Origin of the sequence: Polyangium sp. 15x6 (genome assembly GCF_029960785.1) — a bacterium.
Taxonomy (GTDB): domain Bacteria; phylum Myxococcota_A; class Polyangia; order Polyangiales; family Polyangiaceae; genus Polyangium.
Genome location: NZ_JASBQE010000104.1, coordinates 1 through 41,250, shown reverse-complemented (window position 1 = coordinate 41,250; position 41,250 = coordinate 1). Strand labels below are relative to the sequence as shown.

Sequence of the window (41,250 nt, the reverse complement as noted above, 5' to 3'; positions counted from 1 at the left end):
AGACCAGAAGACGATCCAAACCATTATCAGCCGTCAGGCGACCTGTCCGATATGCACCCTGGCGGCCATGGGAACACGAGCGGCCACGACCTCTTCGACGGGCTCGCGATCGACACCAGCCACCTAGCACGTGATCGACGGACGGCCCATGGCTGCCCCATCCCCGTCTCGTGCCCGGTCCGGCACATCTATTGCTGAGTTCAAAGCGAAGGTTGGGCGAGAAAAGTGCAACGCTTCGTGGAGGCTTCTATGGGCATATGCTTCGAGGCATCGGTTTCGGCTTATGCATGATGGGGGCGAGCTGCTATTTGACGCAATGCTTCGTGCAAGGCACGCGGATCGCTGCATGGGCGCAGCGAGCTGCGATTGCCTCGATGCCGAGGGCGTCGCGGGCTGTGGATGCGTCACATCGGCGACGGAGGGATCCGCGTCGAGGGATGCAAGCCCTGATGGGCCGCTCGGAGCGCGCTTCAAACGCCTGCGCTCCGACACCGCGATTCGACGAGTAGACCCTAGGCCGCTTGCTCCCAGGCCCTGACGAGGTCGAGGATGCGCGCATTCTGGGTGACGTTTTCGAGGAAGCTCCGGCGTAGCTCCGGGTCCTGGAGCTTTGCCGCGCGTGACAGCAAGAGGTCTCGGGCCTCGAGCAGCATGACTCGCGCGCGGGCGTGATCGCCCGTCGCGTGCAGGGCCTCGGCGTGGGTGAGGCGCAGGTACATTCCAAAAGGTCCGGCGCTCGCATCGTGCTGCGCGACCGCATCCTCGATGAGGCGCAGGGCCTCGTCCGTGCGCCCTTGCTGGAGGAGGATCTTTCCGAGCGTCGCCAGCGCCGACGAGCGCCATAGCGTGGTGCCCACGAGGACCTCGGTCGCCGTGCGCGCCTCGCGCTCCGCCGCGCCGAGATCCCCGGAGCGCCGCAGGATGACTGCCAGCGTCATTCGGACGAGGCTCAGCAAATTGGGGTCGTTACGCGCGGCCTCGGAGTCCAGGATGCTCGTCACCAGCGCCCGCGCATCTTCCAGCACCCCACGCTCCACGAGCGACCAGGCCCAGATCCACCTCCCCCATGACGCATAAATGGCTGACTCGTCGCCCCCCTGAACCATGTCGCGCAGCTCCTCCTCCACGCGTGCATACGCCCCGAGGCACAGATAAATCACCGCGACGCTCAGGCGCGCCTTCCCCGTATGCCGGCGCTCGCCGGCCTCCTCGTAACTCGCCACGGCGGTTCTTGCAGCCTCCAGGCTCCCCCAGTAATCGCCCTCCAATTGAAGCGTCGCGCTCCGAGACTCGTGCAGCCTGCCCCGAACCTCGGGATCGTGCGCCGCAAGGGGGCTGCCGAGCTGCTCCATCCGCGCCGCGCAGAGCTGCGCGAGGTCACGCCTGCCTTGCTGAATCAGCGTCTCCCAGACGAGCCCAAGGGCATACACGAGCTCCCGCACGCTCTCCGGGCACGGCTCCAGGTCGACGAGGGCCTGCACGTCGTCGCTGAGCCGGGTGGACGTGGGGAGCATCGGTGCGCTCGCGAGCTTCCATGCCATTGCCTTGATCCAGAACGGCGTGCGCGGCGCGGCCAGGCGCACGAGCTCCGCCATGCCCTTCGCGAGCGAGGCCCAGTCCCCTGTCCACCCGTACGCCTCGCTGCGGACGAACAAGAGTGACGTGCGAAGCTCGCCCGAGGCTCCGCAGCGGAGGCCTCGCTCCGCGGAGCCAATGGCCGCACGCAGATCCGCCCCCTGGAGCATCTGCCTCGCCGCCGCGAGATACCACTCCGCCGCGCGCTCCGGGCTCTTTCCACGCTCGAAATGCTCGGCCAGGCGCAATGCGTCGCCCTCACCCCATTGCAGGAGCCACTCCCCGGCGAGCCGATGTCCAAGCGTGCGGTCGGGCTCCGTCAGCGTCGCATGAGCGCCCTCCCGCAGAAGCGAATGCCGGAACGAATACTGCTCCTCCCCCGGAAACCTGCTCGTCTCGCTGCGTTGCACGACCTCACGCGTGGCCAGCATGTCGAGCCAATCGTGCGCGCGCAGCGCCTCGTCCCCACCGCCGAGGAGGTGCTCCACGCCGCCGCACCAGAAGACGTCCCCGAATACGCTGGCCGCGCGCAGCACGCGCCGCGCGCCTGCGGGGAGGGCGGCGAGGCGCGCCTCGACCATGGCCAGGACGGTCTCCGGCAATTGCTCCCCACGCCCTTCGGCCACCGCCCGGATGAGTTCTTCCAAGAAAAACGGATGCCCCGCGGCGCGCTTGACGATCTGCGCAATCGTCCGAGGAGCGGCCGCGCCCCCGAGCGCACTTCGAGCGAGCTCCTCCGCCGCCCGTGATGTCAGCTCGCCCAGGCGAATCTCGGACAAACCACGCTCCGCCCATACCTTGGGAAACACGTCGTGCACCTCGGGCCGACCGAAGGCTGCCACGAGGAGCGGCTTGCCTGAGAGATCCCGCAACGCTGCGTCGATGAGCTTCACGGAGGGAAGATCGCCCCAATGCAAGTCATCGAGGACGAGTAATACCGGGTGCGCACCACACTCGGCGGCCATGAATTGCCGAAAGGAAGTTTGAATCTGATCGGCCATGAGGCGCGCGTCGAGGCGCGCGGCGCGGAGCTTGGCGCTCTCGTCGTCGGGGAAGGGCGTGCCCGTCATTTCGCCGAGAAACCCGGCCACGTGGCGGACCTCGGGTTCGGCCACGTGGTGCGCAACCCGCTCGGTGAGCTTGCGTCTCCGTTCCTCGATCGTCTCGTGGCCCGCGACCGCGAATGCGTGCCGCAGCGCCGAGCCCACGATGGAAAACGCCGACCCTTTGCTCATCGCATCGCCGCGGCCGATCCACACGTCGACCGCGGGATGACGCTGGAAGGCCGCGCGGACGAACTCCTGGCGAAGACGGGACTTTCCGATTCCGGGCGGCCCGGTCACGAGCACGGCGCGCGCAATGCCTTCGCCGACGGATTCGTCGAGCAGGTCGAGCAGAATGCGTACCTCGCGTCCGCGCCCCACGAACGGGCTTGGTTTGCCGAGCAGCGTGCGCGCGGTCGCGCTGATCTCCTCCTCGCGGTGAAGCTCGAGCCCGCCCGGCCCACGCGCCACCACGAGGCGGGCTTCGAGTAGCCCCGCGGTCACCTCGTCCACGAGCACCCAGCGCCCCGCGGTGCGCAGGAGCGCGGCGGCCCGTTCGAGGACCTGTCCGACCGGGACTCGCTCGTCGACCTCGCCGAGGCCGGTGGCAATCGCAATGGGCGTCTCCGGAATGCGCGGGCGCAGCCAGAGGGCACACCGCGCGGCGCGCGCCGCAGCATCCGGGGCGCTCGTTGCATTCATGAAGACCGCCAGCGTCGAGCCGTCCGCCAGCCATTCGATTCGTGCGCCAAACCGCTCCGCGGCCGATTCCAGAACCTCCCGACGCGCACTCGTATGCTCGGCGTCGACGTCTTCGGCCGGCGCGCCCACGGCGACGATACTCAGCAATCGCTGCTCGCTCCCCGTCAGCGCTTCCGCAGGGGGCATATCGGAGAGCCACGACCAAGCATCACGCGCATCGAGGCAAGCAAGCGCCTCCGTGACCTCTCCCGCGTCGGCAAGCCGATCGGCCGGGTCCTTCGCGAGCATACACGCCACCAGCGCTTCGAGCTGCACCGACACCTCGGGCCGGAGCTTTCGCAAGGGCGGCGGATCTTCGAGCAGTACCTTCGCCAGGATGGCCATCACATGCTCGCCCTGGAATGCGGGCTGCCCGGTCAAGCACTCGAACAACACGGCGCCGAGCGCGAATACATCGACGCGCGCATCGAGCGAAGGCGCGCCACGCGCCTGCTCGGGCGCCATGTAGCTCGGCGTCCCCAGCACCACGCCCGTCCGCGTGAACCTTGGCGAAAACGGCATACGCGCGAGACCAAAATCGAGCAATTTCACCCGATCCAGCGCGCCATCCACGAGAAAGACGTTGCTCGGCTTGATATCACGGTGCACCACGTCGCGCGCGTGCGCTGTCGCGAGAGCCGAGGCCGCTGCGCTGACGACGGCCACACTCTCCTCGACCGTGAGCCTCCCGCGCGCGAGCCGCGCGCCGAGATCCTCTCCCGCGAGCCATTCCATGGCGAGGAAGGGCTCACCCGCGCTGGTAACGCCGTGCGTGACATACCGGACGATGCCCGGATGATCGAGCCCTGCGAGCACACGCGCCTCCATATCGAAACGCGCGATATCGCCGGGCTCCCGGTCATGGAGCACCTTGATGGCCACGGGCCCGCCGGAAAGGCGGTCGTGCGCCCGGAAGACCGAGCCCATTCCCCCCGAACCGGCGACCCGCTCGATGGCGAATCGATCGTCGATGACGTCCCCCGCCTGCATGCGCTCCCCCCAACGCGAGGGAATCTAAGGCGGCGAGCGCCATTCGAACAAGTCCACCGCCCGTGCGGATTACCCCTTCATTCCCGCTCGCTGGAGGATGGCATGCAGGCTTCCGGACAAGCTGCGCAAGCGCTGAAGCGCGCGCTCGTGCTCCCCGCCGCCGATGTCTCTCCAGATCGCGGCTTCCGTCTCGGCCAGGCCCTCGATCGTGATCGGGTAGGTCGCAGCTTCGGGGACGGCGCCCTTTTCGTTGATCAGATAGCGGCCGTTCAGGGCAAACAGCACCTGCGCCGCGCAGCACAGCGCCCGGTAGGCGCAGCCCGCAATGTGCGTGCGTTCGGCGCGCCTGGCCGCTATTTCGGCATTTTCGATGGCGAAGCCCACCTCCCATCCGAAGCGGGCGACCAGCGCGTCCCGCAGCGTCTCCGGATACGGCCACGTTTGGCTCTTCAACTCGGCGATGAGGCCGAACGGATCGAGGAGCGGCTGGCAAGTTGCGACTTCGCCCATCCAGATGGTCGAGCAGAAGCCGTGGGGGTGCCCGGTTTGGTAGTTCATCGAGAAGCGGCCCTGCCGCGCGTCGGCGATGGCGGCGCGCACGCCGCCGAGATCGCGGTAGATGAGATCGACCTCGACGCCGCCGATGCTGAGCCAGCCGCCGCCGTTGATCCAAGGGCCCCATTCGCCGATCTGGGTCACGGTCGATGAAGGGTCGTCCACCAGCGGGGCGACCGCCGAGCGCAGCGCCTCTACCTGGAGTGGCGCATTCGGCTCGTAGTAGAGGCCGATGTCGTAGTCGGACTTGGGACCCGCCGTTCCCCGCGCGCGAGAGCCGCCGAGTACGAGTGCGACCAGGTTTTCGACGGGCCGGAGCGCCTCGACGACACGAGCAAGAACCGGAGCGTCCATCATCCGCGGAGGATGGCACCAAGCGGGCGGTCGTTCAATCCCTCGCGCGTTCGATTCTCGACGAACGGGCTCAACGCGCCGGAGCGGTGCATTCGCGCTTTTATAGGTGATTACGGCCCGTGATGCAACTTCCCTGGGTAGCCGGCTCGCGTCGAGCCCTCCCGGACGAGGGCACCTGGCGAGACCCGTCGTTGAAGTAGAGCGAAGTGCGGCGCATGGGTTATGCTCGCGCCCATGGCTGCGGAGCTCATGCGCATGCAGGCTTTTTTCCGTCCGGCGCGAGGACCTTGCATCGCTTCGCTCCTCTCCCTCGGCCTCCTCGGTTGCGGAGGCGCGCAGAGCCCCGTGCGCGAGCAGCAAGAGCCTCTCTGTGCGCAGTTCGCGGATCTCCATCCCCACTTGAAGAGGAGCCCGGGCGGAAGGGTCGAGCGTGATCTCACGTTACGGGCGACGCTGCTCGGCGCGTCGACGGTGCGTCCTGGCCAGCCGATCCGTCTGGACCTGTCGCTTCGGAACGATTCGACCACGATTTCCTACCCGGTTCTCACCCTCACCCGAGGCGAGAGCGACGATTCCCATGGGGGCGATCCCCAGATGACCCTGTTCGTCGAGTGGGACCGAGGCGATGGGACCTTCTGCGTCCCGAAGACCTCGCCCGCGTCCATGCGCTGCGGGAACGACAGTGCCGATCCGACGGAGCCTCGCATCGTCGAGCTTTCGCCGGGGCAAGAGCTGCCCTTGCGACGCGCGTGGACCCCGAGCTCCATCGTGGAGCCGAGCAGAGAGGGGCGCCTTCGGATGTTCATGCTCTATCAATACAGCGGGCGTTGCGAGGAAGAACCCGAGACGCCCGAAGCCGCCGAACGGCTCCGTAGGCTCTGCGAAATGCCGCCGTACACGCTCGTGGCGGGGCCGATCGAGGTGACGATTGCCCGGTGAGCACCGGGCGTAACGGGTGCTGGGCGGTCTTCCCTGTTGGGACGGCTGAAACCGAGGTGCGTGGAGGTCCAAGGAACCGATGAGCGACATGAATTTACCGTATTGGAAAGAAGTACGCAATTCGTGCCTCGATCCGTCAGCGCGCGACTATGATGTCAGCGCGCTCTCCGACACATTGACAGAGGTCATCGACCAGGTCGGCGTCGACAAGCTTCCGGATTGCATTGCGAACGCAGTCGAGAAGGCAGTGTTTTCCTTTGACGAGGGGGCGTTGCTTCTCGGTGTAGCCTCCTACTCGACCGACGACGAGGGGGCCTGCATCCGGCGGGTGCTGGTGCACTGGCTGGAGGTAGGTGTCGATGAAATTCGCGTGGCGCTCGCCCTTTTTTCGCAGGACACCTTCCCATTTCGCTCGCGCGCCCAGAGGGTCCCGATTCTGACCAGGATCGCAAAACGCTTTCCGAAATTCGCCGATAGGTGCCGGTATCTGATCGAAGCATCACCCGACTGAGTGGGGCGTGACGCCCATGGTCCTCGCCAGCGAACCCGCGGGAGGGCGGCGGCGCCATGCGCTGGGAGCCCACCGATCCGACGAGCGCCCTCACCACGTGCGTCGCCCGGGCGGGAGCTCCTCGTGATGGATGCCGAGCCGCGCACGCATCGCCGCCATCACGTCGCCCGGCGTGCGGCGGGCAAGGCGCCGGCTTTCGCGCACCAGGTGTGGCTGGTCGGCATAACCGGCCTCGGCGGCCCACGCGGCCATCGATGCGGACGGTCTCCCACGTACGAGCCGGAGGAAGTGCTGGTATCGCAGAATCCTGTCCAGCGTCTTGGGCCCATAACCGAAGTGATCGCTGAAGCGCCGGCGCAACGTGCGTTCGCAAAGCGAGAGTCGATTGGAGAGCCACCGAACCAGCGGCACGCCCGGCGGCGCGTCTGCTCCACGGAGCAGGTGAAACGCCTCGTTCATCGACGCGTCGATCCGAAAGGTATGCGGCCGATGGGCGGCGAGCCGCTGCTCCAGGGCAGCGAGGTCATTCACCGCAAATCGCGACGCCCTGGCGTTGCCCCACAGATCGTCCAGCGCCACGCGCCGGTTCAGCAGCACATGCGCCGGCACGCCGAGCCACGCCGCCGCGGCGCCCGGGCGAAAACGGTAGCCCACCACCACCGAACCGGCCCGCAGGACCTCGGTCTGCGGCTCGCGGTCGGGCCCGGCCACGCGCAGCCGCCCGCCATCGATGAATTGCAGATCCATGCAGCCGTCGGGCACCACCAGCACCGGTGCCGCGTCATGCGCCGGCATGCGGTGGATCCATCGACAGGCGAACACCTCGCGCAGCGCCGGCGGCACCGGCGCCTCGTCATAACGGCCAGTGGCCTGGGCCAGATCCACAGAGTCCGCGTGCGTGTCCGTTTTGTTCAAGACGGGGCTCGTGATCGGAGGAAAGATGGGCAGCATGAAGCCCAGAATTTCGGTCCTCACCGTGTGCGTGGATGACCTGGAGAAGTCCCTCGCCTTCTATCGTGACGGCCTCGGTCTGCCCACGCAAGGCATCATCGGCCGCGAGTTCGAGCACGGCGCAGTCGCCTTTTTCGACCTGCAGCCAGGCCTCAGGCTCGCGCTCTGGTCACGCGAGGACCTCGCCCACGATACCGGCATGGCTCGACCGCAGGGCCGTCCCGCGGCCGACTTCACGCTCGGCCACAACGTGCGCAGCGAGCAGGAGGTGGACGACGTGATGGCCCAGGCGGCCCGAGCCGGCGCCCGCATCGTGAAGCCGGCGCAGAAGACCTTCTGGGGCGGCTATGCCGGCTACTTCGAAGACCCGGACGGGCACTTGTGGGAGGTGGTCTACAATGCGGAGTTCTTGCCGGTGGACTGAAGCTCGACCCGCCGCCGAGCCGACCAGATCGCGCCGGCCGTGAGGGCTGCGAGACAAAGTGCGCAGAGATAAGCGAACCAGTCGCCGAATCTGGCATAAAGGGTCAGGTGGCCCGCGATTGGCGCGTCGGCATACAAGATGGCGCCGGGCGAGGCGAAAGAATCGTTCGACCCGAGGCGCACGCCGCGCGCGTCGGTCGCGATCGACAGGCCGTTGCTCGCCGCTCGCACGAGACTGAAGCCGCCCTCGATCGCGCGGAACACCGTCATCTCTCCGTGCAGGGGCGTGATCGCGCGCCAATCGTTGGCCGGCACGAGCAGCAGATCGACGCCCTGCAGCGCAGCCTTCCGGCCGAGCGCGGGGAAGTCGGCGTCGAAGCAGATGATCACGCCGAGGCGTCCGTACGGCGTGTCGAGCGTTTGCACCTGCCCATTGCCCGCGACGATGGGCTCGCCAGGCACGGGGATCGACTTCACGTATTCGAACGCGAGCCGGCCCTCGGGCGTGAAGACCATCGCCTTGTTGGTCATCCGCGCGCCGGGATCCCGGGGGACCTGGAGGGCGCCGGCGACGAGATGGACGCCGTGACGGCGGGTGAAGTCCTGCGCGCGCCCGACGAACTCGGCCTCGGAGCCTTCGTCGTATTGCGCCGCGCCCTCGTACCAGACGATCACCCGCGCGCCATTCTGGACGGCGGTTTCGGACTTCGCGAAAAGATTGTCGAGACGTGCGCGGCTGTTTCCGGCGCGGCAGGTGGTGTCCTCGCGCGCGGGGCAGCCTTCGAAGAAGAGATCGCTCAGGGAAGCAGGATTGCTGAGTGCTGCGACGCGCACGGTTTGGCGCGCGGTCCGAGGTGTGTAGCGAGCCCAGGCGCCGTAGCCGAGCGCGAGGATGAAGCATGCTCCGAACGCCACGAGCGCTGGATTGGTGCGGAGCGCGCGAGATTCGAACAGCCCCTGCACCGCGCTGGCGAACCACGCGACGAAGAACACGACGCCCCACAGCCCCGTCACCGAGGCGAGCTCCGAGAGCAGCAGGAAGTCGAGCTGGACGTACGCGTCGTTCGCCCACGTTCCGAACGGGCCGCCGAGAGAAACCACGTAGAGAAGGGTGACGTTCGCCGCAGGAAACACGAGCGAGCCCGGCACACCTCCGAGGCGCTGGGCTGCAAGGCGGTGCAGCAAATAAGGGACCGCGCCGAGCACGCCGGAGATCACGCTCGTGACGGCGTACTCCGCGTCCGGCATGGGAATGGCGCCTCGAAACGTGACGAAAGAGGCGATGCCGCACACGACCGCCGTCGCGGCGAAGCCGGAGCGCGGCGGCGACATCATCACGAAGCGCAACATCAGAGCCGGCGCGACCCAAGCCGCGAAGACGTTGGCGTGAACGCCGTTCGAGAAGCAGAGCGCTACCGCGCCGAGGGCGAGGATCGCCCAGCGCACGCGCTCGGAGGACAGCGTCTTCAGCGAAGGCATCGTGACCACCTATGCACCTTGTAGCATAGGTCCTAGCATCCGGCGCCGGGATATGCAACCATGTGCATACGTAGATCGATCGGAGGAGCCTCGCCATGTCCCTGAAGCACTTGATCCTGGCCGTCGTCGGCACGCGCCCGGCCACGGGCTACGAGATCACGAAGGAGTTCGACGAGGTCGCCGGGTTCTACTGGCGCGCGACGCACCAGCAGGTGTACCGCGAGCTCGCGGCGCTCGCCGAGGCGGGGCTCGTGCGGTTCAAGGAGGTCGAGCAGCAGGGCAAGCCGGACAAGAAGGTGTACACGATCACGGCGAAGGGCCGGCGTGCGTTCGCCGATTGGTTCCGCGAGCCGCCAGAGGCGCCCCGTCACGCCGACCCGCTGATGATCAAGTTTTTTGCGGCCGAACTCGTCGGCATCGAGGATCTGCGTGCACAGCTCGCGCTTGCGCGCGAACGTCATGCGGCGCTGCTCGCCACGTTCGAGGCGATCGAGGCGAAGTACTATGCGGAACCGGTAGACGAGATGCCGCGGTGGAAGAAGTTGATCTATCTGACGCTGCGCCTCGGCATCACGCGCGAGCGCGCGTGGCTACGCTGGGCGGAGGAGAGTGAGCGGGTGCTGCGAGCGTGTGAGTGAAGCGCTCGAGAAAAACAAGCCGCCTTTTCGGCCAGAGGCCTTTCAGGGCGCGCTCAGCGTCACCGTGGTTTTGTGGTGCGAGCCGATGTCTATTCCGCGGGGGCATCGCATGTGAAGACCATGGTGGCCTGATATCGTACGCCTGGATCTGGAGGCTCAGGCAGTAAAATCTCTCGCCCGCAATTCAACTTGTACACGTGTTCGATGGCACTGCCCCAGCCTTTTACGGCCTGACCGTAATCCGCCCACTCGAGGAGGGCCGTGCAGGTATTGGTTCTGCAATCAACATTACGCACCGAAAACCCATCCGATGTCTCCATGGTGCGCAGCTCGTCCAAGAGCAGCGTCCGCGCTCGAGGCGCCCATTGGGAATCCACGGGGGCGCGCTCGTGCGCCTCCACGATTTCTCGATGATGCTTCTCGCGATGGGCCTTCCATTCCTCGGGATCGGGCAGCGCAGCCGGCTGGTAAGGACTCTCTTGGTCCGTATCGGACGGAGCTTCGCGCTTCTCGAGCGCTGCGAGGCGTTTCTTGAGGTCGTCGAGCTCCGAAGTCCCGGTTCCCTGGTTCGCGCCGGTTGGAATCCGTATCGTGCCCGGTTCGTGCGAAACATGAGGAGCCGTGCTCGACGGCGTGTTCATGTTCGTGGTTTTATCGCGGGAGATGAGCACCGTCGCCATCGCTCCGGCGAGCGCCCCCGCGATGAGCGGAAGAATGCTCGAGAAGATACTACGTGCAGCCGCCATGCAACTCTCCTGAGCCAGCGCCAGGTTGGCAGCATTTCCCAAAGCCGCGTAGGAAAGCTGCCGGGACAATGAGAGGAGCGAGCGGGAGGGGCACGAGGTCACAGGGGTGCACCATGACAACCATGCCCCCTCCCAGGATACGCTCCCTCGTCAGTTCGAGATGTAGAAGCCCCTGAAGCTACTAGCAGATGAGCCCGAGATTGTCCCGAGCGTCAACTGCACGAACCCGAAATCGGAGGCATAGGTGCTCGTCCAGTATGTGCGTGCAGGGGAGAGTGTGTAATTGCCGACGCCTGCCGCTGATGACGAGGCTCCGCAAGCTCCGCCATTGGAAGCATAGTACGAAACGCAAGCAACCGCATAAATAGGCGTACTGGAGTTGCCGTTGTACCCGTGCATGTTCAACGTCGCCACGTCCTCCTTCTTGAAGCGGTCGTCATCATTCACGGCGCAGTTGATGGTCAAGTTGTCCGTGGTGGAGTAATTGGACAGGCCAGCCGAAGATGTCCAGGAATCGGTGGTTCCGCGCGCGAAGCACGCCATCGCAGATTCACGCTTATGCAGTGCTTCGGCGTTGGAAGCACCAACTGCCACGGAGGCAAACATCGCTCCGACGGCGAAAAGCCAAACGGTCTTCATTCGCATTTTTCTAGCTCCCTTCGGGATATGCATTCGATCCCGGGAATGTCGCAATGTTGCGTTCACGCCGCGTCACCCACCGCGGACGGTTGGCAACTTGCGCACGGATGCCGCTTACTGCGCGAGCACGCGGAGTTGAACTAGATTTCGTTGCGGACGTCAAGGATGAAAAAGCGTGCTGTCGTCCATGGCAGTCACACGCATGGATCCATGCCAATAAAAAAATCTAGTGTTGATGAATAATGAGGAAGGAACTCGACGGACACGGCTTACCTGTGAGCGATATCGAACAGCAGATGTAGAAAAGTACAACATCGTCGCAGCTCCAGAGAACGAACCGGACCGGCTCGGTCGTGGGAGGGACGTCGAGGTGGGCGGAGCCTGCGGTGGGGGGGCGGCGTGATGCGCGACGGGATCATGCAGCTTTGGCGTCCAAGCGGCACCTAAAAGCCGAGGTGCATCAGCGTCCAGCCGTCCGCGGTGCGGTAGAGGACGGCCGCGGCGTCGCCGCCATCGAGCAGCAACCCGTCGCCGAGGGCGCCCGGCGCAGGCGATTCGACGGTCCTCCCGCCGATCCGCCCGACGAGGACGGGGACGTCGTTGCGGAGCTTTCGAGGTCGCAGCTCCCAGCGCGCGAGCCAGCCGAGGTCGGCGTCGACCTCCGTCGCGGATGGCGTCGCCCCTTGGCTGCCGTCGACGTCGGCCACCTCGGTCGTCGTCCAGGATTGCCCCCGGCGCCCTCCGCCGAGCAGCTCCACGGCGCCCTTCCCCCAGAGGATCGCAATCCCCCCGGCGCCCGCGCGGCTCTGCACGAACACCACGTCGTCGAGGATGCCGTCGCCATCGAGATCCCCGCGCAAGTTGCACGGGCCCGACATCGCGCCGTCACATTTGGCGCGGTGATCCGGCAGCGCGGCGCTTAGCCGGGCCGTGAGCGCCCTCGGGAGCTCCCCCACGGACGGGCTTGGCTCCGGCGGGGGCGCCGGCTTGCAGGCGCAGAGCGTGGGCGCGGCGAGGGCGAACGAGGTCAGGAGAAAGGCTACGATGGGCTGCATGGCGGCTCGTTATCGGATCGGGGGCGCGGAGTGTGACAGGCGCGCCGCGTACGCGACGCAGCGTTCGGTCACGCGCCGAGCTCGAGGAGCTGCATCGCCACCAGCGCGACGCAGTCGGGCTCGCGCGAGTCCGACACGATCTGGCGAAGCTCGTGGAAATACCGCACGTGCAAAGCCCGCAGCCGCTCGAGGTCCGAGCGCGCGACGCTGACCAGGTTGTAGGAATACAGGCCCGGATCGCCACGAAGCTGCCGGCGCGCGGCGACGTCGAGCCAGTGCGCTTTCAATCGTTGTCGTGGCTCGGCGGGCCCTCGGGTCATGTCGACCGTCTCGGCCGTCGCGGCATACCGCCCTTCGTGCCATCGGATCAGGCCCGCTCGCGAGAGGGCCTCGAGGCACGCGCGCACCTCGTCGTCCGGCAGCCCGAGGCGAGCGGCGACCCAGGCGTCGTCATGGCAGGGGAGGGCGGCGTAGCTGGCGAGCTCGAGGACGCGCAGGACGGCGTGCGACCAGGGCAGCTCGGTCGCGATCCGGCGGCGCTCCTCGAGCACACGGAAGTCGCGCGCGACCGAGGGCAATTGGCTCGGGTGGACGAAGAGGGCCAGGAAGTCGAGCAGTCGGTCGGTGGTCGCGTCGACGATGGCCAGCACGTCGGGGAGCCGCGGCTGGGACGTGCCCGCCATGAAGCGCGACACCTGGGACGCGCTGCGCCCGATGCGGGAGCCGATCTCGGCGTTGCTCAGGCCCCCTTTGAGGACCTGAAACAGGGTGGCCGTGAGGGCCGGGTCGGAGACGGCGACGTCCGCGCCGAGGCCCGGCTCCTGGCGCACGAACTCCGCGAGCGCGCGATGGACGTCGACACCGTTGTACGCCGCGACGCGCAGCAGGGTGGGGAGCGTGGGAAAGCGCCGCCCGGACTCCCAGCCGAACGCGACGTTCGTGCCGTACCCGAGCCGGACGCTCAGCTGCCGCTGCGAGCGCCGGCCGCGGAGCGCTCGGCAGAAATCCTTTGCGATTTCATCGTAGTGCGCCTTCCTGTATCGCATATGTGCACATAGGATAGCAGATCGGCACGATAGATAATGCGTATGTGCGCTACGCGGCGCTTGCGTTGGCCCGTGGGGTGCGGCAAGTGGAGGGCGAAGGAGGCTTCGATGAACGCACGACTTGCTTGCTGGGCTTTGGTGGGGCTGCTCATGGGGTGCACGAGCACGGGGGGACAGACGGGGGAGATCGGCGCCGATCCCTGTGATTCCCTCCCGGCGATGGCGGGAGAGCTGCGCGTGGACCATGGCCTCACCGAGCCGACGCCCCTCGGTGTGAGCGGCCAGGAGGCCATCGACGCGACGGGCGGGTCCGGGAGCTTCGAGGTGGCGTGGGCCAACGGGACGAAGAGCGCCGTGAGCTGGTCGCTCGCCGCCGATATCGAGAGCTCGCCGGTGGTGCAGCACATCGACCGCAAGAGCGAGTGCGCCGACGAATACTTGCAGGTCCTCGTGCTCGGGCAGGTCTCGAGCGCCGACGGCATTCTCCACCACGAGCAGCGCGGGGAGCTCTATCGGGGCGACGACGGGGCCGCGGACCTTCGCTTGGCCTTCTCCTTCGAGGAAAACCCGTTCCCGGACGTGTACGCCGGCGGTATGTCGGGGGACAGCTGCTCGACGTGCGGCTTCCCCTACGAGCTCGTCGTCGAATCGCGCTGGGAGGCGGGCGCGTCGACCCCGCGGGGCCACGTGTATTTGATCGAGACGGGCACGCTGCTCGGCGAAGTCGGCACGTTTTGAGCCGTGACGCCGGTTGCCGACCGATGAGGGACGAACGTGTGTCGGTCAGCCCTTCATCAACGCGGTGTAGCGTCGCTGCATCTCGTCGGGTGTCACCGCTTCGATGCTGTGACCGATCAGCCACTCGTGCCCGAACGGATCGCGCACGGTGCCGGACCGCTCGCCATAAAAGTGATCCGCCGGCGGGCGCACGAGCGTGCCGCCCGCCGCCACCGCACGGTCGATGAGCGCGTCGGCGTCGTCGACATGGAGGTGGATCGATACAGACGTCCTGCCGATCGATTGCGGCCCGAGGATGTCGAGCTCCGGATACTCCTCGGACAGCATCACGATGGTGGCGCCGAAGTCGAGCTCGGCGTGTCCGATCCGGCCGCTCGGCTCGGTCAACCGGAGCTTCTCGGTCGCACCGAAGACGTGCTTGTAGTACTCGATCGCTCGGTCGGCCTGCTTCACGCGGAGATACGCGAACGCTTCGTGGATCTTCATGGCCCGATCTTGCCCCGGCGTGCCGGCACGGTCTTGAACGAATTTGAACTCGGCGTGTCGATCGGCACGTGGTGCGCGTGGGCCGGTGACAGGAGGCGGAACCGGCTCGGCGAAACTCCGGCAAGCTCGCGAAACTCGCGCGTGAAGTGCGCTTGGTCGCTGTACCCCGCGTCGAGGGCGATCTCGCTCCACGGCCGTGTCGACGCGGCCCGCGAAAGCACGCGCTGGAAGCGGCGAACGCGGCAGTAGCGCTTCGGAGTCAGCCCGACCGCCTCGTGGAACATGGTGATGAAGTGCCGATGGCTGTAGCCAGTTTCGTCGACCACGGCGCCGACGTCGAACGTCGTCTCGAACCGCGCGAGCGCGTGCGCGACGACGGGATTCACGCCGCGGACGCGCGGAAACCGTGCCGCGAGCGCGGATTCGAACAGATCGAGCGCGGCATGGGGCGATCCGACCTCGAGCAGGCGATCGCGCAGCTCGAGCGCGGCCGAACCCCACACGTCCTCGAGCGCGGTGTGCCGCTCCGCGAAGGCCTCCGCGGGGATCCCGAGCAGCGGCAATGCCCCGCCCGGGCAGAGCAACGCCCCGACCGACCGCGACGGTCGCGAGATGTCGCGCTCGTAGAACGTCGAGCGCGCGCCGCCGATCACCGCTCGGCCGACATCGGTTGCGATGCCGGCTCCGTCGAACACGCGCAGCGGAGGGTCGGTGAGTCGAACCACGACGTGCATCGAACCGGTCGGCAACACGCGCTCGCGCTCGAACCGCCCGTCGCGATCCGCGGTGTCGTCCGAGTACCACAACATCTGGACGAACAGCCGCAGCGGTCCGCGTGGCTCGCGCCTGATCACCATGCGGCCAGGGTAGCTCGGCGGTCGGCCTGAGCCAGAAATGATCTCGATGGGTTCAAGCATCGAGCTGCGCTGAGCACGCATGGCCGCGTTCGCGGTACCGTCGGTTTGTCCGCGGAAGCGGACAGGCTCATTTTATCGTGATGCGCCGTCGGCGGCCGCGGCGCGGGCCGCTTCGACGCGACGCTCGCAGGTCTGCCGCTCGGCGCGGGCCATGTCTTCGGACACGCCCAGGTGTTTGACCGTCCAATCGACGGATACGCAATAGGGCGTCGCGGCCCATAGCTGCGGGGCATCGGGGTTCGAGAGCGGCGTCAGATCTTGCCACACCTGCACGGTCTGATCGTCGGAGGCGGTGACGATTCGCTTTCCATCGGGGCTCCACGCCGCCGAGGAAACCCAGCCCTCGTGCCCGCGAAGGACCAGGGGTTCGCCCGTCCCATCGGCATTCCAGACCCGCGCGGTCTTGTCCACGGAGACGCTGACGATGCTCTTGCCGTCCGGGCTCCACGCCGCCGAACGGACCCAGCCCTCGTGTCCATGAAAAATCAGGGGTTCGCCTGTCCCCTCGACGTTCCAGATACGCGCCGTCCTGTCGGAGGACGTGGTGACGATGCGCTTTCCATCGGGGCTCCAGGCCGCCGATTCCACCCAATGATCGTGTCCGCGAAGGATCCGCGGCGCGCCCTCCCCATGGGCATTCCACACCCGCACGGTCCGATCCGAGGACGTCGTGACGATGTGTTTACCGTCGGGGCTCCACGCCGCCCAGCGGACCTCGCCCTCGTGCCCGCGGAGGACCCGCGGTTCGCCCATTCCATCGGCATTCCATACGCGCGCCGTCCGGTCCTGGGAGGCGGTGACGACGCGCGTGCCATCGGGGCTGAATGCCGCCGAATTGAGCGCGCTCTCGTGCCCGCGAAGGACCACGGGCTCGCCGGTTCCATCGGCACTCCATACGCGCGCCGTCCGATCCTGGGAGGCGGTGACGATGCGTTTGCCGTCCGTGCTCCACGCGGCCGAGGAGACCCAGCCCTCGTGCCCGCGCAGGATCAAGAGTTCCCCTTTCCCGTCGGCATTCCACACCCGCGCGGTGCCGTCCTCCGATGCGGTGAGGATACGCTCGCCGCCGGGGCTATAAGCCGCGGAAGAGACCGCGCCCTCGTGCCCGCGGAAAACCAGCCGCTCCCCGATCCTCCGGGCGTCCCATATCCGCACGGTCCTGTCGGAGGAAGCGGTGACGATACGCCGGCCATCCGGGCTCCATTCCGCCGCACGGGCCCAGCCCTCGTGCCCGCGCAGGATCCAGGGCTCGCCGACTCCATCGGCGCTGTAGACCCGCGCCCGTTTGTCGTCGGACGTGGTGATGATGCGCTTGCCGTCGGAGCTCCATTTTGCCGACCGGACCCAGCCCTCGTGCCCGCGCAAGATCAGAGGCTCGTCCGACCCGTCGGCATTCCACACACGCGCCGTCCTGTCCTCCGACGCGGTGACGATGCGCTTGCCATCGGGACTCCACGATGCGTAACGCACCTTGTTCTCGTGCCCGCGCAAGATCAACGGTTTGTCCTTCCCGTCGGCCTTCCACACCCGCACCGTCCTGTCCGCGGAGGCGCTGACGATGTGCTTGCCATCGGGGCTGAAATCCGCCCACAGGACGGCATTGTCGTGGCCGCGCAGGACGAGGGGCTCGCCGGTTCCATCGGCATTCCATACCCGCACCGTCCTGTCGTACGACGCGGTGACGATGCGCTTTCCATCGGCACTCACGGCCACCGAGTGCACCGCATCCCCGTGTCCACGCAGGACGAGGGGCTCGCCGGTCCCATCGGCATTCCACACCCGCGCCGTCCTGTCGTCGGAGGCGGAGGCGACGCGTTTGCTGTCGGGGCTCCAGGCGACCGCATTGACTGCGCTGTCGTGACCACGCAGGAGGAGGGGCTCGCCGGTCCCATCCGCGCTCCACACGCGCGCGAGTTTGTCGCGGGACGCGGAGGCGATGCGCTTGCCGTCGGGGCTCCACGCCGTGGAAAAGACACTGTCGTGATGGGGGAGCACCACGAGCGTGAGCCCGCTGTGCAAGGCCGTCCGCGCCAGATCGGACCACTCGCGCGGCACCCCGGGGGGCTCGACCTCGCGCAGGAGCGCGAGCGCGGTCGTCGGATCGGTCTCGAGGAGCTCGCGCGCCATGGCCATGCGGGTGGTATTGCGCGTCAGCCGGGCCTCGTCCTGGGCGAGCGCCGACGCTTCGTCCGCGCGCGCGGCTTCTCGGCTCGCCCGGCTCGCGAGCCCGGACACGAGCAGGGCGATTGCACTGACGGTGGCAATGGCGCCCGCGACGATCCGCCGGCGAACGCGCCGCGCGCGCTCCGAGAGCGCGACGACGGCCTGGAGATAACGCTCCTCGCGCCCGCCGAATCCGACGGCCGAAGCCACGCGCCCCTCGGCGCGCCGGCGCTCGAGCCACACGCGCGCCTCCTCCGCGGCGCGATCGCGCCAGAGCAAGCCCTCGGCCTTCCCGCTCGCCTCCCATTGCTCGGCCGCGGCGCGTAGCCGGGCCAGAAACTGCGCGTCGAGCTCGCTCTCGTCGAGCCATTGCTTGAGCTTCGCCCACCTCTCGACGAGCGACTCGTGAATGAGCTCCACCCGCGTGCCCTCGCGCTCGCTGGAGGTCTCGATGAGCAAAAGCCGCGCGTCGGCGAGGTGATGGACCACCTGCTCCACGGCGCGGCCGTCCTCGGAGAGCGCATAGAGCTCCTCCAGGCTCACCACCGCGCGCGTGCGCTGGGGCGTGACGAGGCGCAGGAAGACCGCCCGGCAGAGCCGCTGGTCGAGCGACGAGAGCCCGGAGAGGACCGCGTCCGCGTGCGTGGACAGCGCACCTGCGACCCCGCCGAGCTGCTCGTAGCTGTCCTGGGTGAGCAGGCGGCGCTCCCGATCACGCGCCTCCCAGAGCTTCGCGGCCGTGAATTGCAATAGGGGCAGGGGGCTCTGCGTGCGTTCGAGCGCGCCGAGCATGCCCTCGATCATCTCCTCGCTCTCGAAGCCATACCCGGTCGCCTCGATCGGCCGCGTCAAGGCCTCGCGCAGCCCCTCGTGCCCCACGGGCGGCAGGAACGAGAGCCCGCGAATCACCTCGGCCATCAGCTTTCGATCCTCGGTCAGGCGATCGAGGAAATCGGAGCGGATGGAGAGAATGACGCGCAGCGGGGACGAGGCGTCGTCGGCCGCGCCCTCGATGCAGGCGGCGAATGCCGCGCGCTCGGCGGGGTCGGTCCCGAGGGTATAGAGCTCCTCGAATTGATCGACGAAGAGCAGGATGCGGTGCAGGCTTCCCTGCCGGCGGCAGCGCGACCGCAGCCGGGCGCCGAGGAGCCCCGGCTGCGTGCGCAGGGTGGCCACGAGATCATCGGGATCCATCGGCTCGAACGCGCCCGCCCGCGTGCTCTCCGGCGGGGCCGCCGAGATCTGGGTGAGCACCTCGGCGAGCGCGGCGAGGGGCCTTCGCCCCGGGCGCAGGAGGAAGGTCTCCCAGCGTTCGCCCGAGCGCTTCAAAGCGGGGATCACGCCCGCGCGCACGAAGGACGATTTGCCCGCGCCCGAGGGCCCGGCCACGGCCACGAGCGGCTGGTGGCGGAGCTGCCCGAGGACGCTGGCGACGTCGCGATCGCGGCCGAAGAAACGCGCGGCGTCCGCCTCCTGGAATGCGGAGAGGCCGGCGAAGGGGCTCTCGTCCTCGTTTTGCGCGAGCGACTTTCGGCCGGGCAGGACCGCCTCGAGCGCGGCGAGCAGCTCCTCGGCCGAGTTGAAGCGCTCGGCTTTGCGTTTGCTCAAGCAGCGGTCGATGACGTCGCCGAGCGGGCCCACGTCCGCGCGTTTGTCGCTCACGCGGGGCATGGGTTCGTCGAGGTTCTCGACCTGCGAGAGCTGGAACAACGTGGCCGGGGCGAGCGGATGCGCCCCGGTGCAGAGCTCGAAGAGAATGATGCCCACGGCCCAGATGTCGCTGCGCGCGTCGATGTCCTCGGCGCGCCATTGCTCGGGCGACATGTACGGGAGGGTGCCGAGGAGCGCTCCGTCCTCGGTCAGGCCGGCGCCCTTGATGCGCGGCTGCCTGGAGACGGTGATGGCCGAGAGCTCCTCGGCCTCGACACGCTTGGCGATGCCGAAATCGAGCACTTTGATGTGCCCCGCGGCGGTCAGGAAGATGTTGTCGGGCTTGAGATCGCGGTGCACGATCCCGAGCTGATGGGCGCACGAGAGCGCGCGCACGACGGGCAGGACGAGCTCGACGGCGAGGCTCGGCGACACGCGCCCGCTTCGCGTGTCCGCGGGGGAGCGGGGCTCGAACGCGCCGGGGGCCTCGCGCTGCGCCAGGAAGGCGCTCAGGGTGCGGCCTTCGAGGTGCTCGAGCACCATGTACGGGTATCCGTCGTGCTCGTCGACCTCGTGGATGACCACGATATTTTCGTGCTTGCAGCGGGCGGTGGCGCGCGCCTCGGCGAGAAAGCGCTCGGCGCCCACGCCGCTGTGCTCGAGCAGGACCTTGATGGCGACGAGGCGGCCGAGCTTGGTGTCGCGGGCGAGGAACACGATCCCCATGCCGCCCTCGCCCAGCTTGCGGATGAGCTCGTAGTGCTTGATGCTGGAGCCGGCCTGCAAAGACCCGGGGAGCGACTCGGGTTCGGGCCTGGCAGACGAGTCTGCGCTGGCGGTCGGGGCCAGCGGGAGATCGGGATCCGGGCTCTTGGGATGCGCCTCCGGGGGGCCGCTGTTCTCGTTTTGCAACATCGCTGCTCGCGCCTTCTCGACCCGCAACCTCGCTTGGCGGGGGCGATGCTAGCATCGAGCGCGCGCGATTTCTCGGATTCTCCTCGGTGATCTCGGGCACTCTCGGCTTGATGTGCTCGGTCGGCGGCGTACGTGCGGCCGGCTTACATTCGCTCCCACGCAGCCCGGTCGTTCACGTACGCGCCCCTCACTTGAACTTGACCGCGGCCGTTTTCGACTCTCCCGCTTTTACGGTGACGGTTACGGTCTGCTTCCCTTTTTCGGGGTGGATGAAGGTCACCGTGTGTGTCCCTGCCGGCACCGAAAGGCCGACCTTGGGTGTGCTGCCGAGCGGCCGCCCATCCAGCACGACCTTCGATACCGGGATCGAATTGATGTTGAGCGTCCCATTGTTCTGCGCTGCCTGGGTGGTTGTCGTGCCAACCGCGGGCGTCGTCGGCGAGGGGCCCGGCGCTCGTGCGGCGTCGCCCGGCGTTTGCGCCGGGATCGTCCCGACCACTTCCGGCACGGAAGGTGACTCGGCGGGCGGCGTCGACGGTGCCTCCACGAGCCTCGGAGGCTCGGTATCGGGAGGATTCGCACGCTGCGGCTCGACCCCCTCGAGGGGAATCAGGACAGGGCTTTCTTCCCCTCGCTCCACGCTCGCGGACACGATCTTCTCGCCCTTCCCGGGCGCGACCACTTTGACGATACGGTCTCCGGGCGCGAGATCACCGACGACACACGGCGTCGTCCCGCAACGCTCCTGTCCATCCACGTAAATCGCGACCTTGCCGAGTTCGCGGCCGGTGACCTCGATCCGGAGCCCTCCTGTTTTCGGAATCAGCACGAATGCCACGAGGCCCAATGCAGCGAGCAGCGCCGAGACGCCGAGTACGATGCCGAGCTTCTTTGATGTGCTTCCCGTGGTCGGCGGGGTCGTCGCGGCAAGGCCGTGCGTCGTCGCGGCCAATTGAGGGATGGATGGCAGAAATGGCTGCGATGCAGATACAATCGGCGCTTGCATCGAGGAGGTGGGGGCGTACGCGGGTCCGACGTGCGCCGGGGCGGAGGGCAGCGGTGCGCGGGCCGACGGCGGCAAAGGTGCCTCGAGGGGAGGAGGCGGCGCCGCGCGGAGCTCGGGCGGAGGCGTGTGCAGCGGCAGCGTCTGCAAACCGGCGGGGCGGGCTTTCTGGGGCTCGGGTGGCGGCGGGGCGGTCGGTTCGAGCGCGGGGTAGAAGCCCGGAGGAAGCACGGCGGTTTGCACGGGCGGAGGCGGTACGGAACGCGGCTTGGGAGGAAGCGGCATCGTCGCCTCCATCGATTGCGGCTTCCTGATGCCGAGCAATGCCTGCGGACGAATCTGCTGCGTCTCTCCGTCGTCGTACCCGCTATCGAGTAGCTCGGCCAGCGCCCGGACGGCCTCCTCCACGTTCGGCCATCGCTCGGCGGCGTTTTTCCGGAGGCACCGTTCGAGCCATTCGTCGAAGCCACGCGGAAAGACGTGTGCTTTGAAGCCCGCGCGGGCCACCGCAGACGGAGTCGGGTGAATCGCCACGCCCATGACCATGTCTGCGACGGTCCCGCGCTCCGCGCCTGTCCATAGATGTCCGGGCGGCGCGCCGAGCAAGAGCTCGTACGCGATGACGCCGAGGGCCCAGACATCGGTCTGGGGCGTGATTCCGTGCGAAATGACGACCCCCATTTTCGCGGCCATGGGTCGCATGGACGCGCCGAGCTGCTCGGGCGCGGCGTACGCCGGCGACCCGACCTGCGTGGCCGTTCCCTGGATGCCTTCTTCGAGGACCTTCGCAATGCCGAAATCGACGACCTTGAGCAGCGGGCTCTTTCTGCGGTCGTACGTGAGAAACAGGTTTCCCGGCTTGAGATCGCGGTGAACGACGCCCGCCGCATGCGCTTGCCCGAGCGCATCGGCGAGCTGGAGGAAGAGGATCCGCATGAGGCCTGGCGGCACGGGGCCCCGCTGTTTGACGTATTTGTCGAGGGTATCGCCTTCGAGCAGCTCCATGGCGAGGTACGGCACGCCGCGCTGCGGATCGATCCCGGCGTCGAACACGTCGACGATGTGCGGGTTTTTCCCGATCCGCGCGCCGACGCGGGCCTCCTGGACGAACAGGTTGCGAATCTCGTCACGGTCGACGAGCTGTGGGAGCACGAGCTTGAGCGCGCACGCGTGTCCCGTGCCGAGGTGCGTCGCGCGATACACCGCGGCCATGTTGCCCTGCCCGAGCCACGACTCGACGCGGTACCGCTGGGCGACGACGTCGCCAGGGGCCGCGGGTCCTCCTGCGGATGCCATGAGGTGGGAGTGTAGCGCAGTGGGTTTGGTAGGGGAAACATGTACACGTACTACGTTGGTGGTATCGACATGGGAACGGAGTTGGTGGGGGGGCTTGGTTGGGGTGGTTTGTGTGGAGCGTGTTTCCATGTTGACTTTTGTTTGTGTTGATGGGTGGGATGTTGGTGATCCATGTTCAGGACAGGGTCGTCGCGTACTAACTATTGGTACTTGTTTGGGATTGTGGCGAGAGATACGAGGATGTTTACGGGCAAACCCTGAGCTTGGTAGGGTGAGATGTGGCGGAGCCTGAGCGCGGTATACCGACGCAGATCTGGTTCGCCGCGTGAGTGAGGAAGAGGCTGTATGGCAGTGCTGGAGTTGTCGCTGGAAGGGGGGGACGGTTCACTTTCCGTTCGTCGCTTCTCGGTTCAAGAGGGGATCTCGAGCCTCTTCACCGTCTCCGTCTGGGCACGGTCGAAGAACGACAGCCTCGATCTCGATGCGATCGTGGGGAAGGGAGCCACGTTACGCATCGTCGCTGGCTACAAGTGGGCGCTGATGGGCGGCGCGCGGTACTGGACGGGCATCTGCAGCTACATGGAGCAGGTTCAGGCGGAGCCGACAGGGCTTTCGACCTACTACTTACGGTTCGTGCCAAGGGCCTGGCTCATGACGCAGCGTCGGGGGCACCGCGTCTACCAGCACATGTCGATCCCCGATATTGTCGACGCGCTGCTAGGCGAGTGGGGCCTCGAGAAGGAATGGCAAATCGACCGGGGCCAGTACCCGAAGCTCGAGTACAAGGTGCAGTACGGCGAGAGCGACTACGCCTTCGTGAGCAGGTTGCTCGAGGAGGCAGGTATTGGCTTCGTCTTCCCCGACAACGACACCAAGGGCTCGCTCCTGACGTTCAGCGATCGGCTCCACGCTGGCAAGCCCCGGGCTGCGCCGCCGATCCACTTTGTCGACAACCCGAGTCAGTCCGCAGAGAAGGAGTTCGTCACCGAGGTCCGCATCGCTTCCGAGGTTCGCCCCGGCGCTCACACGGTTCGCGATTACGACTTCCGCAACCCCGCGTTCCAGCTCTTCGGGGAGGCGACGAAGGCGCCTTCCCCGGAGGACATGTACGAGCAATATCACTACGATCCCGGCTCGTTCCTGGTCGAGGGCGGGAAGGGAGGCGATACGCCCGTCGCCGATGACAAGGGGGTCGCGCGTTACGAGCAGAAGTATGGGAAGGACCTCGCCGAGCGCGTGCTCTTGTCGACGCGCGCGGACAAACGCAGCATCTCCTTCGACACGAACACGATCGACCTCTGGCCTGGGCAGATTTTCTCGATCGAGAACCATCCGCACGCAGAACTCGGCGCCGAGCAGAAGCTCCTGGTAGCGGAGTTCTCTGCACAGGGCACGCCGGACGAAGAATGGAGCATGTCCGCGCGCGCGTTGTTCGTGGATCCGAAGGTGCCCTATCGTCCCCCGATCAAGACGCCGAAGCCGACGGTGTTTGGCGTTCAGAGCGCGACGGTCGTGGGCCCCAAGGGCCAGGAAATCCACACGGACGAGTTTGGTCGGGTTCGTGTGCAGTTCCCCTGGGATCGCGAGGGCAAGCAGGACGACCGGTCCTCGTGCTGGATCCGCGTCAGCCAGGGATGGGCGGGCGCAGGATTCGGCATGATCATGAGCCCACGCATCAACCAGGAGGTACTCGTCGGCTTCCTGGCCGGTGACCCGGACCAACCCATCATCGTGGGGCGCGTGTACAACGCGACGAACCAGGTGCCTTACAAGCTCCCGCAACACAAGACGCGGAGCACCTGGAAAAGCGACTCCTCGCTCGGCGGCGGTGGCTTCAACGAGATCATGTTCGAGGATCTCAAGGGCAAGGAGCTCGTCTACGTGCAAGCGCAGAAGAACCTGCGCAAGCTCGTGAAGAACGACGAGACCATCACCGTCGGTAACAATCGCCAGAAGCTCGTGGTCGTCAACGAGACCGAGACGACGGGGGCCAACCGCACGGAGGTGACGGGCGCGAATCGTACGGAGATCACTGGAGCGAATCGCACCACGGTCATTGGCGGCAATCGCAGCAAGCAGATCGCCGGCGACGAGATCGAGCGCACCGATGGCAACCTCGTCATCTACATCGGGAAGAACCAGGACATCATCATCAAGCAGACGAAGCGCGAGCAGATCGAGGGGGACAGTCACCTCCGGGTCAAGGGCAAGCGCAACCAGCGGATCGATGGTAACCAATCGCTGACGGTAAAGAAGAACCGGCAGGAGAAGGTCGGCAAGAATCACGCGATGGAGGTGGGCGAGGAGATTCACCTCAAAGCGGGCACAGCGCTGGTGATCGAGGCGGCGAAGGACTTGACCCTCAAGGGGCCGGGGGGGTTCATCCGGATCGACGCGGGTGGCATAACGATCAAGGGGAACATCGTCAACATCAACAGCGGTGGGTCACCCGGGTCCGGGAGCGGCGCGAAGCCGGAGAAGCCGGCAGAGGCGGTCGAAGCGGTCATCGAGGCGCCGGAGAAGCCGGTGCCGGACAATGTAGCCGTGACGGGTTTGGCTCAATGAGGTTTGGGGAGGAGTGAGGGCAATGCCTCCGGCGGCGCGAATCACGGATATGCACGTGTGTCCCAAGGTGGAACCTGGGCCGGTTCCTCACGTCGGGGGGCCTGTCGTCGTCGGCGAACCGACGGTGTTCATTGGCTTTCAGCCAGCGGCGCGGGTGGGCGACAAGCTCGTATGTGTGGGGCCGCCGGACTCTGTGTCGCGGGGGGAGCCGACGGTGCGGATTGGCGGAAAGCACGCGGCGCGGATCGGTGATCCGACGTCGCATGGAGGGATTATCGTGAAGGGGTGCCCGACGGTATTGATCGGGTCGTCGGCGCAGGCGGATACTTTGAGGACGGACAAGCCGTTTTGTGAGAGCTGCGACCGCAAGAACAAGTTCCTCGAGGCAAGCCGAAAGCAACGGCGTGGATGATCGAGATGACATGTCGACTGATCCTTCAGGAGCGGTGGGTACCGACCAACGGGCGGAAGGCGGTGCTCGCCCCTGGTACGACGCTAGTCGTAGGCCGCACCGAGCAGGCGGATCTGGTAGTTCCTAACGACAAGCACCTCTCCGGTCTCCATTTCTCACTCGCATGGGACGGCCTGGTGGGGACCCTACGCGACCTGGATAGCCTCAAGGGTACATTTCTCGACGGGGCGCGAGTCAAGACGGGTGAGGTTCGCCACGGCAGCTGGATTCGCGCTGGAGAAACGGACTTTTCCGCCTACGTTGAAGACAAGATGCCGCCACCATGCGATGACGAAGAGGAGGTAGGAGACTTTGAGCCATCTAGCGACGAAGAAAAACTCCTGACCGCAAAGCAAGCAGATGAAACGGCGCGCCGCGACACGGCTCGGATGGCGTTGGCGCAGCTCCGTGAGCAGGCAGCCCATCAGGCGCTTTTTGCGATTCTGGACGCGGCGCGCCACGATCGGATTCTGGAGCTTTTGTATCAATCGGTCGAACCGCATCAATCGTTGTACGAAGGAATCCAGGGGGAGCCGCTCGCAAGCGTTGCCCCGTACTTGGCCGGACCATTTCGCGAAGACTCGGTGCTTCTGGACCGGCTGGTGACGGAGGGGTGGGGCAGGCGCTGGGGAATCTACATATCCAGCAGTGAGTCCTTCAGAGAGGTCAGGCGGCACTTTCGTAGGTTTTTATTGGTAAAGGTCGAGGAGATGGTAGAACCACTTTACTTCCGGTTCTACGATCCTTGGGTGCTCGGCGCGTTCTGGTCAATCAGTAGCGAACGACAAAAAAGTAGCTTTCAAGGACCCAGCACGGGTTTCTTTTTGGAGAACGAGCACATTCTAGATGGGCGCCGGATGCACGCACTGATTGCGCTCAGCCTGCACGGGGCAGAGATCGCGAAGGGCAGTACCATGCCATGATGACGATTTCAAGGGCACAGATGTTGGCGATGTCGAATGCGGTAAAGCGGCAGTTCGACAGGAACCTGGCGCTTCACCTGCTTCGCTCCCGTCCAAGCGTCATGATTTCAGAATTCAATGACGCGGTGACGTTCGTACGGTGCTGTATCGAACGAGCCCTCGGATACGACATCGTTTCCGAAGCCGGCCTCGAACGATACGTTACCGCCTCGTGGATACTCGGTACCTATGCCGATGACTACGACGAGGTGATCTTTCATATCCTTTCCAATCGCCAGCTCGCCCCGTTTTACCGGGCCATGGAGTCATTGCGACTAGCGCAAGAGCTCGCTGGGAGGCACCATGTCTGACTACGGAAGCACGGTTGAGTCCTGTGTAGTCCTCGAGTACGTGATCGTGGTGGGCTCGGAAGATCTATATATGAAGAGTTCGCCTGGGAATTGGATGATGTTCATGGCCCAAGCCGTACGGTACGTGCGCGTCTACGGGGGCTATTTCGATCTTACGACGGTATTCTACTTTCAGGGCAAGGGCCACACGGTCGGTCAAGTCACTGCTTTTACCAACTCGGTGAAGACCTACGGCGGCGACCCTAAACCTGCAAAGACCTGGAGCGATGTTGCGACCCATATCAACTCCGGCACCGCGACGAAGGCAGGGATGACTTGCCAGAAAAAAGTGCAGGTGGTGATCTTCATCGCCCACGGAACACCAGGGAAGGGGATCTGGCTCTCAAATCAAGAAGGTATCTATTTTACCGCCGTAGAGGCAGCGCAAGTAAATGCCAGCGCCTTCGTCGACAAGAACAATAAGAAGGGCTGGCGCTGGAGAAGCCGACACGCGACATCCCTGGCGTGCCAAACCGGCAACGCCGGCCAACCCATTCCACCCTGGACAGTGGAACAAAATATGTCCGGCAGCCTCGCCCAGGCAACCTCAAACGCATGGGACATCGATTTCTACGCCTCGGCAAACCGGACGCTCTATACAAATACTTGGGGCAATCGAGTTGGCGGATGGCTATCAGGCCGGCGAGAGATCGACGGCGCTGTCTGGGAGGATGACGGCGCGGATGGGAGCGTGACCTCATCGCAAAAAGGCGCACAAACGGATGCTAAAATGGGGGCAATGCCCTCGGGCTTCTTCATGTTCCAACCCGGACAGACGAGTGGGTACAAGTCTTACTGGATCAGTTAGGCGTCGCAAGGCGTCATGGATCGCTGCAGTTGCAGTTGCCCTCTTGCTATTTGTCACCACCAGTGTGCTCAACATGAAAGTAGAAACAATCGACCAGGGCCTGCCATGGCAGCCGTATGACGTAGCGACCTTGAATCAACTCGCCCCGGTGGTCACCAGTGATCTCAATGGAATGCCGTGGAAAACGTTGGAGTTTGTGTTTGCCGTGCGCCGTGACGACCATAGATTGAAGGATAGTACATTTGTCGTCACACTGTCTCGAGCAGGCAAGAACTCCACGGTCTATTATGGTCCATTCAAGGAAAGTATCCACGTGAAACTGGTACGCGTCGCCGGGGAGACTGCGGAGCTCACCTTTTGGGCTTTTCATGAGCCGTCGGGGTCGTTCTTGAACTGGAGCAGCCTCCGTGCCTGGCCACTGGAAGGTGAACAGTTGCGTGTCGACCTTTATGACTCCTTTCATGAGGACGTGGAGGGCTGGTTCAACATCTCGCCCGTCAAAACGAATCCCTAGGTCCTAGCGAGCCGTCATGCCGCCTCATCTAATCGTAGCCGGACAACAGTTGTCTCCTCGCCGCTTCTCCATCCACGAATCCATCTCCTCCCCATTCACGATCTCCGTCTGGGTTCGCTCGGAGGACGACAGCATCTCGATGGAGTCCGTGGTCGGCAAGCCCGCGAGCTTCCGCCTGGAGACCGGCTACGCGCACGTCACGAGCGGCGGCATACGCCTGTGGTCCGGCGTTTGCTCCCACTTCCAGCAGCTCAAGGCCGTCACTACGCAGGCTGGCCAGAAGCCGCTGCACATGTATCACGCCCGCATCGTCCCCACCCTCTGGCTGCTCACGCACCGCCGCAACCATCGCATCTTCCAGCACGTCACCATCCCCGACATCGTCAAGAAGATCCTCGGTGAATGGAAGGTCGAAGCCGACTGGAAGATCGACGCCGGGAAATACCACAAGCTCGAATACAAGGTTCAGTACGGGGAGACTGACTATGCCTTCGTCTCCCGCCTCCTCGAGGAGGCTGGTATCGCGTTCGCCTTCCTCGATCCGAAAGGTGAAGGCGCCAAGCTGACCTTCGGCGACACGTTCGAGTCGGGCACGCCCCGGCAAGGGGTCGTCTTCACGAACAACCCGAATCAGCAATCAGAAAAGGAGTACGTCAAGAACGTCCGCCTCGCACGCGAAGTGCGCCCCGGCGCGCTCACGATGCGCGATCACGACTTCCGTCGCCCTGCATTCGAGCTCTTCGGCAAGGCCCCGAACGCCGATGCCCCCGAGGACCGGTACGAGCAGTACGTCTACGATCCAGGCACGTTCCTCGTCGACGACGGCAAGGGCGGTGATACACCAGTCGCCGACGACAAGGGCGTTGCGCGGTACGAGCAGGCGTACGGTCAAACGCGCGCCGAGCAGATGCTCCACGCCGAGCGGATGGGACGAAAGGTCGTGTCCTTCGATACGAACGTGATGGATACCCAGGCCGGCGCTGTATTCTCCATCCTCGGGCACCCCCATTCCGCAGTTGCCGGCAAGTCGCTCCTCGTGACGGATTTCTCCATCGAGGGCTCTCACGGCGGTGAATGGACCATGAGCGGTCGTGCCGTCTTCACCGAGATGCCATTCCGTTCCCCTGCCCGAACGCCCAAGCCGAGAGCTTTTGGCGTGCAAAGCGCGAAGGTCGTCGGGCCCAAGGGGCAGGAGATCCATACCGACGAGTTCGGTCGCGTGCGCGTACAGTTCCCCTGGGATCGCGAGGGCAAGGATGACGACAACTCGTCTTGCTGGATCCGGGTCAACCAGGGGTGGGCAGGGACAGGCTTCGGCTCTCTGGCGATCCCACGGATTGGCCAGGAGGTCCTCGTCAGCTTCCTCGACGGCGATCCGGAGCAGCCCCTTGTGGTGGGCCGCGTCTACAACCGCATCGAGCCAGTCCCTTACGTGCTGCCGGAGAACAAGACGATCAGCACGTGGAAGAGTGACTCCTCGCTGGGCTCGGACGGGTTCAACGAGCTCAAGTTTGAGGACAAGAAGGGGAACGAGCTTTTCTACGAGCAGGCTCAGAAGAACCGGCGGATGCTCGTCAAGAACAACGAGACGATCACCGTGCTGCGCCACCGGCAGAAGCAGGTCGGCGTCAACGAGACCGATACGACCGGCGTGAACCGATTCGAGGTGACCGGCATCAATCGGTCGGAGACGACCGGCGCGAACCGGATGACCGTGATCGGCGGCACGCGCCGCAAGCTCATCAAGAAAAACGAAGCCGAGCAGACGCAAGGCGAGAGGCGCCTGCGCGTCGGCAAGGATCAGGACATCCGGCTCGCGAAACGAAAACGGGAGCTCGTTGACGAGGATGTTCACCTCCTGGTCAAGGGTGATCGGCGGGAGCTCATCGAGCAGGACCAATCGATGATGGTCATCCAGAGTCGCCACGAGAAGGTGGAGGGTCGATACGCCCTCGAAACGGGGAAAGAGATTCACCTGCGTTCGGCCGAGGTCCTGGTGGGGGAGGCGGCACAGGACATCACGATCAAGGGGCCCGGCGGATTCATCCGTATCGATTCGACGGGCGTGACCATCAAGGGGATGATGGTCTACATCAATGAGGGAGGGAAGAAGGCCGGCAAGGGGAAGGGGGCGACGCCGGAGGAGCCGGAGTTGCCGGGGATGGAAGGCGAAGAGGGCGAAGGAGCCCGAGGGGACGACGAAGAAGGCGAGGAGGGTCGCCATCAGTCGGGATCAGGGTCCAATCCCACCGTGGGGAGTGGGACGACTCAGCCATCATCGAGCCGACCCATTGATGACCCGAACGTACGCAAGGAGATGAAGAAAGCGTGGGAAGACTCGATGGCGGCCGACCCGGCACAACGGCATGAGGAAGGCGGATACATCGTCAAGAATTCAGACGGTTCGTATGGCGTCGAACGCTGGACGAAGGGTTCTGGCGCATCCATCTTGCCGCCGCCGCGCGCTGCGGATGGTACCTACAATGGGAAGGAAGTCGTCGGAGAATTTCACACCCACCCGAACCCTCCGTTGGACGAAGCCGGTAAGGTATGGCATCAGGGCGGACACGAAGGGGACTGGAATGCGATTGCGGCTGAGAATTACCCCGGTGAGAGTTACATTATCAGTCGCGACGACATCTGGGTTGTCAGCTCTGACGGAAAGCCGACCCTGGACGCCAGTGGCAACGAAGTTTCCCTGGGCGCTCACAAGGACATTCTGGGGCCGTAGAGGTTATCATGCCGAGTAACGATGAATTGGTCGAGAAGGCGAAAGCACTGGCGTTCGATGCAGTGAGAGCCGGCTTGAATCAAGACTATGCTTACACGCTGAACGCGACCGCAAAGGAAGACGGTTGGGAGGTATTGATCCTGCCCCAAGGGCGCGTTCGCGGTGGCGGAGCTCGCGTCCATGTCCAGAAAAACCCCATGACGGTTACAAAGATTGTTTACCTCCAATAAGTCGTTGCTTGCATGGCATTGGCTGATTGAGTTGTTGCCGCTGGTCGCGGGGAGATATCACACGGAGCGATCACGATGGCTCAATACAAGACCCTGAAAAAGGGGGCCACGGACTTGCTGGTTGGGCCACTCAAGATGGCCCTGAACGAGGCGCTGTCGCCGAGCCCGAATCTACCGACCGATACGGTCTTCGATGCGGACACAGACCGCGCCGTACGCCGGTTCCAGCAGGAGAACCACCTCGCCGAGGATGGCGTCGTAGGCTCCCAGACGTGGAAGAAACTGCTGAACAGGTCGCCGGACGGGATCCTCCTCGCGAGCTTGAGCGCAGTTGCTGCCTCGGCTCCGACGGTCGGTGCGAGCGACCCTGTGGGAGAGGCCGCTGGAGGATTGCCGGATACCGCCGGACTCTCGGAGGAGCACAAGTTCAACGTCTACCTCGGTTACATCCAGAAAGCCGGGCAGTGCACCAGCGTCGAGGCCGCTCTGGATACAGGCGAGCGCGTGATCCTCGGTCTGCGCGTGACCACGAATACGCGAACGAATGCTGGTGGTGGCGTTTATGATGACCGTTTCGTCGTGCTCCATAACAATGGTGGTGTCAAGACCGCCAAGGAGTTTCAGGGTAATACAGACCCCTCATCGCGTTACGAGCATCGGTACGAGCACGCGCGCAAGGCTTATGGTGAGGATGCCAACAACGACGGCAGAAAGGATCTCGGCAGGATCCCTGCAGGCAGTTACAAGTTCAAAAAGGACCAGTCTTCGACATACGGCAATGTATTGCGCCCGATGTCGGCGATCATCGCCGAAAGGGACATCAACCATGATGGCTCGTTCGACGCAACCGATGTCGCGACCAACGCCGCTGCGCTTAATGCTGGCACGTCGATGTTATTTCACAAGGGCGGCAAGAACATCACGGGCTCTGCGGGCTGCCAGACCATGCCACCTACGACGTTCCAAGCGTTTTGGACAGCACTGGGCAGCCAGAGGCAATTCCATTACGTCCTCGTGAAGGTCAAGTAGTCCAAGGGCGCCAGAGTGCACCGGTCCTGTCTCAAGCCCTCTTGATGCCAGGCGCGGCCCTCCCCACCCCCCCCACCTTCACCGCCCGCGCCCCCGCCTCATACTGATCCTGCGCCGGCCAAACCTCCCCGATCACCCTCCCCCGCCACCGCCTCCACATCGGCACCTTCTTCCCCACCTCCTCCGGCAAATACCCCACGATCGCCCCCTTCTCTCCCGGCAACCAAATCAAACACCGCAAGAACCTCCCCCCGAACACCTCTTTCTTCTGGTAATGCCTCCCCCCGAGCAGCACCCTCTCCATCTGCTGCTCCAGATAATCCGCCGGCAGCCCCTTCTTCTCCCTCGAAAACGCGTCCCTTATCCGCGTCGTCAACCCCTCGCACACCGCCGGCGCCGCCGACAACCCCGGCATCTGCACGAAATCCTTCGCCACCCCCACCGCCGCCTTCAGCCCCTCGTCCGCCGCCGTCACGAGCGGCGCCGCCGTCGACATCGCCGCCTTGAGCGCCTCCAGCTCGTCGAACGGCATCTCAATCTCCCCCGCGAGCAACACCATCGGCGGGACGAACTTCCCGTCCTCGCCGATCGCCCCCTCCAGCGCCTCCTCCACACCCTTGCCGTCGACCCGCGGCGCCTTGGCGAGGACCTGAAACACCTCTTGCCGATCCTCGATTTCCCACGGCTCGCGTGCTCCATCCACGATCTCGATCTCGCGTGATCGCGGACTCCGCTCGAGCTCTTCGAATACCTTCTTCCACGCCGGCACCCGCCGCATCCGCGCGATGCTCTCCGGGTCGTACCAGAGGAGCTGCAACATCTCCCGCGCCGGCTCGACGCCAAGCGCCTCGCTCTCCGCGATCGCCGGCCGCAAATCCCGCTTCGGCACACTCCACGGCACCGCGCCCGCCGCAGCATTCGACGCGGCCAGCGCGCCCTCCTGGCTCGCCCGATCCACACTCGGCGTCGCAATCGCCGCAGCAGCCGCCGCAGCAGCCGCCGCGGCCGAACCAATCGTTTCCCGCGACGGCGCCGCCGTCGTCCCCGGCGCGCCCGAGGACCACACGCTCTCCGCCGTCGCGCGCGGAGCCGCCACCGGTGGAGGCGGCGGAACGTACGCGGGAGGCGCAATCGGCGCCGCGCTCGGGGCCGGCGGTGCTGCCTTCTTCGCCATGGGCGGAAACATCGTTTGGTCCCCCGCCACCGGCACCGCCGCGACCTCCACCGCCCGGAGCGCCGCCAAACTCGCCGGCTGCCCGAACGGCAATGCCGCATCTCCCGGCTTCGAAGCAGGCGCCGCCGTCACGCGCGGCCGTTCGCCTCCCAAAAACGGCATCACCGGCCCCGAGGCCTTCGCCCCGAACGCAGGCACCAGGGTCATTGCCGCGAGATCCTCCTCCTCGTCCCCATTCCCCGCCGCCAGCGCCGTCGGCGGAATCGTCTCCAGCAAATCCTCCTCGATCTCCTCCGCCGCGTCCGCTGCTCCCTGGGCCCCTGCTCCCTCCATCCGCACCGCAATCCGCCCCGCCTCGTCCGCGCTGCGCAGCCCGATCATGCCCCGCCAAACCACGCAGCACACCCCGCGGTCCGTGTCAATCGACAACGTATCCGCGACGAGCCGCACTTCCTCCCGCTCCCCCGTCGCCCGATCCACCACCACGCTCGGCCGCACCCCCGGCAAATTCGTCACCACCCGCGCATGCTCCGGGTGCAACCCTTCCAGCACGATCCGCTCGTTCGGCCGGAGCTCCATCACCTGCTGATCCGGCGGCGCCGCCTGGAAATACGCCGGATCCATCCCCTCCGGCAGCGGCCGCTCCGACCACCCCGTCGGCGAGAACGTCCCCGCCAAACGCCCGAGCCGCTGCCTCCGCGCCGGCCATTCCGCCCCGACCGGCCCGTATCCTACCGAGGAAAATGTATCCGATCGTTTGGATACAAACGTTCCCGGCGGTTGCAAATTCGGAATCGGCACCATGCCATACGCATCCGGCGCCGCGTCGAACCGCATCCCCGCCGGATTGTTCGTCTCCGGCCCGCCCGCCGCGCGCTCCCACCGGAGCGGCATCTTCGAAAACCGCGGCCCCTCCAGCAGTTGCCCGTCCTGCACCCGGAACCCTCGATCGCACCAGACCTCGATCGATTTATCGAGCTCCCCCACGACGAGCCGCGTCATCATCGAGCGCACCGGCTGTTTCCCCGGCGCATACGCGTGCCCGACGAGCGTCACGTCCGCCCGCGGCTTGTACGGCACGTTGTCGCTCGGCGTGACCACGCTCCGCGCGGGATCGTCGTTCCAGTATCCATCCTCCTCGTGCACCGGCTCCTGCTTCGGCGCGAGCGTGCATTCGCCCGGCTCTACCACGAAAGTAGCCTTGACAATCACCGTCAGCGCATGCGCTCCGGTATGTGCCTGCCAGGCGAACGTCGACGCGCGAAGGGGACAGAGACAAACGAGGTCCATGGTTCTTCTCCGATCCTACCTCTTCTTCGCCTCACGCGCCTTCTGGGGTTCGTCTCCGGGCGCGAGGTCCTCGAGGCACTTCCGCTTCTGCGCCGAGGTGATCTCCGCCGTCACCTCCGCGATACCTCGCTCCGCCTTTGCAGGCACGGGCGCCGGTCGTTCCATGCGATCTCCCACCATCACCGCCACCAGCATCAGCGACGCCAGCCCGCCCAGCAGGTTCAGCGTTTGCGAGCCCGTGCGCACCGCCGCCTCTCGTGTCGACGCGGCCTGCGATCGCACCATCGCCGCCGCCGTCGAGCCGTCCGGCCGCATTTGCAGCGTCTCCGGGATCGGCGCGGCGCCGGCGCTCCCATACCACGGCTCCGTGATGCGTGGCTCCTGCGTCGGCCATTCGCGCGTCAGGAACGCCGGCTCCGCTCGCGGCCACGCGTCACGCACGCGGGGCGCCGTGCACGCCTGCAGCGCGAGGTAGACGTCGAGCCGCTCGGCCACTCCGTTCGTCTTCGCGATGCGTTGCTGTCGATCACGCTCGAGGCAATACGCGACGAGGTCGTCGAGCTCCCGGTCGACGTTCATCACGTAGTCCGAGACGCGCGGCGTGGGACGCGGGCGCAGGCCATGGCCGTCCTTCAGCTCGAGGGGATAGACCGGACGCACGCCCGTCAGCATCTCGAAGAGCACGACGCCGAGCGACCACACGTCCGTGCGCGTATCGACGTCGTGCGGCGACGCGAGCTGCTCGGGGCTCATGTACGCCGGCGTGCCGACGACGCCGTTGCGCTCCGTCACCAGGGTGTCGTCCGCGTCGAGCTGCTTGGCCACCCCGAAATCGAGGACCTTGACGACGACGCCGTCGGTCCCGGGCTCCTGATGCAAGAAGACGTTCGACGGCTTGAGGTCGCGGTGAATGACGTTCCTCGCGTGCGCCGCCGCGAGCGCGCGGGCGATGTCACGGCCGATCCGCGCGGCCTCCGGTTGTTCGAGGCGCCTCCTCCGGCGCAGCAGATCGGCGAGCGTCTCGCCGTGGAGGAGCTGCATCACGAGGTACGGCTCGCCCGACTCCGTATCACCCGCGTCGTACACCTCGACGACGTTGCGATGCGCGATGGCACCACAAAAGCGCGCCTCCCGGCGAAGTCGATGCCGATGGCTCTCGGAGGGCACGCGAAGGACCTTCACCGCCACGCGACGCGAGGTCGCGATGTGCTCGGCCTCCCACACGATGCCCATGGCGCCCTCTCCGAGCGGGCGTAACAAGCGATATCGGCCCCCGAGTCGGCTCCCGGCGATCATACCCAGGGCGCTAGCAGTGTTTCCTCGAAAAGGACAAGTTCGTAGCAAGGTCGGACACGGAGAGCGATCGCATCTCTGCGCCGGCGATCGGCGCGCTCGCTCAGAGGCCCGACGGCGAGAACTTGCGCGGGTTCGACGTTGACCCGGGCTTCGACACGTTCCTGCACCCCACCCGGAGCGTCAGCGTGCACGGCGGGAGCGCCGTGTAGGTCGGCGTCGGCGTGGGATTCGCGGACGCGACCGCGGGCGCCTTCGCGGACGGCGTCGGCGCGACCGTGACCGCAGGCATCGTCATCGCCGCAGGCTCCTGCGTCGCCGTGGCGGCTGAAGGCGGCGGCGGCGAAGGTGTCGCTGGTGGCGTGGGCGCGCGCGGCTGCGCTTGCGCCGCGCTTGCCGTTTCGGGCGCGGACGCGACGGAGGACTGTGCCGCGGGCGCGGCGGGCTCGTTTTCGGGCAACCCAATCACGGCGACGAGCGCGACCAGCGCCAGCATCGCCGCCGCGCCGAGCCCGAACGAGAGAAAGAGGATCGCGCGTCCCTGCCTGCGACGATGGATCGTCGTGCTGCTCGTCGCCGTCTCGTCGCGCGCCGTCGGCGGCGCCGTGGCCTCGGCCGCAGGCAAGGGGATCCCCGCCGTCAACGTCGAGCTTCGCCGATGCGCCGAGAGCGACTCCTGCATCTCGCGTCGCCACGGCGGCAGCGGATCGGGCGCAGGCGTGTTCGGCGCCAAGAATGCCGTTCCCTCGGGCGTCGCGTCGGACGCGCCGAGCAGGGGCGAGGACGACTGCGAAGCCCGCGCGACGGGGATCGCGGCGCTCGACGGCGCCCGCCAGATCCGGCTCGACTCCAGGAGCGGCGTGAGGAGCGCGACGAGCTCGGCGGCGTTCGCGATACGTTTGTCACGGTCTCGTTCGAGGCACCGCATCACGACGTCCTCGAGCTCCTGCGGCACGTCGCGCACCCGTGCGGAGATCGGGGCAATGGGCGCGACGAGGACCTGACGCACCACGTCCTGCACCGAGCCCGTGAAGGGCCGAACGCCCGCGAGCAGCTCGTAGAGCAGGATTCCGAGCGACCAGAGGTCCGTTCGATGATCGATGTCCGCGCGCAGCGCGACCTGCTCGGGGCTCATGTACCCGGGTGAACCGACCACCATGCCCGTCATGGTCGCCTGCGTCTCCTCGCCGGGTCCGAGGTTCTTCGCGATGCCGAAATCGAGGACCTTCACGACGAACACGCCCTCGGCCGCGCCGGGCTCGCGGTGCAAGAAGACGTTCGCGGGCTTGAGGTCGCGGTGCATGATCTTGGCTTGATGCGCCGCTTCGAGCGCGTTCGCGATGTCGCGGGCGATACGCGCGGCGACGGGCGGCTCGATGCGCCGCTTGTTCTTCAGCATGTCGGCGAGCGACTCGCCGGAGAGCAGCTCGAGCACGAGGAACGGCTCGCCGTCGTCCGTCTCGCCCGCGTCGAGCAGGCGCACGATGTTCGGGTGCGACAAGCGCGACGAGAGCCGCACCTCGCGCAGAAAGCGCTGCCGGAGCTCCGGCGTCGACTTCGAGAGCAGCTTCAGCGCGACCTCGCGGCGCGTGCCGATCTCCTCCGCTGCCCAGACCGTGCCCATCGTGCCCGCGCCGATGGACCGGACGAGGCGATACTTCTTCCCGATCGTGCTTCCAGCTTTCATCGTTGGTCAGGACGGACGTGCCGACAATACTGCCGATGGCGGGCATCGTAGCGTACCAGTCGAGCCATGTAACAATACGTGGTAAGAATTCTTGCCCGCTACCAGGTCTGCATGATCTTATGCGACGAGCCAAACCATGTCGGACGCGAGGGGCGAATGACGACGGTCTTCATCATCATCGGCATCATCATCACGGCGCTGGTCGTCGTCCTGATCGTCCTCGGCATGCGCGCGTCGAAGCTCACCGAGGAGCTCGAGGCCGCCGAGATGAAGCACCAGTCGCTCGCCGGGGCGAACCGCGAGCTGCAGGCGCAGGTCACGTCGCTCGACGCCGACAACAAGAAGAAGATCGGCTGGCTCGATCACATGGAGGAGGAGCTCAACTGGCACAAGGGTGAGCTCGAGAAGCGGCCGAAGCTCGAGCGGAAGATCTATCGGATCCTGACGCTCGGGATGAAGGCGACGGGCAAGAGCTCGCTCACGCTGAAGTGGTCGAATCCGCTCGTGGATCTCGGGACGATCGAGGGGACGAAGATCGAGCGGTACGAGCGCACCGTGAGCCACGTGCGGAGCAAGGACACGCTCGTCGAGCACGTGTTCGAGGTGCACGACTGGGGCGGCGAGCACATCGTGGACGCGCAGCAGGAGCTCATCATCGAGGAGATCCACGGGCTCTTGATGGTCGTCGATCTCGGCGGCAAGGACGCGCAGCAAGTCGATACGCACCGCATCGGCGAGCAGTTGAACGAGTTCAACCCGCAGGCGTTGAAGTACTTCTTCAGCCCGAAGACGGTGGCGTCGTGCAAGAGCGTGGTGCTCTTCATCAACAAGAGCGACCTCATCCCCGGCTCACCCGCGCAGGCGGAGGCGCAGGCGAAAGCGCTCTACGCGCCGCTCATCGACAGCCTGCGGCAATACGCGACGCAGATCGACGTGAAGGTGCTCGTCGGCTCCGCGAGCTACGGGCACTCGACGCACGTTTTGTTCTCGCACTTCGTCGAGCAGATCCTCCCGAAGTCGGCCTACGACCTGCAGCTCCTCCAGCGCATGAAGAGTGAGTTCCGGTCGCGAGCTTCGACGATCACGCCCGGGATGAACGCGCCCGCGTCGCAATCACAGCCGGGGTTCCCCCCGCCGCAGATCCCGCACGCGATGCCGCCGTCGAACGGACACCCGCAGATGCCGACGCCCCAGCATTACGGGCATGCCCCGCAGCACGCGCCCGCCCCGCAGGTGCCGCTCGCGCCACCCTTCGGGCCGCGGCCGGGACCCGGGGGCAAACTGAACATCAAGGCGACGATGCCCATCGAGGACCTCAACCCGATGGAAGCCACGGCGCCACTCTTGAATCGCCAGCCACCGCCTCGAAGGGGTTGAGCGGAGGGGGACATGGACGAGACGCACGTCGTTTCTGCGGGATACGAGGTCCCGACGTACAAGGTGCCCTTCGGGGCGACCTGGTTCCATTTCCTCCACGGGAACGTGCCGGGTCATCAGATCGACTTCATCTACCGGCCCGAGGTGCCGCAGGCGCCGCTGACGCGGCAGCATTTCAGCCACCTCTCGCGGCTCGTGAAATACATCGAGCCGCGGCACGGGAGCGCGTACGCGTTCGCGATCGGGAACCTGTCGCGCGACGACACGCAATACGAGCCGGGGCACGGGGGGCTCGCGCTGATTTTTGGTCTGCGCATCAAGGGGGCGAAGGATCACGCCGGGCGGCAAGATCCGCCGTTCTGCCATTCCGCGGCGATCGTCGATCGGCACCTGGACGGCGAGGCGATCTACGGGACGGCGGTGCAGTTTTACCAGAAGCTCTTGCCGGACGAGGAGTCGCAGGCGGAGGGGAGCGGCTGGTACCACACGTACGTGCAGCACGCGCAGAACGCGGACGCGCTTTTGCCGGTGCTGAAGATGTACCTCGAAGATTTCGAGGACCTGCACAAGCCGGGTCCGAGCGGGCTTTCGTTCCGGTGGACGGTGGAGAACTCGACGCCGCCGCGGCGGGTGGTGATCGTGTATCCGGACCGGGTGGATTTCGCGACGCTGGCGTATTGCATGGCGCGGATCGCGAATGTGCTCGTGGAATCGGACATCAAGTGGACGGCGATTTCCAATGGGCGCGAGCAGGACGTGGTGGGAGGTTTGACGGTACGGTTCGTTCCGCGCCGGGAAGCGACGCAGGAGCCCGCGGACGTCGTGCTGATGTACCTGGAGCAGGTGCCGGAGGATCCGGCGGAGATCGCGGCGCAATTGTTCAATGCGCACGAGGTGCGGATCTCGCAGATGCCGGACCTGCGGATGAATTGGCGTTACGTTCAGTCGCAGCAGGGGAGGGGGAATGGGGCGACGACAGGGCATGGCCCGGCGACGGGGACGGCGACGACGAGCAATGGGGTCGGTTCGGTAAGACCGGGGGCCCTGGAGGCAGGGGCGCGGCCGTGGGCGCAGCCGGCGGAGGTGCCGGCGGCGGGGGAGGATCCGGCGGCGAAGACGGCGGGGCTCGGCGGGCTGGTTCAGGTGGTGGAGAAGGCGGAGGCGACGCCGGGGTTGGGGTTGCCGCAGGTGGATCTGGCGGCGGAGTTGAAGAGGAAGCAGCGGAGGAGTCAGTTTACGACGTTGATTGGGGTGGGGGTGTTGATTGCGGTGATGGGGGTGATTGCGGCGGTGTGGATTGGATCGGCGCCGGCGGTGCCGCAGGAGGAGGGAGCCGGCGCGGGGAGTGCAGCGCCGGTGGTGGCGACGGGGAAGCCGGTGGAGACGGTGGTGCCGGCAGTGGCGCCGAGCGTGAAGGTGCAGGATGCGCCGGTGATTGTGGATGGGCCGCCGGCGGGGGCGACAGCGCCGAAGTCGACGGGGACGGCGGTGGGGACGGGGAAACCGGCGGGGAAGACGGGGACGACGAAGAAGGATCCGTTCAAGAAGCCGTTGAAGTTGCCGTAGGGAGGGTCATTGGCAGCGGCGGGGGAAGCCGGTGCAGTTGCTGCTGTTGCATTGGCTGGAACTGACACAGTAGGCTCCGGCGGGCAGTAGGCATGCCGAATTTGCCGGGTTGCACGTGGTACCCGCGGCACAGTCGATGCCGGGAGCACAGTCCGTACATTTACCATTCACGCAGTTTGCATCCGCACAGTCTGTGTGCGCGGTACACGCCGCGTCCTGGCCGAGCCGGCAAAGCTTCCCTAACAGCCCGTGGACTTATCCCGAAGGAGGATCGACAAGAACTGGCGACGATGGTAGTTTGTCCGCGTCATGTCGATGGGGCGAACACGTGAGAAGCAGGCGTCGCTCTGGGTGGCGGCTCCTTCGCTGC

Annotated in this window: 32 protein-coding genes; 17 read left to right on the top strand and 15 right to left on the bottom strand. The window is 66.0% G+C overall.

Going from position 1 to position 41,250, the window contains the following annotated elements:
* Nucleotides 1-198 (top strand): hypothetical protein (locus QHF83_RS43825; RefSeq protein WP_282424063.1); only part of this gene is annotated, 198 nt, incomplete at its 5' end.
* Between the two features lie 314 nt (nt 199-512).
* On the opposite strand, the gene QHF83_RS43820 is transcribed toward QHF83_RS43825, so the two are convergent.
* Together QHF83_RS43820 and QHF83_RS43815 are read right to left on the bottom strand one after the other, a co-directional pair.
* Complete coding sequence (locus QHF83_RS43820; RefSeq protein WP_282424062.1) at nt 513-4,349, bottom strand: protein kinase; 3,837 nt, start codon at nt 4,347-4,349, stop codon at nt 513-515.
* Nucleotides 4,350-4,418: 69 nt separating this feature from the next.
* Nucleotides 4,419-5,261 (bottom strand): nucleotidyltransferase domain-containing protein, encoded by an 843-nt coding sequence (locus QHF83_RS43815; RefSeq protein ID WP_282424061.1) that lies wholly within the window; start codon nt 5,259-5,261, stop codon nt 4,419-4,421.
* A gap of 231 nt (nt 5,262-5,492) precedes the next feature.
* Here QHF83_RS43815 and QHF83_RS43810 point away from each other — a divergent pair, with 231 nt between their 5' ends.
* Together QHF83_RS43810 and QHF83_RS43805 are read left to right on the top strand one after the other, a co-directional pair.
* Nucleotides 5,493-6,197, top strand: a complete 705-nt coding sequence (locus QHF83_RS43810) for a hypothetical protein (RefSeq protein ID WP_282424060.1) — start codon at nt 5,493-5,495, stop codon at nt 6,195-6,197.
* 79 nt (nt 6,198-6,276) lie between these two features.
* Nucleotides 6,277-6,708 carry a hypothetical protein gene (locus QHF83_RS43805; protein ID WP_282424059.1) on the top strand — a complete coding sequence of 144 codons (432 nt, stop codon included), beginning with the start codon at nt 6,277-6,279 and terminating at the stop codon, nt 6,706-6,708.
* Between the two features lie 90 nt (nt 6,709-6,798).
* Here QHF83_RS43805 and QHF83_RS43800 read toward each other — a convergent pair whose 3' ends face one another.
* Complete coding sequence (locus QHF83_RS43800) at nt 6,799-7,623, bottom strand: DUF6597 domain-containing transcriptional factor (protein ID WP_282424058.1); 825 nt, start codon at nt 7,621-7,623, stop codon at nt 6,799-6,801.
* A gap of 34 nt (nt 7,624-7,657) precedes the next feature.
* Here QHF83_RS43800 and QHF83_RS43795 point away from each other — a divergent pair, with 34 nt between their 5' ends.
* Nucleotides 7,658-8,083, top strand: a complete 426-nt coding sequence (locus QHF83_RS43795) for a VOC family protein (RefSeq protein WP_282424057.1) — start codon at nt 7,658-7,660, stop codon at nt 8,081-8,083.
* On the opposite strand, the gene QHF83_RS43790 is transcribed toward QHF83_RS43795, so the two are convergent.
* Nucleotides 8,053-9,561: a nitrilase-related carbon-nitrogen hydrolase gene (locus tag QHF83_RS43790; protein ID WP_282424056.1), complete on the bottom strand. Its 1,509-nt coding sequence runs from the start codon at nt 9,559-9,561 to the stop codon at nt 8,053-8,055. The genes QHF83_RS43795 and QHF83_RS43790 overlap by 31 nt on opposite strands.
* Before the next feature lie 95 nt (nt 9,562-9,656).
* Between QHF83_RS43790 and QHF83_RS43785 the strand changes: the two genes are divergently transcribed.
* Nucleotides 9,657-10,199 (top strand): PadR family transcriptional regulator, encoded by a 543-nt coding sequence (locus tag QHF83_RS43785; protein WP_282424055.1) that lies wholly within the window; start codon nt 9,657-9,659, stop codon nt 10,197-10,199.
* A gap of 89 nt (nt 10,200-10,288) precedes the next feature.
* Here the strand turns inward: QHF83_RS43785 and QHF83_RS43780 are convergent, their stop codons facing one another.
* The 4 genes from QHF83_RS43780 to QHF83_RS43765 all read right to left on the bottom strand — a co-directional run bounded on the left by QHF83_RS43780 (nt 10,289) and on the right by QHF83_RS43765 (nt 13,685).
* Nucleotides 10,289-11,014 (bottom strand): hypothetical protein, encoded by a 726-nt coding sequence (locus tag QHF83_RS43780; RefSeq protein ID WP_282424054.1) that lies wholly within the window; start codon nt 11,012-11,014, stop codon nt 10,289-10,291.
* Between the two features lie 81 nt (nt 11,015-11,095).
* Entirely contained in the window at nt 11,096-11,584 is a 489-nt protein-coding gene (locus QHF83_RS43775) for a hypothetical protein (RefSeq protein WP_282424053.1), read from the bottom strand.
* Nucleotides 11,585-12,027: 443 nt separating this feature from the next.
* Nucleotides 12,028-12,639 (bottom strand): hypothetical protein, encoded by a 612-nt coding sequence (locus QHF83_RS43770; RefSeq protein WP_282424052.1) that lies wholly within the window; start codon nt 12,637-12,639, stop codon nt 12,028-12,030.
* Nucleotides 12,640-12,707: 68 nt separating this feature from the next.
* Nucleotides 12,708-13,685 (bottom strand): DUF4423 domain-containing protein, encoded by a 978-nt coding sequence (locus QHF83_RS43765; protein WP_282424051.1) that lies wholly within the window; start codon nt 13,683-13,685, stop codon nt 12,708-12,710.
* Between the two features lie 108 nt (nt 13,686-13,793).
* Between QHF83_RS43765 and QHF83_RS43760 the strand changes: the two genes are divergently transcribed.
* Nucleotides 13,794-14,423, top strand: coding sequence for a hypothetical protein (locus tag QHF83_RS43760; RefSeq protein ID WP_282424050.1), 630 nt, complete (start codon nt 13,794-13,796; stop codon nt 14,421-14,423).
* A gap of 45 nt (nt 14,424-14,468) precedes the next feature.
* On the opposite strand, the gene QHF83_RS43755 is transcribed toward QHF83_RS43760, so the two are convergent.
* The 4 genes from QHF83_RS43755 to QHF83_RS43740 form a co-directional block, all read right to left on the bottom strand.
* The gene (locus tag QHF83_RS43755; RefSeq protein ID WP_282424049.1) at nt 14,469-14,909 is read right to left on the bottom strand and encodes a VOC family protein; all 441 of its coding nucleotides are present in this window, start codon (nt 14,907-14,909) and stop codon (nt 14,469-14,471) included.
* A complete protein-coding gene (locus QHF83_RS43750; RefSeq protein WP_282424048.1) occupies nt 14,906-15,766 on the bottom strand; it encodes an AraC family transcriptional regulator in 861 nt (286 codons plus the stop codon). The genes QHF83_RS43755 and QHF83_RS43750 overlap by 4 nt, the downstream gene beginning before the upstream one ends.
* Nucleotides 15,767-15,898: 132 nt before the next feature.
* The gene (locus QHF83_RS43745; protein ID WP_282424047.1) at nt 15,899-20,554 is read right to left on the bottom strand and encodes a protein kinase; all 4,656 of its coding nucleotides are present in this window, start codon (nt 20,552-20,554) and stop codon (nt 15,899-15,901) included.
* 187 nt (nt 20,555-20,741) lie between these two features.
* Nucleotides 20,742-22,853, bottom strand: coding sequence for a serine/threonine-protein kinase (locus QHF83_RS43740; RefSeq protein WP_282424046.1), 2,112 nt, complete (start codon nt 22,851-22,853; stop codon nt 20,742-20,744).
* A 345-nt stretch (nt 22,854-23,198) separates the two neighbouring features.
* Between QHF83_RS43740 and tssI (QHF83_RS43735) the strand changes: the two genes are divergently transcribed.
* The 9 genes from tssI (QHF83_RS43735) to QHF83_RS43695 all read left to right on the top strand — a co-directional run bounded on the left by tssI (QHF83_RS43735) (nt 23,199) and on the right by QHF83_RS43695 (nt 32,493).
* Nucleotides 23,199-25,418 (top strand): type VI secretion system tip protein TssI/VgrG, encoded by a 2,220-nt coding sequence (tssI, locus tag QHF83_RS43735; RefSeq protein WP_282424045.1) that lies wholly within the window; start codon nt 23,199-23,201, stop codon nt 25,416-25,418.
* A 22-nt stretch (nt 25,419-25,440) separates the two neighbouring features.
* Nucleotides 25,441-25,830 (top strand): PAAR domain-containing protein, encoded by a 390-nt coding sequence (locus QHF83_RS43730; protein ID WP_348980520.1) that lies wholly within the window; start codon nt 25,441-25,443, stop codon nt 25,828-25,830.
* Complete coding sequence (locus QHF83_RS43725; RefSeq protein ID WP_282424044.1) at nt 25,827-26,792, top strand: DUF4123 domain-containing protein; 966 nt, start codon at nt 25,827-25,829, stop codon at nt 26,790-26,792. Before QHF83_RS43730 ends, QHF83_RS43725 begins: the two co-directional genes overlap by 4 nt.
* On the top strand, nt 26,789-27,142 hold the full coding sequence (locus QHF83_RS43720; protein ID WP_282424043.1) for a hypothetical protein: 354 nt from the start codon (nt 26,789-26,791) through the stop codon (nt 27,140-27,142). The genes QHF83_RS43725 and QHF83_RS43720 overlap by 4 nt, the downstream gene beginning before the upstream one ends.
* Nucleotides 27,135-27,989, top strand: coding sequence for a hypothetical protein (locus QHF83_RS43715; protein WP_282424042.1), 855 nt, complete (start codon nt 27,135-27,137; stop codon nt 27,987-27,989). Before QHF83_RS43720 ends, QHF83_RS43715 begins: the two co-directional genes overlap by 8 nt.
* Nucleotides 27,990-28,053: 64 nt before the next feature.
* Nucleotides 28,054-28,503, top strand: coding sequence for a hypothetical protein (locus QHF83_RS43710; RefSeq protein ID WP_282424041.1), 450 nt, complete (start codon nt 28,054-28,056; stop codon nt 28,501-28,503).
* 16 nt (nt 28,504-28,519) lie between these two features.
* Nucleotides 28,520-31,234: a type VI secretion system tip protein TssI/VgrG gene (tssI, locus tag QHF83_RS43705; protein WP_282424040.1), complete on the top strand. Its 2,715-nt coding sequence runs from the start codon at nt 28,520-28,522 to the stop codon at nt 31,232-31,234.
* A gap of 8 nt (nt 31,235-31,242) precedes the next feature.
* Complete coding sequence (locus QHF83_RS43700) at nt 31,243-31,464, top strand: hypothetical protein (protein ID WP_282424039.1); 222 nt, start codon at nt 31,243-31,245, stop codon at nt 31,462-31,464.
* Between the two features lie 75 nt (nt 31,465-31,539).
* Nucleotides 31,540-32,493: a peptidoglycan-binding domain-containing protein gene (locus tag QHF83_RS43695; RefSeq protein ID WP_282424038.1), complete on the top strand. Its 954-nt coding sequence runs from the start codon at nt 31,540-31,542 to the stop codon at nt 32,491-32,493.
* A gap of 31 nt (nt 32,494-32,524) precedes the next feature.
* On the opposite strand, the gene QHF83_RS43690 is transcribed toward QHF83_RS43695, so the two are convergent.
* From QHF83_RS43690 to QHF83_RS43680, 3 genes are all read right to left on the bottom strand, one after another.
* Nucleotides 32,525-34,957 carry a DUF2169 domain-containing protein gene (locus QHF83_RS43690; RefSeq protein WP_282424037.1) on the bottom strand — a complete coding sequence of 811 codons (2,433 nt, stop codon included), beginning with the start codon at nt 34,955-34,957 and terminating at the stop codon, nt 32,525-32,527.
* Nucleotides 34,958-34,972: 15 nt separating this feature from the next.
* Nucleotides 34,973-36,253, bottom strand: coding sequence for a serine/threonine-protein kinase (locus QHF83_RS43685; protein ID WP_282424036.1), 1,281 nt, complete (start codon nt 36,251-36,253; stop codon nt 34,973-34,975).
* Between the two features lie 100 nt (nt 36,254-36,353).
* Nucleotides 36,354-37,937, bottom strand: coding sequence for a serine/threonine-protein kinase (locus QHF83_RS43680; RefSeq protein ID WP_282424035.1), 1,584 nt, complete (start codon nt 37,935-37,937; stop codon nt 36,354-36,356).
* A gap of 156 nt (nt 37,938-38,093) precedes the next feature.
* Between QHF83_RS43680 and QHF83_RS43675 the strand changes: the two genes are divergently transcribed.
* Nucleotides 38,094-39,314, top strand: coding sequence for a hypothetical protein (locus QHF83_RS43675; protein WP_282424034.1), 1,221 nt, complete (start codon nt 38,094-38,096; stop codon nt 39,312-39,314).
* 12 nt (nt 39,315-39,326) lie between these two features.
* Nucleotides 39,327-40,880, top strand: coding sequence for a hypothetical protein (locus QHF83_RS43670; protein ID WP_282424033.1), 1,554 nt, complete (start codon nt 39,327-39,329; stop codon nt 40,878-40,880).
* The last annotated feature ends 370 nt before the right edge of the window (nt 40,881-41,250 follow it).

Excerpts from the sequence above, each read along its gene's own strand:
- QHF83_RS43755 (WP_282424049.1), bottom strand. The coding sequence starts at position 14,909 with ATGAAGATCCACGAAGCGTTCGCGTATCTCCGCGTGAAGCAGGCCGAC.
- tssI (WP_282424045.1), top strand. The coding sequence starts at position 23,199 with ATGGCAGTGCTGGAGTTGTCGCTGGAAGGGGGGGACGGTTCACTTTCC.
- QHF83_RS43715 (WP_282424042.1), top strand. The coding sequence starts at position 27,135 with ATGTCTGACTACGGAAGCACGGTTGAGTCCTGTGTAGTCCTCGAGTAC.
- QHF83_RS43745 (WP_282424047.1), bottom strand. The coding sequence starts at position 20,554 with ATGTTGCAAAACGAGAACAGCGGCCCCCCGGAGGCGCATCCCAAGAGC.
- QHF83_RS43805 (WP_282424059.1), top strand. The coding sequence starts at position 6,277 with ATGAGCGACATGAATTTACCGTATTGGAAAGAAGTACGCAATTCGTGC.
- QHF83_RS43740 (WP_282424046.1), bottom strand. The coding sequence starts at position 22,853 with ATGGCATCCGCAGGAGGACCCGCGGCCCCTGGCGACGTCGTCGCCCAG.
- QHF83_RS43765 (WP_282424051.1), bottom strand. The coding sequence starts at position 13,685 with ATGCGATACAGGAAGGCGCACTACGATGAAATCGCAAAGGATTTCTGC.
- QHF83_RS43795 (WP_282424057.1), top strand. The coding sequence starts at position 7,658 with ATGAAGCCCAGAATTTCGGTCCTCACCGTGTGCGTGGATGACCTGGAG.
- QHF83_RS43670 (WP_282424033.1), top strand. The coding sequence starts at position 39,327 with ATGGACGAGACGCACGTCGTTTCTGCGGGATACGAGGTCCCGACGTAC.
- QHF83_RS43725 (WP_282424044.1), top strand. The coding sequence starts at position 25,827 with ATGATCGAGATGACATGTCGACTGATCCTTCAGGAGCGGTGGGTACCG.
- QHF83_RS43675 (WP_282424034.1), top strand. The coding sequence starts at position 38,094 with ATGACGACGGTCTTCATCATCATCGGCATCATCATCACGGCGCTGGTC.
- tssI (WP_282424040.1), top strand. The coding sequence starts at position 28,520 with ATGCCGCCTCATCTAATCGTAGCCGGACAACAGTTGTCTCCTCGCCGC.
- QHF83_RS43785 (WP_282424055.1), top strand. The coding sequence starts at position 9,657 with ATGTCCCTGAAGCACTTGATCCTGGCCGTCGTCGGCACGCGCCCGGCC.
- QHF83_RS43775 (WP_282424053.1), bottom strand. The coding sequence starts at position 11,584 with ATGAAGACCGTTTGGCTTTTCGCCGTCGGAGCGATGTTTGCCTCCGTG.
- QHF83_RS43820 (WP_282424062.1), bottom strand. The coding sequence starts at position 4,349 with ATGCAGGCGGGGGACGTCATCGACGATCGATTCGCCATCGAGCGGGTC.
- QHF83_RS43750 (WP_282424048.1), bottom strand. The coding sequence starts at position 15,766 with ATGGTGATCAGGCGCGAGCCACGCGGACCGCTGCGGCTGTTCGTCCAG.
- QHF83_RS43695 (WP_282424038.1), top strand. The coding sequence starts at position 31,540 with ATGGCTCAATACAAGACCCTGAAAAAGGGGGCCACGGACTTGCTGGTT.
- QHF83_RS43730 (WP_348980520.1), top strand. The coding sequence starts at position 25,441 with ATGCCTCCGGCGGCGCGAATCACGGATATGCACGTGTGTCCCAAGGTG.
- QHF83_RS43700 (WP_282424039.1), top strand. The coding sequence starts at position 31,243 with ATGCCGAGTAACGATGAATTGGTCGAGAAGGCGAAAGCACTGGCGTTC.
- QHF83_RS43680 (WP_282424035.1), bottom strand. The coding sequence starts at position 37,937 with ATGAAAGCTGGAAGCACGATCGGGAAGAAGTATCGCCTCGTCCGGTCC.
- QHF83_RS43790 (WP_282424056.1), bottom strand. The coding sequence starts at position 9,561 with ATGCCTTCGCTGAAGACGCTGTCCTCCGAGCGCGTGCGCTGGGCGATC.
- QHF83_RS43720 (WP_282424043.1), top strand. The coding sequence starts at position 26,789 with ATGATGACGATTTCAAGGGCACAGATGTTGGCGATGTCGAATGCGGTA.
- QHF83_RS43815 (WP_282424061.1), bottom strand. The coding sequence starts at position 5,261 with ATGATGGACGCTCCGGTTCTTGCTCGTGTCGTCGAGGCGCTCCGGCCC.
- QHF83_RS43770 (WP_282424052.1), bottom strand. The coding sequence starts at position 12,639 with ATGCAGCCCATCGTAGCCTTTCTCCTGACCTCGTTCGCCCTCGCCGCG.
- QHF83_RS43810 (WP_282424060.1), top strand. The coding sequence starts at position 5,493 with ATGGCTGCGGAGCTCATGCGCATGCAGGCTTTTTTCCGTCCGGCGCGA.
- QHF83_RS43690 (WP_282424037.1), bottom strand. The coding sequence starts at position 34,957 with ATGGACCTCGTTTGTCTCTGTCCCCTTCGCGCGTCGACGTTCGCCTGG.
- QHF83_RS43760 (WP_282424050.1), top strand. The coding sequence starts at position 13,794 with ATGAACGCACGACTTGCTTGCTGGGCTTTGGTGGGGCTGCTCATGGGG.
- QHF83_RS43685 (WP_282424036.1), bottom strand. The coding sequence starts at position 36,253 with ATGATCGCCGGGAGCCGACTCGGGGGCCGATATCGCTTGTTACGCCCG.